Origin of the sequence: Kingella sp. SNUBH-2017 (assembly GCF_028680565.1) — a bacterium.
Lineage (GTDB): Bacteria > Pseudomonadota > Gammaproteobacteria > Burkholderiales > Neisseriaceae > Kingella_D > Kingella_D pumchi.
This window is the reverse complement of record NZ_JAPHVK010000003.1, coordinates 110512-166512: the sequence shown is the minus strand read 5'-3', so window position 1 is coordinate 166512 and position 56001 is coordinate 110512. Positions and strand designations below refer to the sequence as shown.

Sequence of the window (56001 nt, the reverse complement as noted above, 5' to 3'; positions counted from 1 at the left end):
CGGATCGGGTCGTATCGGTATCGGTTATGTGCGGCATGGTAGCCTGCGGGTGCGGCAGCTGGCAAGCAATTAATAATACTTTGCATATATCCGGCAGGAATATGCTGTTTATTCAATCCAGCCAGATAGTTGGCTTGTTTCCCCAATCTTGCCTCCGGTGTATGGAAAGGTGCAGGCAGTCGGTTCAATTTGGCTCTTAACTCCGACTTCTCCTTTGCATCGGGCAGGAGGCTACCTGAAACTTGTGGCTACCTGAAAAACACGGCCTGTTTGGGCGGCTGCCGGATTGGTTCGGCAGCCGGCTCAATGCAGCCGCATCCTTGTTCCAAACCCGCAAGAGCAAGCTGCCCGTCAAAGCCGGCCAACATGCCAGCGGCAAAGAGTATTACCGCGCGGCCGACCACGCCCGCACCAACGGCTGGGAACTCTCGCTCAACGGCCGCATCAACGAGCGCTGGCTGCTCAACGCCTCCTACACCCGCGCCAAAACCAAAGACAGCGACGGCAAACAACTGGCGGTCTATTACCCCGAGCATCTGGTCAAATTCTTCACCAGCTACGACATCAACGATCGCCTAACCGTGGGCGGCAACCTCAACTGGCAGAGCTTTATCACCGACGACCGGCCGGAAGTAACCGAACCCGCAGCCCGCGCCGCATTGGCGCAGCGCGCCTACGCCACCGTCGATCTGATGGCCAGCTACCAAATCGGCAAAAACCTGCGCCTGCGCCTGAATGCCGACAACATCTTCAACAAAAAATACAAAACCATGCCCGACATCCATGTGTACGGCACCCCGCGCAGCTTCACCGCGTCGGTGCGCTACACATTCTAAACGCGGCTTTCAGGCTGCCTTGCCCAAGCAGCGGCAGCCTGAAGATACGAAAGCAGCCTGAAAACCTTTCAGGCTGCTTTTTTCGAGCTCTTTTAAACGGTTTGGCTGCGCCAAGCAAACAGGCAGCCTGAAAAACGTTTGCGTCTTTCAGGCTGCCTGTTTTGCGCCGGATTCAGCGTCCCACCGATACCGGCTGGCCGTTGCGGTAGTTCTGCTGCTGCATCACCGCGCCGTTGATGGCGTAAACCGTCAACACGCCGTTTTCGGGGTGGGCGCGGAACACAAACAGGTTTTCGCGGGCAATCACCATCGGATCGCTGCGTTTTTGGCCGTCGAAATAAAAGTCCTGCACCAGATAATCGCGCTTGGACTGCTTTTTCAAGAGCTGGCGGTAATAGCCGCCCTTCACGCCGTGTTCAGTCGCGCGGCCTTCGGCATCGAAATAGGTAACGATCTGCTCTTCAATCACGCGCAAACCGCCCTTTTCGTCGGTATCGGCCTGCCGGCCGCCCAAGGGAATATTGACGCTGGTGCCGATGCCGACATGACGGCTGAAACCGCCCAAGCCGATGCCCAGCGACACGCCGTTGCCGTTGGTGCCGCAGGCGCTGAGTGCGGTGGCTGCCGCAATGGCGGCGATCAGTTTTTTGTTCATTATGAAACTCCTTGCCCAAATGGTTTTAACGCCGGCGATTATAACGGCTTTCACGCGAAAAAAGGCAGCCTGAAAACGGTTTTACGGTTTTCAGGCTGCCTTTTCGTTTCAAGTTACATCCCCAGCCACGCGGCAAGCTGCGGCCAGTAAGACAGGCAGGCAACGGCGGCCAAGGCAAGGACGATTCCGGCGACATTGACGGCGCTGATTTTCTCGCGCAACAGCAGCGTGCCGACCAGCGTGCCGGCAACAATCACGCCCATATTCATGGCGGTAAACACCAGCGTCGGGTCGTTTTTAAAAGCTTTGTGGGCTTTAAGGTAAAACAGGATATTGGTGAAATTCAGGCAGCCCAAAAGGATGCCGCCGCCGATGTCGCGCCGGCTCCATTTTTGGCGGCGCACAACGAGATAGCCGGCCATCAGCAGCGCGGCAAGCGCAAACATCACGCTTAGATAATCGGCGGTGGCGGCGGTTTTGGAGAGCTGTTTGAGCAGGATGTCGATAACGCCGTAGCCCGCCCATACGCCCAGCAGCAGGGGGGCGCTGCCTTTGGCGGCGGCGCTGCCGCGCCCTTTGTAGAGCAGGCAGCACAGTGCGGCAAAGGCCAGGGCGATGCCGATGATTTTGTTGCTGCTGAGCGTTTCGCCAAACAGCACAAAGGCGGCGAGCACCGGCAGAAACAGCGACAGGCGCTGGGCGGCGTCGGCCTTGACAATGCCCGCCTGCTCGGCGGCGCGCCCCATAATCACAAACACGCTCGGCAGCAGCATGCCCAACAGCGCCAAGAGCCAGCTTTGCGGCAGCAGCGCGCTTTGCCAGTTGTGCCAATCGGGCTTGAGAAAAACCAGCGACAGCAGCGCGGCCACGGGATAGTTCACCGCCACCGCCTGCGCCAGGCCGATGTCGTTTTTGCGGGCGAGTTTGAGCAGCACCGATACGGCGACGCTGCAGGCAATGCTGATCAGTAGAAAATTCATGGTGCAATCCTTTCAGGCTGCCTGAAAAACATCAGCGGCAGGCGGCCAGACATTCTTTGACCAGCGCCGGCCCGCGGTAAACCATGCCGCTGTACACCTGCACCGCCGTCGCGCCCAAATCGAGTTTGTGTTTGGCGTCGCCGCCGCTGAGTATGCCGCCGACACCGATCAGCGGCAGGCTGCCGGCAAAAGCATCGGCCAGTTTTTTCAGCACGCGGTTGCTGGGGGCGAACACCGGGGCGCCGCTTAGGCCGCCGGCTTCCTGCGCCAGCGGCGAAGCGCCCAGTGCGCTTTTGTCGATGGTGGTGTTGGTGGCGATGACGGCGTCGATGCCGCAGGCGGGAACGATGCGGGCGATATCGTCAATCTGCGCGTCGTCCAGATCGGGGGCGATTTTCACCGCCAGCGGTACATAGCGGCCGTGCTGCCCCTGCAGCTGCTGCTGGCGCTCTTTCAGGCTACCCAGCAGGCGCGAAAGTTCGTCGCCGGACTGCAGATCGCGCAGGTTTTTGGTATTGGGCGAAGAAATATTGACGGTGATGTAAGACGCATGGGGATAGGCTTTTTCCAAGCACAGCAGATAGTCGTCGGCAGCGTTTTCCAAGGGGGTAACGGCGTTTTTGCCGATATTGATGCCGAGCACGCCCTTAAAGCGGCTGCGTTCGATATTGGCGATCATGCGGTCGATGCCGTCGTTGTTAAAACCCATGCGGTTGAGCACCGCCAGCTGCTCGGGCGCGCGAAACAGGCGCGGTTTGGGATTGCCCGCCTGCGGCTTGGGGGTAACGGTGCCGATTTCGATAAAGCCGAAACCGAGCGCCGCCAGCGCGTCGATATACTCGCCGTTTTTGTCCAGTCCCGCCGCCAGCCCCACCGGATTGGGCAGATCCAGCCCCATCAGCTTGGTTGGCGCGGTATGGGGGTCGGTTTTGGGCAGCAGCCCCAGGCAGTAGGCGCGTTGCAGCTGGCGGAAGGTGAAGTGGTGGGCGTTTTCGGCGTCCATGGCAAACAAAAACGGGCGCAGCAGGCTGTACATAAAAGGACTTCCGTAAAGATTGGCAAAGGCGCGGATTCTACCCGAAAAGCAGCGCGATTTGGGCTTTCAGGCTGCCTGAAAACACCGTTTGCCCGCCGCGGGCAGGCGGATCAGGGCGATATGGAATATTCGCCGCATCCGCTATACAATCGCGGCTTTTCGCTTCAAGAGCCGCCACATCATGCCGCACACCTATCTGCCCGACCCCCGCCCCTATCCCGAACGCACCGTTAACAACAAACTGCTGCTGCTGGCCACCCGCATCGCCCGCCCCGAATCGGCCGAAGACGCCGAACAAGCGCGCGCCGAGTTGAAAAAACAAATCGCCCAGATGCTCGGCCTGCGCCACTACATCGGCCTGTCGGTGGCGATGACCATGGCCGGCGCGCCCGATATCTACACCGCACTGATGGACACCGTGGACGAAGCCCTGCAGCCTGAAAACGACGAACAATTACAGTGGTTCGCGCTGCCGGTTATCGTGGTGGCCGGCGCCGACAAAGCCGGCGAACTCAAAAGCAGCTGCCCCGAAGCCCTGATCAACGCCTGCCTGGCCAACTATCCCGCGCTGCGCCCGCTGACCCGCGCCGTGTGGCTGCCGCAGCTCATTCGTTCCGACGACTTTGCCAAAATCAAACCCGACGACTGGTACGCCGCCAAAGAAAGCACCGATGCCGCCGCCGAATTTGCCGCGTCGCTGCCCACCGCGTCCGCCGCCATTCCGCAGGACCAGTCGGTGCACGCGCTCTACGCGCTGGGCTACGGCGGCCGCGAAATCCAAGCCGCGCTCGGCCAAAGCCTGCGCGAAGCCGCCCTACCGCTGATGCAGGTATGGCAGGAATATCTCGCCGAAGAAAACATGACCCTGTTTACCAACCCGCTCAGCCCCGCCAGCCCGCTGGCTGCGCTGGCCGATGCCAGCCGCACCCGTTTGCGCATGGCGCTGGATGTCTTCTCCGCCAACGTTATCCGCTCGGTGCGCCTGCAAAGCCCGCGCGTCGGCGTGGTGATGGCGGCGCAAGAAGGCGGCAAGCTCCTATTCGGCTTCAATGCCGCCGAGTCCGCCTACTCACTGATGAGCCAGGTCTTTTCCTGGCCGCTGTCGCCGCGCGACGACATCCGCATCATCCAGCAAGACTTTCTCGATCTGATGGTGGACTGCCAAGTGGAAAACATCCGCCTGCTGCACGACATCCTGCCGGAAAACGCCGCCCTGCCCGATTATGCCGATGCGCTCGATCTGCCCGGCCACAATCCACTGTTTGACAACGGCAGCGAAAACGGCGTTGCCAATTAAACCCGTCCATTCGTTCAAACACAGGCAGCCTGAAAGCGCGAAAACCGTTTCAGGCTGCCTGAAAAACAAGAAAGGCCGCCCGATGAACCGATTGCAAGAAGCCCCGCTGGCTAGCGAAACCCTGTACCGTGGCAGCTTTATCGACATCTGCCGCGACCGCGTGCGCCTGCCCAACGGCCACGAAGCCGAGCGCGTAGTCGTGCGCCACCCCGGCGCCGCCTGCGTGCTGGCGGTAACCGCCGACAAGCGCGTGGTGCTGGTGCGCCAATGGCGCCACCCCACCGGAGAAGCCCTGCTCGAAGTGCCCGCCGGCAAACTCGATGCCGGCGAAGACCCCGCCGTCTGCGCCCTGCGCGAGCTGGCCGAAGAGACGCCCTACCGTGCCGAGCGCGTGGAAAAACTCGCCGAGTTCTACACCGCCCCCGGTTTCTGCGACGAAAAAATGCACCTGTACCGCGCCGTCAATATCAGCGCCGACAGCACGCTGCAGGCCGACGAAGACGAGTTTGTCGAAACCGTGCTGCTCGACCGTGCCGCCGTGCGCCGCGCGCTGGACGACGGCAGTATCCGCGACGCCAAAACCCTGATCGCCCTGCAGTTTTGGCTGGCCGAATCCGCATGAGTTACACCATCACCCCGCTGCCGGCGCTCAGCGACAACTATATCTGGCTGATCGCCAGCCGCGGCCGCGCCGTCTGCATCGACCCCGGCGCCGCCGCGCCCGTGCTGGCCTACCTGCAGCAACACAGCCTGCAGCTCGAGCATATCTGGATCACCCATGCCCACGGCGACCACACCGCCGGCATTGCCGAACTGCTGGCCGCCTTCCCCCAATGCCGCGTCAGCGGCGGCAGCGACATTGCCGCCGCTACCGATACCGTTGGTGAAGGCAGCCTGATCCGCTGGCAGGGCTTGGACGCCGAAGTCTGGCACACCCCCGGCCATACCGCCGGCCATCTGTGTTATCTCTTCGACGGGCACCGCCACGTTTTCACCGGCGACACCCTGTTTGCCGCCGGCTGCGGCCGCGTCTTCCCCGACAGCCGCCTCGAATGGCTGTACACCAGCCTGCAGCGTCTCGCCGCCCTGCCCGACTCTGCCCTGCTCTACCCCGCCCACGAATACACCGCCGCCAACCTGCGTTTTGCCGAACATATCGAGCCGGACAACGCCGACATCCGCCGCGCCACCACCACACTCACCATACCCAGCCTGCCGGTTTCGCTGGCGCACGAAAAGCGCGTCAATCCCTTTTTACGCAGCCACCTGCCCGCCGTCCAAGCCCGCGCCGCCGAGCTTTCAGGCTGCCCTGCCGGCAATGCCGAAGCCGCATTCATACTGCTGCGCGAATTGAAAAACCGTTTTTAAAGCAGTTCAAACGCTTTTCAGGCTGCCTTGAGACACTTCCCAAAAGCAGCCTGAAACCCGAATCCGCCCGCACAAAAATACAAAACGCCCAATCCGTAATCCCTGCCACCAACACAGGCAGCCTGAAAAGTTTTCAGGCTGCCTGTGTTGGTATTGAGCAAAAGCTTGTCGGATACGAGTATCCGACCTACGGGGCTTAACAGCAAAGCGCGTCGCCGTTACTCCCAAGCAAAGCCTTCGCCGCAAAAGGCGACGAAAACCAGTTTGGTGTCGCCGACTTGGATAATGTCGCGGTTTTTCAGCACGGGTTCGCCGCGGATGGTGCTGCCGTTGAGCAGGGGCAGGTTGCGGCTGCTGCCGCGTTCGACGAAAAATTCGTTGGCGTGCGGGTCGTAGATGACGGCGGCGTGGGTTTCGCGGCTGACGGCGGGGTCGCTGCGCCTGCCGAAGTCGAGCGACACTTCCATTTCTGCGCTGCGGCCGATGCGGTTGGCGCCGCGCACGAGGCGGAAGTCGGTGCCGCGTCCTGCGCCTTCGGTGATGACCAGCCAGCCGGCGGCGGGCAGTTCGCGCATGCCTTTGGCGCGGGCTTCGGGGTCGGCGTCGCGGTTGGCGCCGAAGATGTGGGTTTTGCGCGCGTTGTCTTCGGCGGCGTTGGCGACGATTTGCGTTTTCGCCGTCTGATCGGCGGCATGCGGGTCGGCAACCATCTGCGTGCGCACGTCCTGCGCGGGTGCGCTGAGAACGGCGGTGTGTTCGGCGGCGGTGAGGCCGTCTGAAAGCGGTGCGGCGGCTTTCAGACGGCCTGCGTCGCCGCAGTAGGGGCAGTCGGCACAGAGGGCGGGGTCGTAGTAGTGTTTGGCGGCGGCGCACAGTTTCATGGCCATGGCTGTTTCCTTTTTAAGACTGGGTGAGGCGGTAGGCGATGTCGCGGTTGGCGAGATAAACGGTCTGCCCGGAGCGCAGGGCGGCGCGGTCGATGCGCTTGGCTAGATCGTCAACAAAGGTGCCGTTGGTGGACCGGCAGTCTTCGATGGTGATGTTGCCCGCTGCATCGGCGCTGATGCGGCAGTGGCGGCCGGAAATCTGCTGGCGGTTGATGACGACGTCGTTATCGGGGCTGCGTCCAACGGTTACGCTGCGCCCTGCGCTCAATACGATGTTCGGCAGTCCGGCAGACAGGGGGGCGAGCACCCAGTCGCCGCCGAGGCCGTCTGAAGCGGGCGAACCGACGCTGAAACGGGCGACGGCGGGGTCGGCGGTCAGCTGCAGCACGTCGCCCGCGTTGAGGACGGTGCGGCTGATTTTGCTGCCGTTGCTGTAGGTGCCGTTGGTACTGCCGAGGTCTTCGGCCTGCACGCTGCGGCCGTCAAACAGCAGGCGGACGTGGCGGCCGGAAATCTGAGCTTTGTCGATGACGATGTCGGCCTGTGCGCTGCGTCCTAGGATTTGGGCGCGCCCCGCACGGAGCACGATGGGTGTGCCGCCGCCCAGCGGGGTCAGGGTGATGCTGCCCGCGCCGCCGCCTGCCGCTGCCTGCGCCTGTTGCGCGCCGACGATTTTGCGGATGAGTTGGGAATTGATCGGCGGATGGCTGCCCGCTTTCACTTGTTTTTTCAGCCGCAGCAGATACACGCCGCCGCCTGCCGCCAGCAGCACCAGCAAGCCCATGCCGGTGTAGAGCAGCGTCAGCTGGCGGCGCGTGCCGGCGGTGGCGCTGTCCACGCATTCGCCCGCCGCTTGGGTAAAGCTGACGTTGTGGCTTTTGAGCATGGGCACGAGTTCGGAATTGGATACGGCGATCACGGTGTTTATCTGCTGTTTGTGCGCGCCTTCGTTGGTACCGACCACCTGGCCGCAGCGGTTGACCAGCGGGCCGCCGCTGTTGCCGCCGCTGATGGGCGCATGGTGTTCCCAATAGCTGCGGTTGCCGTAGTTTTTAAATTCGCGTTTCAGGCTGCCTTCGGCAATGCCCGGCTGGATGTAGGCGTCCGGATCGCCGAAGCCGTAGCCGGCGGTGATTTCGTCGGACGCGCCGGGAAAGCCGATGGAAAATACCGGCAGGGTAGGCTGGACGAATTTGCCGTCGGCCAGCGGCAGCGGTTTGCCGGTCAGACCGTTCACTTGCAACAGGCTCAAGTCCTTTGCGCTGTCGCTTACAAGAGGCTGGGTGGACATCAGTTCCAGCTGCGGCGCGATTTTGCGCACCAGAAACACCTGCGGCTTGCCCAGCTGCGCCATTTCGCCGACATCGGCGTTCGCCACATGGTCGTTGGTAACGATATGCCCCTGATTGGAAACCAGATAGCCCGAGCCGTGTCCGGCAAACAGGTAAAGCTGGCCGTTTTGCTTGAAGAAGGTGAGCAGCTGCTGTTGCGGCGTCATAATCCGCACATAGCCTTTGTCGTTGATTTCAGAGAGCATCTGCTGGTTGACCATTTGTGCGGCCACCTGCGGCGGCAACGGTACGCCTATCCACAGGCGGTAAACCGATTCGGCGGCTTTAAGCACATCGGGCTGGTTGGCCTGCGCCGTGGGGGCGGCGGCGAAAAACAGGGACAATAAAATCGTGCGCCAGAGTTTCATGGGGGAATCCTTTATTTGTATGACAGGCAGGAGGTTTTTAATCAGAGGCAGCCTGAAACCGTTTTCAGGCTGCCTAGGGGCTGTTTACAATTGGTTTGCGCAGTGGATTTTAGGTCAGAAAACAGGCTATGCAAGGCGCAAACCGCAGCAAAGTTGGACACCTTGCGAGGATTGGCAACACGGCAGAGTCTGTTTTATGGCGTAAAAGCCACCGCAATACCAAATGTGAATAGCCCCTAGTAATATTATCTCAGCGGTTTGGAAATATGCGGCAGGGGCGGGGTTTTGCTTTTGCCGCCTTTTTCTTGTTTAGCGGCGGCGGGCGGTTCGGACGCGGATTGCGGGGCGGGTTCGGAGGCGGGTGTCTCGGACGCGGCGGCAGGCGGTGGGGCGCTTGGGACAGACGCGGCGGCTTCGGATGCGCTTTGCGCGGCAGGTTCGGAAGCGGCGGGCGGCGGGACGGTTTCTTCGGTCGGGCGGGTGAGATGGTAGACCAGTCCGCCGATCAGCAGGGCACCGAGAAGGAAGCCGACGAATACGCCTTTCAGGCTGCTTTTTGCGGGCGGGCGTTGTTCGCCGTTTTCAGGCTGCCTGTCGGCGGGGGCGGCTTGGGTGGGAAGGGTTTGGGTGGCGGGGGCGGACGGGTCGGCGGGGTGGCGGACGAGGATGAGCGAGGTGTTGTCCTGATGGGGGTTTTGTTTGGCAAGGACGACGCTGATCAGGGCTTGCGCTTGGGCTTCGGGGTCGGCGGCGGCGTTGAGGGTGTCTTCGATTTCGCGGTCAGACAGGGTTTGCACGCCGTCGCTGGCGAGCAGGAGGGTGTCGCCGGGGTTCAGGCTGCCGCTGCGGCAGTCGGTATGGGCGATGTCTTTGCCGGTAACGGCGCTGGTAACGGCATGGCGGGCGGGGTGGCGTTCGGCTTCTTCGGCGGTGATTTCGCCGGCGGCTATCATGCGTTTGAGGTCTTCGGCGAAGGCGTGGTTGGCGTTGATGCGGCGCAGTCGGCCGTTTTCCAGCAGGTAGAGCGGGCTGTCGCCGACGCTGATGTAGCTGTATGTGCCTGTGTTTTCATCGGCAATCAGGGCGATGAGGGTGCTGCCCATGCCGTCGAGTTCGGGATGACTTTGCAGGATGCGGGCGAGAGCTTGGTTGGCGGCGTTAAGGGCGGCGTGCAGTTGGTTTTCGGCCGCGCGGCTGTCGGCGGGCGGGTTTTGCCGGTGAAAGTGGTCGAGGATGGCGGCGACAACGGCGCGGGCGGCGGTTTGCCCGCCTTGCTGCCCGCCCATGCCGTCGGCAAGGACGTAGAGGGTGTGGCGCGGGGCGAGAACGAGGTTGCCGAGTGCGTCCTGCTGTTCTTCGCGGCGGCCGATGTGCTGGGCTTGGTGGAAATCGGGCTGCATGGGGATTCCTTCGGACTTGGTTTTCAGGCTGCTTGGGGCGGAGGCCGTCTGAACGCTTGGGCGTGCGATGCGGAATCTGCCGTTTTGGTTTTTCAGACGGCCTTGCCGGTTTTCAGGCTGCTTTGGGTGTTTTTAGTGAAGCGACACAAAAATCTACGGCGTTGCTGCGCCTTAGCTCGAAGAGGGCGGTTTGCTAAGGCATTAAAAATGCCAAGTAAACCAGCCTCGTACTACTTGTACTGTCTGCGGCTTGCTGCCTTGTATCTTTCTGTGTCGCTTCACTATTGCTTGGCAGAGGCCGTCTGAAAAGCGGGTTTCAGACGGCCTTGCGGGTTTGGACTTGGCGAAAGCCCGCAAATCCGTTTTCAGGCTGCCTATTGGCGGCAGTCCGCGCCCGATATGCTTGCATCCACCAAGTGTTTGTTGTTGCGGTCGTAAAACGCTATCAGCAGTGTGCCGCCGCTGGTGAGCCATGGAGCGACATTAGGGTCTTGGCAGGAGGTTTTCGCCATTTCGGGGCCGAGCGCGGATTTGATTTGCTCTAATTGGGCGTTGCTGATGTCGCGCCGGCGTAGTTTGGTGAGGGTGACCTGCATAATCATGGTGTTGCTGGCTTCGACGTAGAGGGCTTTTTCCCAGCGCACGCCGTCGCCGAGCGATTTGGGCAGTTCGCGGTTCATTTTTTCGACTTGGGCGGCGATTTGGGCGGTGTTGCTGTTGCCGCCGACGGGCATGGGCTGTTGCGGCTGTTCTGGCTGCTCCCCGGGCAGGCTGCCGCCGTTGTCGGCGGGCGGGAGGACGATGGGGTCGTTGGCGGGGGCGGCGGTTTGGACGGCGGAAGCGGTCTGCGCGGGTTCGTCGGCGGGTTCTTTCTCTTTGCCGCCAAAGGCAAAGACGGCGATGACGGCAATCAGTACGGCCGCTGCGCCGCCGATGCCGCCCCACAGCAGCAGTTTGTTTTTCGGACGCGGGGCGGCGGCTGCGGCGGCTTGGGGCGCGCTGTAAACGGCAGTGGCGCCGTTGTAAGCGGCTTGGGTGGCGGGGGCGGCACTGTAGGCAGGGGCAGCCTGAACGGGCGGCGGCAGTTCTTTTTGTCCGAGCAGTGCCTGCTGCATGTCCATCGCGCTTTGGAAACGGTTTTCGGCGCGTACATTCAGGGCGTAATCGACGGCGGCAAGAAAGGCGTGGCTGTATTGTTTTTCGTATTCGCTGCCGGCGAGTTTGGGCTGGGTGTCTTCGCCGGCGATGCGGGCGGGGGCTTCTTCAATCAGGCGGTGGGCAACGGCTTGGTAGATGCAGGCGCCGAGGCTGTACAAATCAAGCGCGGGCATGAACACATCGCGCGAGTGGTATTGCTCGATGGGCGCGAACGGCGGGGTGAGGATTTGGGTGAGCGGGCGGCTTTTCTGGCCGACTGCCTGACGGGCGGCGCCGAAGTCAATCAGCACGGGGGTTTGGTTTTCGGTGATGAAGATGTTTTCGGGCTTGATGTCGCGGTGCAGAAGCTGGCGCTCGTGGATGTATTTGAGCCCTTCGAGCAGGGGGATGAAGATGTTTTGCAGCTCGGCTTCGCCCGCGTGCGGGTGGTCTTTGATCCATTGGTGCAGGGTGATGCCGCTCAGATAGGGCATGACGAAATAAGCCGTGCCGTTGGCTTCAAAAAGATCGGTTACTTTGACGATGTTGGGGTGGTTTAAGCCGTAGAGCAGTTTGGCTTCGTTGAAAAAGCCGTTCAGGCCCCAGTTGAAAATCTCCTGATCGCTGCTGCTTTTGGCCTGGACGGTCAGCCCTTCGACGCGCACGCCGCTGTCGGGCAGGTATTCTTTGATAACGTGCTGCGAGCCCAGATGGATGTGTTCGGCCAGATAGGTGATGCCGAACGCGCCCGAACCGAGCACTTTCAATACGATGTAAACGTGAAGCTGGCTGCCGGGGGCAAGCGCGTCTGCGCGTTGGATGCTCTGCTGCGCCATGGAGACCGTCCTTTTTGCTCAAAAATGAAAACGGCAGCCATTATATAGCGCCATTCCGGCAAAATAAATTTTTTCAGGCTGCCTTTCCAGGCAGCCTGAAAACAGATTAAGGCTTGCTTGCGATACGTCAATTCCCCGGCGGCGCCTGCTGCATCTGCTGCATATTGCGCAAAGCCTGTTCCATATCGATCCAGCCGGCGGCGGCGAAGATGCCGAATAAGAGCAGATAGGCGATGCCCATCACCAACAGGCCGGCCAGATAGCCCAGCAGTACGCGGCTGCCGCGCTGGCCGCCCAGACGCATCAGGCCGATGGCCTGCGCCCAGAAAGTCCACAGCCCCCAAAGCAGCGACAGGGGCGCGAGATCGGGAATGTACATCACCAGCAGCGTCGGCAGCGCCAGCGCTTCGCTGGCGAGAATATAGCCGCGCAGGGGCAGCTTGGGGCTGCCGAAATAATGCAGCACGGCGGCTATGCAGTGCGACAGCGCCAGCCAGCGCACGCTGATCATCAGCACTGACAGCGCCACCGTGCCGTAACCGCTGCCGATTAAGGGGGCGACGGCGGCAGAATGGATGGCACCCAGCGCCAGCAGCACCGCTGCCGTTACCGCCGCGCCATAGCGGTATTCTTCGGCGGGACGGTAGCGCAGCCGCACAATGGCGGCGGCATCGTTAAACAAAGCCAGCAGATTCATGGTGTGTGTTTTCCTATCCGGTTTCGCGTGTTGGCGATATTCGGGCATTAACTAGCAGCAGCCTGAAACTTTCAGGCTGCCTAGCAGTACGGCTGCCCGATTATGCATTCAGGCAGCCTGAAAGCCTTTTATTGGTGCTGACAGCCGCAGCTGCAGCCTTCGTGCTCCTGCCATTCTTCCTCGCTGCCCTCGAAATAGGCCAGCGCTTCGTAGTCGCCACTTTCGATGAATTCCACCAAATCGGCCAGCGTTTCGGCGCCTTCCACCCAGTCGCAAGGCTCGCCCTCGGGCAGGTTTTCCGGCAGCACCGCCGCCTGCGGCTGCTGCCAGGCAATCCAATAGCCGTTGGCGGTATGGTAAAACTCGGCATCGGGGCGGATGCGGCCTTCGCCGGCGGCTTCCATGCGGCGGGCGATTTCGGCTTGATACGGCAGGGTGTTCATGGCGGCTCCCGTGAAAAAAGGCGCGATTATATCGCAAACCCCGCCCCGCGCCTGCTGCTGCCTTGCTATAATGACCGCCGTTTTTACCCGATTTTTAACTGTTTTGCCGATATGAGAAAACCGCAACGCGGCTTCGCCCGCATCGACCGCGTCAAAGAGCAGCTTACCCGCGAGCTGGCCGAACTGACGCGCACCGGCCTGAAAGACCCCCGCGCCGGCTTTATTACCATCAACGACGTCGAAGTCAGCCGCGACTACAGCCACGCCACCGTCTATTACACCGTGCTCGACGAAAACACCCGCGAAGTCACCGCCGAAGCCTTGGAACATGCCAAAGGCTTTTTGCGCAGCGAACTGTCCAAGCGCATCAGCGTGTTTCGCACGCCGGAATTGCATTTCGTTTACGACAGCTCTTTGGAGCGCGGCATGAGTCTGTCGCAACTGATCGACCAAGTGGCCGCCGAAAAACCGGTGGAAGACTGAAACCGTCCACCTTTCAGACTGCCTGAAACCCACACAGCAAGGAGCACACACGATGCGCATATTACTGACAGGAGCCAACGGCCAGGTCGGCCGCTGCCTGCGCGCCCAAAAACCCGAAGACTGGGAAATGATCGCCGCCGATTCGGCCACGCTCGACATCACCGATTCGGCCGCCATCACCGGCATGGTGCAGAACTTCGAGCCCGACGTCATCATCAACGCCGCCGGCTACACCAATCTTGAAGCCGCCGAATGCCACCCCGACGAAGTGTTCGCCGTCAACGCCACTGGCGTGCGCAACCTTGCCCGCGCCGCCGCCAATGCCGGCATCCGCCTGATCCACATTTCCAGCGACTACGTATTCGACGGCGCCAAACAGGCGCCCTACACCGAATCGGACTACCCCAACCCCCTGAGCATCTACGCCAAATCCAAGCTCGCCGGCGAACTCTTGGCACTCGCGCACCACGCCGACAGCATTATCGTCCGCAGCTCGTGGGTGTTTTCCGAATACGACGGCAACTTCGTCAAAGCCATTGTCGACCAAGCCGGCCAAGAGCGCATCGACGTGGTCAGCGACAAAACCGGCTGCCCCACCTACGCCGGCGATCTCGCCCGCCTGATGATTAATCTGGCGCAAGAGCCCGCCACCCTGCGCGGCATCTACCACTACTGCGGCGATACCGCCGTCAACCGCTTCCAGTTTGCCCAAACCGTATTGCAAGAACTCGCCCTTTTGCAGCCGGTAAACGCCCGTCTGCACGAAATTCCCGCCGGCTGCGAGCGCACCCCGCGCCCGCCCTACAGCGTGCTCAACTGCGAAAAAATCCGCCGCTTGGGCTACAGCCAGCCCGACTGGCAGGCCGCCCTCAAACGCATCCTGCCGAAAATCCTTGCCGAAGCAGCCTGAAAATCTGACCGCTTCGCTTTGCCCCCTTTCAGGCTGCCTTAATCAAAAGGCAGCCTGAAAACCGACCAACTTCAGATTCCCCCATTCCCATGCTCAGCAACTCCACCATCCTTATCACCGGCGGCACCGGCTCATTCGGCAACACCTTCGTGCCCATGACCCTCGCCCGTTACAACCCCAAAAAAATCATCATCCTCTCCCGCGACGAAATGAAGCAGTGGGACATGGCAAAACAATACCAAGGCGACAAACGCGTGCGCTTTTTCATCGGCGACGTGCGCGACAAAGACCGCCTGTACCGCGCGCTGGACGGCGTGGATTACGTTGTCCACGCCGCCGCCACCAAAATCGTCCCCACCGCCGAATACAACCCGTTTGAGTGCGTGAAAACCAACATCAACGGCGCGATGAACCTGATCGACGCCTGCATAGACAAAGGCGTGAAAAAAGTCGTCGCCCTGTCCACCGACAAAGCCAGCAGCCCCGTCAATCTCTACGGCGCCACCAAGCTCGCATCCGACAAACTCTTCGTTGCCGGCAACGCCTACTCGGGCGAACACGGCTGCCGCTTCGCCGTGGTGCGCTACGGCAATGTGATGGGCTCGCGCGGCTCCGTCATCCCTTTTTTCCTCTCGCAGCGCGAAAGCGGCGTACTGCCGATAACCGACCCGCGCATGACCCGCTTTATGATTTCGCTGGAACAAGGCGTAGAGCTGGTTTGGCACGCCTTTGACGACATGGTCGGCGGCGAGATTTATGTGAAAAAAATCCCGTCGATGAACATCTGCGAACTCGCCCGCGCCGTCGCCCCAGAATGCGAACAAAAAACCGTCGGCATCCGCCCCGGCGAAAAACTGCACGAGCAGATGATCGGCGCGGAAGACTCGTGGCACACCTACGAATACCCCGAGCACTTCAAAATCCTTCCCGCCATCAACGGCTGGGACAAAACCCCCGAGCGCATCAAAGACGGCGTGAAAGTGCCCGAAGGCTTTGTTTACGCCAGCGACAACAACAGCCAATGGATGTCGCAGGACGAGCTTAAAGCATGGGTGGAAGCCAATCGGCATAAAATCGGCAAGATTTAGGTTTTCGGTTTTCAGGCTGCCTTTGGAATGTGCGAAAGGCAGCCTGAAAAACCATCATCCCCGTTTGCAGCCCAATCCGTTTTCAGGCTGCCCGCAACCATCTTTTAAAGAAAAGGACTCCAAGCATGTATCAAACCGAACAAGAACACTTTTGGGCAGGCGGCTTTGGCGACGAATACGTCGAGCGCAACCAGGGCGAACAAATGCTCGCCGCCAACCTCGCCCTGTTCTCCCAAGCCCTGCGCCGCGTCCAGCCGATTGAGAACATGATAGAGTTCGGTGCCAATCGCGGCATGAACCTCAAAGCCCTGCAACTGCTGTTCCCTAAGTTGGAAGCCAGCGCCATAGAAATCAACGAAAAAGCCGTTGCCAAACTGCAACATGTGATCCCGGCCGAGCGCATCCGCCATCAATCCATTTTGGAATGGGACAGCCCGGAACAATGGGATCTGACCCTGATCAAAGGCGTGCTGATCCACATCAATCCCGACGAACTGCCGCGCGTGTACCAGAAACTCGTCCGCAGCAGCCGACGCTACCTGCTCGTTGTCGAGTACTACAACCCAAGCCCCGTAACCGTTAACTATCGCGGACACAACGAACGCCTGTTCAAACGCGACTTCGCCGGCGAAATCATGGCGCAGCATCCCGAAATGAAACTCGCAGACTACGGATTCGTCTATCGCGGCGATAAAAACTTCCCGCAAGACGATTTGACTTACTTCCTAATGGAAAAACAATGACCCTTTATGTTCAGGCAGCCTGAAAACCACCCGTTCCATGACCCGCACCGCCGCCCGCATCATTAAAAAACCGCCGATCACACCCATAGGGGAACAGCTTGTTTTTCAGGCTGCCTCCACGCATATCGCAGGCAGCCTGAAAACCCCAACTCCAGTTTTCAGGCTGCCTTTTCCCAAGCCCACCTTTACACACACCACACAAGGAAAAACCACCATGAACACACCCGTCCAACCCCAGCACGAACTGCAGATGACCGTACTGATGACGCCCGATATGGCCAATTTCAGCGGCAACGTCCACGGCGGCGATCTGCTCAAACTGCTCGACCAGGTCGCCTACGCCTGCGCCAGCCGTTATTCCGGCCATTACTGCGTTACCCTTTCCGTGGACAAAGTAACCTTTAAAGAACCGATTTACGTCGGCGAGCTGGTAACTTTTCTCGCCAGCGTCAACCATGTCGGCCGCACGTCGATGGAAGTGGGCATCCGCGTCGAAGCGCAGAATATCCGCGAACGCACCCTGCGCCACACCAATTCCTGCTACTTCACCATGGTGGCGGTGGAAAACGGCAAACCGGTGCCGGTGCCGCCGCTGGAATTGACCAGCGAAGCGCAAAAATGCCGCTTTGAAGCCGCCGAGCAGCGCAAAAAACTGCGCCTGCAACAGGCCGAAGCCGAAAGCTGCCTGCCGTGCAAGCAGAAAGCCTAAAGCAGCGGCACAGGCAACCTAAAAGCAGCCTGAAAAGTTTTCAGGCTGCTTTTGCTTTGCCGTCGTCTGCGGCGTGCATCCGGCAATCTCGGGCGCAAACAAAACCGCAGGCAGCCTGAAAACCGTTGCGGCAGCCGCGCCGCGCCACCCGCTTTGGGCTATAATCGGTGTTCCTTTCCACCACGCCGGAGCGAAGCCATGTCGATTTCCTTCAGCCAATACCTGCTTTACCTGCAATACATGCTGGCAGCCGCGGCGATGACCGTGCTGTTTGCCGGCGCCTATCTGCGCATCACGCCCGCGCGCGAGTTGTCGCTGATCCGCAGCGGCAATCTGGCCTGCGCCCTGTCTTTCGGCGGCGCGGTGCTGGGTTTTTGCATCGCGCTGGCCGCGGGCATGACGCACAGCGTAAGCCTGCCCGACTTTATGCTGTGGGGCGTGGGTGCGGCGCTGGTGCAGATCGGCGTGTATTTCGCCGCCACCCGCCTGATTCCGCTGGCATCGGTCGAGCTGGAAAACGGCAATACCGCCGTCGGCGCGCTGTTTTGCGCACTGTCGCTGGCCATCGGCCTGCTCAACGCCGCCAGTCTCAGCGGCTGATGCCGTTTTTTCAGGCTGCCCTACCATTCACACAAGGAGCTTCCCATGCTGGGCTTTATCCGCAAGCAGTTTATCGACGTTATCGAATGGCCGAACCCCGAGCCGGAAACGCTGATGTGGCGTTTTCCGGTGGCCGACCAGGAAATCCAAAACGGCGCCAGCCTGACCGTGCGCGAAGCGCAGGCGGCGCTGTTTGTGGACGAAGGCAAAACCGCCGACGTTTTCCAGCCCGGCCGCTACACCCTCACCACCCAAACCCTGCCGCTGCTCACCAATCTGAAAAACTGGGACAAACTGTTCCAATCCCCCTTTAAATCCGACGTTTACTTCTTCAGTACCCGCCAGCAGCTCGGCCGCCGCTGGGGCACCGCCCAGCCGGTTACCGTGCGCGATGCCGATTTCGGCGTGATCCAGCTGCGCGCCTTCGGCATGTACAGCTACCGCATCAGCGAGCCCGCCCGCTTCTTCACCGAAGTTGCCGGCGTCGCCGAGCAATACAGCGGCGGCGAACTCGACAACCAATTACGCAACATCGCCATGACCCAGATGGCCGCCGCCTTCGGCAATTCCGGCGTGCCGTTTTTGGATATGGCCGCCAACCAGGTTTTGCTGTCGCAGAAAATGCAGGAGCTGCTGCTGCCCGAGTTCGCCAAGCTCGGTCTGGCGCTGGAAAACTTCACCGTTGAGAGCATCACCCTGCCCGAAAACGTGCAAAAAGCGCTCGACAGCAAAATGTCGATGGGCATCATCGGCGACCTTGGCCGCTACACCCAGTACCAAACTGCCGAAGCCATCCCGCTGGCCGCGCAAAACGAAGGCGGACTCGCCGGCATCGGTGCCGGACTGGGCGTGGGCGCCGGCATCGGCCAGGCAATGGCCGGCGCCATGGCCAATATGGCACAGGCCGCGCAGGCCGCCCCCGCGCCCGCTGCCGGCGAAGACCCGCAGGCCAAACTCGCCAAGCTCAAAACCCTGCTCGACCAAAACCTGATCTCCACCGAAGATTACGAAAAAGCCAAAGCCGAAGTGCTCAAACAGCTGATCGGCTGACACCGCAAAGGCAGCCTGAAAGCGGTTTGAACGTTTTCAGGCTGCCTGCATCCCAACACAGCACACCCCATGACCGCCCTGCTTATCATCCTTGCCCTTATCTGCCTGCTTGCCGGCCTGGCCGGCACCGTCTATCCCGCCGTTCCCGGGCTGCCGCTGATGTTCGGCGGCGCCTGGCTTTTGGCCTACAGCAGCGACTACCAAATCGTCGGCGGCTGGACGCTGGCGGTGCTGGGCGTGGTGGCCGCCGTCGGCTTTGCCACCGACTTTTTCGCCAGCCTGCTCGGCGCCAAATACACCGGCGCCAGTAAAGAAGCGGTGTGGGGCGCCTTTATCGGCGGCATCGCCGGCATGTTTCTCGGCATCCCCGGCCTGCTGCTGGGGCCCTTGGCCGGCGCCGCCGTCGGCGAATATGCCGCCCGCCGCTGCCTTTTGCAGGCGGGCAAAGTTGGCATCGGCACCTTTATCGGCTTTATTCTCGGCGTGGTCGCCAAAATCGGCACCGCGCTGGTGATTATTTTGGTACTGGCGTGGTGCTATCTGGCGCAACTGTTTGTATAAAAGCATCACTTTACCTTTCAGCGCGCAACATTTTTCTGCTTTTCAGGCTGCCTTTTTATGGCAGCCTGAAAGTTTTTTGCACGGCCGAACGCAGCAGGCAGCCTGAAACATCGTCAAACACGGGCATCCGCCGAAAACCAAAGCACAAACCAGCGATTACATTTGACAACATCCTGAAAATTTTTCCATTTTCAGCGTAAAAAATTCGATTATCATGCGCCGCTTTTTTTTACCACACACAGAGAGACCGCCCATGTCCGGCATCCGCCCCACCCTCAAACCTATCGTTCTGACTACCCTGTCCGCCCTAATCGCCCTGCCCGCAGCGGCCGACGACACCGCCGCCGCCGACAACGGCCAAAGCCTGCAAACCGTGAGCGTACAGGGCGTTAACCGCTCCACCCGCACCGAAAACCGCAATTCCTACACCACCTCCGCCATGCGCACCACCACCGGCCTAGCGCTATCGCCCAAAGAAACGCCGCAGTCGGTAAGCGTGATTACCAAAACGCAAATCGAGCAGCAGGGCATCACCAATATGGTGGACGCGCTGAAAACCACCACCGGCGTCAACGTCATCCGCGACGGCGGCATCTCCCGTTTCCAATCGCGCGGCTTTTACATCGACCAGATTGAAGAAGACGGCGTATCGTCCACCGTGCCCGGTGCGATCAACAACCCGATGTACGATGCGCAAAGCATGAGCGACATCGCCATTTACGACCATATCGAAGTGGTGCGCGGCGCCACCGGCCTGACCCAGGCCAACGGCGAACCCGGCGGCACGGTAAACGCCGTACGCAAACGCCCCACTTCCAACCGCCAGCTGCAGGGCGAAGTGCAGGTTGACCGCTTCGGCAAAATCCGCACCGCCGGCGACTTCTCCGGCGCACTCAACGAAAACGGCACCTTGCGCGGCCGCGCCGTGGTTGCCCTTGAGCGCGACAAAAACTTCAAAGACCGTGTCAAAGGCGGCAACGGCACCCTCTACGGCGTAATGGACGCCCAGCTTGGCGAAGCCACTACCCTGACTTGGGGCGGTCTCTACCAGCGCAAAAACACCAAACCCGACGATTGGGGCGTGGCACTGGGTCTGCCGCGCGACATCTTCCTCGGCTACAACTGGAACAAAGGCGTGTACGACAAAGCCAATGTCTTTGTCGAACTTGAACACTATCTCAACGACAACTGGCGCTACACCGGCAAACTTGACTACAACTACAACGAAAACACCAAGAAAGTCGGCGGCATCTACAATACCGCCACTACCTACCCGGGCTACACCACCGGCGGCAAGCTCGCTTCAGGCTGGCTCTCCCGCTACGACAACGACGAAAAGCAGTTCACCTTTAAAAACAATCTGAACGGCAAATTCGAACTCTTCGGCAAAACCCACGAAATCTTTACCGAATACACGCTGACCCGCACTCTGAACAACGGCAAACGCCGCCAATACAACTACCGCGGCTCTTTCGATCCGATGACCTTTACCGGCAGCGAAGTGGCCGAGCCGGCAAGCTGGGATGCCGTGCCTTATCAGATGTACTGGGAAACCAAGTCGAAAAAAACCGCCCACGCCCTGCTGCTGGGCTTGCGTCTGAACCCTACCGACAAGCTGCACATTATGGCCGGCACGCGCTGGAACCACATCAAGTCGCACTACGTTACCGATTATTTCTATACGGCCGGCAGCGTAGATAACGATCCCGACAGCGTTACCGACCGCAAAACTGTGCGCTTTAACCCCTACTTCGCCCTTACCTACGATTTGACGCCGCAGCAAAGCCTGTACGCCAGCTACACCTCGATTTTCAAACCCAACAGCAACCAAGACCGCAACAAGCAGTATCTTGATCCCGTTGTCGGCGCCAACTACGAAATCGGCTGGAAAGGCGAATGGCTCAACCGCAAGCTCAACACCTCGGTAGCCCTATTTGACATCGAACAAGACAACCGCGCCGTGCAGGTGTACGACACCGCCGAGCAGAAATGGTATTGGGAGCCGGTAGGCAAAGTACGCAGCCGCGGCATCGAAGCCGAAATCTCCGGCAACCTGACCGCAGATTGGAAAATCTTTGCCGGCTATACGCTCAACAACAGCAAATATCTGGAAGCCGAAGCGCGCGGCAACACCCCCAAAGGCACCAACTTCAGCCGCCACACGCCGCAACACATGCTGCGCCTGTACACCAGCTACAACCTGCCCTTTGCCGATAGGAAATGGACAGTCGGCGGCGGCGTAAGCGCCCAAAGCAAAACCGCCAGCCTCTATGGCGTAAGCCGCGGCGGCTATGCCGTATTCAACGCCAATGTTGATTACCAGCCGAGCAAAAACCTCAAGCTGTCGCTGATTTCCACCAACCTGTTCAACCGTTACTACTACGAGAACAACAAAGTCAGCAGCAAAGGCGCCAACAACTACTACGGCGAACCGCGCAACCTGATGTTCAGAGTCAACTACAAGTTCTAAACCTCAGCCGTCTGAATCCCCTTTTCAGACGGCATCTCCCACCCCAAAGGCAGCCTGAAAACCTTTCAGGCTGCCTTCCCATCTTGGCAGAACCATGAAAACCCTCCGCCGCTTCCTTACCCTTGCCGCCCCCTTCTGGCTGCGGCAAAACCCCTGGTACAACTGGCTGCTTTTGGCCGCCGTTGTCGGCTTCTCGCTGGCCATCGTCCGCGTCGGCGTGCTGATTACCGACTGGAACAAAACCTTCTACGACGCCCTGGCCGCCTTCGACGGCCGCGCCATGCCCGCGCTGATACTCGAATACCTCGTTTACATCACCCTCGTAACCGCCTTCGTCGCCTGCGGCAACTGGCTGCGCAAAGTCCTGCTTTTCCGCTGGCGCGAACACCTCACCGGCCAATTCCAAACCGACTGGCTCGGCGGCCACAAACACTACCGCCTGCAACTTGCCGGCGAGCCCGACAACCCCGACCAGCGCATCGCCGAAGACATCGCCCTGCTGTCGGAAAAAAGCATCGACCTTTTCAAATACTTCATTATGAACGCCGCCAAACTCGGCGTCTTTATCGAAATCCTGTGGCAGCTCTCCGGCGTGCAAACCTTTGTCTTGTTCGGCCACAGCATCACCGTCAAAGGCTATCTCGTCTGGATTGCGCTCGCCTACTCCGCCGCCTGCACCCTGCTCACCCACCTGATCGGCCGCAAACTGCAACCCCTGAACATCGAGCGCCAGCACCGCGAAGCCGACTACCGCGCCACCCTGCTGCGCGTGCGCGACCACGCCGAACAAATCGCCCTATACCACGACGAAAACGCCGAACAAAGCCGCCTGTTGCACCGCTTTGCCGCCGTCAAAAACAACTGGCGCGGCCTGATACGGCGCGAGTTCTATCTTGAAAGCTTCTCCGCCGCCTACCTGCACCTGTCGATGTTCATCCCCATCATCGCCACCCTGCCCATGTACCTCGCCCACAGCATGAGCTTCGGCGACATGATGAAAGCCCGCAGCGCCTTCTCCAACGTCCAAGACGGCTTCGGCTGGTTTATGGACTACTACAAACGCATCATCGAATGGGCCGCCGTCGTCGAGCGTCTCGCCCACTTTCAGGCTGCCCTCGACCAAGTCCCCGCCGACAGCAGGCAGCCTGAAACTGCCGTTCCCTCCCCCGCCTGCGGGGGAGGGCTAGGGTGGGGGCAAACCGCCGACACATCCGCCAATATTGTTTCTGCCGAAACAACACCCCACCCCAACCCTCCCCCGCGCAAGCGCAGGGGAGGGAGCAGGTTGCAGACAGCATCACCAGCAGCCCGAAAGCCCAAAGGCAGCCTGAAAACCTTTCAGACGACCTCCCCGCCGCCAACCCAAAGCAGCCTGAAACCCTGCTCACCATCCGCGCCTTAAACCTCCACACCGCCGAAGGTCGCCCCCTGCTGCACCATCTTAATCTCAACGCCGCCGCGCCCGAATGGCTGCTGCTCGACGGCCGCAGCGGCATCGGCAAAACCACCCTGATGCGCACCCTTGCCGGCCTGTGGCCGTATTACGCCGGCCGGTTCAGCATCCAAGGCGCGCGCAGCCTGTTCCTGCCGCAGCGCCCCTACCTGCCGCAGGACACCCTCGCCAACCTCGTCCGCTACCCAGCCCCGCCCGAGGGCAGCAGGCAAGACGACGCCGTTGCCGCCGCCCTTGAAAAAGTCGGCCTCGGCCGTCTGAAAGAGTGCCTGCACAGCGAAGAAGACTGGCACAAAACCCTCTCCGGCGGCGAACAGCAGCGCATCAGCCTCGCCCGCGCCCTAATCGCCCGCCCCGACATCCTGTTTCTCGACGAAGCCACTAACCAGCTCGACGACGCCTCCGCCACCGCCCTGCTGCGCCTGCTCAAAAGCGAACTGCCCGACACCCTGGTCATCGGCATCAGCCACCAGCCGCCGGTCAAAGCTCTGTTCGACCGCCGCGAAGACCTGGGCGCGTTTGCCGCCAGCAATTAAAGCCGGAAACCAAAACGGCTTATCAAAAAGGCAGCCTGAAAGTGTTCAACCGCTTTCAGGCTGCCTTTACCGCATTATTAAAAGCAGCCTGAAAGCGCCAACCCGTCTTTCAGGCTGCCTAGAACGTGTGCCGTCCATAGGCGAGTATTTTTAACGCGGCAGATGCCGTTTTATGGCGCCAAAGCCGCCATGTTGGTTGTCAACACGCCCTACCCGCAAGCAAAGCAGCCTGAAAGCCGCCAAACCTTGCTACAATCGCGTCTTTACATGATCTGACAACGGAACCGCCGCCATGAAAGCCAGCCAATTTTTCATTTCCACTTTAAAAGAAGCCCCCGCCGAAGCCGCCCTGGCCAGCCACAAGCTGATGATTCGCGCCGGTTTGATCAAAGCCAACGCCTCCGGTTTGTACACCTGGATGCCGATGGGTCTGCGCGTGTTGCGCAAGGTTGAACACATCGTGCGCGAAGAGATGAACCGCGCCGGCAGCGTCGAATTGCTGATGCCCGTGGTGCAGCCTGCCGAATTGTGGCAGGAATCCGGCCGCTGGGAGTTTTACGGCAAAGAACTCTTGCGCCTCAAAGACCGCCACGAGCGCGATTTCTGCATGGGGCCGACCTGCGAAGAAGTCATCACCGACATCGTGCGCAAAGAAATCACCAGCTACAAGCAGCTGCCGCAAAACTTTTACCACATCCAAACCAAATTCCGCGACGAAGTGCGCCCGCGTTTCGGCGTGATGCGCGCGCGCGAATTTGTGATGAAAGACGCCTACTCCTTCCACGCCGACTACGAATCGCTGGTGCGCGACGGCTACCAACCGATGTACGACGCCTACTGCCGTATCTTCGACCGCCTGGGGTTGAACTACCGCCCCGTCGCCGCCGACACCGGCAGCATCGGCGGCACCGGTTCGCACGAGTTTCAAGTGCTGGCCGACAGCGGCGAAGACGTGATTGCCTACAGCGACACTTCCGACTACGCCGCCAATATCGAGCTGGCGCCGACTCTGCGTTTGCAGGACGAGCGTAGGCAGCCTGAAAAGCCGCTGGAAAAAGTGCACACGCCCGATGTGAAAACCATCGCCGCGTTGGTGGAATTTCTCAATATTCCGGTTGAACAGACGCTCAAATCCATCGTCGTCGAAGGCGAAAACGAAGGCGAAATCGTGTTGCTGCTGCTGCGCGGCGACCATGAGTTCAACGACATCAAAGCCGAAAAACTCGACGGCGTAAAAGCCCCGCTGACGATGGCCGCGCCCGAACTTATCCGCGCCCAATTCGGCGCAGACGGCGGCTCGCTCGGCCCGGTCGGCTTTAAAGGCAAGGTTTACGCCGATTTCGCCGTCGAAAAAGGTGCAGACTGGGTGATCGGCGCCAACGACAACGACTGGCACTACACCGGTTTCAACTTCGGCCGCGACGCCGCCGAGCCCGAATTTGCCGATTTGCGCAACGTGGTTGAGGGTGACGCAAGCCCTGACGGGCAAGGCAGCCTGAAACTCGCGCGCGGCATCGAAGTCGGCCACGTCTTCCAGTTGCGCGACAAATACTCCGCCGCCATGAACGCCAGTTTCCTCGACAACAACGGCAAAGCGCAAATCATGGAAATGGGCTGCTACGGCATCGGCATCACCCGCATCGTCGCCGCCGCCATCGAGCAAAACAACGACGAGCGCGGCATCATCTGGACCGACGCCATGGCACCCTTCCAAGCCGTGATCGTGCCGATGAACTACAAAAAATCCGACGCCGTGCGCGAAGCCGCCGACCGCCTTTACGCCGAATTGCAAGCCGCCGGTGTGGACGTATTGCTCGACGACAGGGACGAGCGCGCCGGCGTACTGCTCAACGACAGCGAACTCTTGGGCATCCCCCACCGCCTCGTGATTGGCGATCGGGGCTTGAAAGAAGGCCAAGTCGAATACGCCCGCCGCACCGACAGCCAAGCGCAAAGCATCGCGCTGGATGAAGCCGCCGCCAAAGTAGCCGCAGCGGTGAAACAGGCTTAAAGCCGCGAAACGCAAAGGCCGTCTGAAAGCATCAACAGCATTTCAGACGGCCTGTTTCCAACCGGAAAAGCAAAATGACCGACAACACCCTGATTCTTTACACCACCCAAGACGGCGAAGCCCAATTTGTTTTACGCGAGCTGGGCGGGCAGCTTTGGCTGACGCAGGCAGAAATTGCCGCGCTGTACCAAACAACCGTCTCCAATATCAACAAACATATCAAGGCAATAACAGCCGAGGGTGAATTGTCTGAGCGAGCAACTATTGAGTATTACTCAATAGTTCAAACCGAAGGTGGCAGAAAAATCCGCCGCGAAATCGCCCACTACACCCTACCCATGATTATCGCCATCGGCTACCGCGTGCGCTCCACACGCGGCACGCAGTTTCGCCAATGGGCAACGCGCACTTTGGGCGAGTATCTGCAAAAGGGCTTTGCCATTGACGACGAACGTCTGAAAAACCCGCCCGTCGGCACGGTGGCCGCGCCCGATTATTTCGACGAACTGCTCGAGCGCATCCGCGACATCCGCGCCAGCGAAAAGCGCGTTTACCTGCGCGTGCGCGAGATTTTCGCGTTGGCGGCCGACTATCAGCCGGATTTCAAAGACACCACCCGCTTTTTCCAGACCATCCAAAACAAGCTGCATTTTGCCTGCACGGGGCACACCGCCGCCGAAATCATCTACCGCCGCGCCAATGCATCGCAGCCCCTGATGGGTCTGACCCACACCGCCACCGGTCATGTGCGCAAAACCGACATCAAAACCGCCAAAAACTATCTGAACCAAGAAGAAGTCAGCGAACTAAACCGCATCGTAACCATGTGGCTGGATTTCGCCGAAGACCAGTCTAAACGCAAAAAACAGGTGTTTTTGCGCGACTGGCAGGAAAAATTAGACCAGTTTTTGCAGTTTAACGACCGCAACGTGCTGCAAGGCGCAGGCGCCATCAGCAAAAAACAGGTCGACAAAAAAGCCGCTGCCGAATACGAACGCTACGCCGCCGCACAACGCGCCATCAAAGAGCAGCAGGGCGAAAACGACATCGCCGAGCTTTTGGATTTTGGCCGCCGTAATGATTGAGTGCGCCCAAACAGGCAGCCTGAAAACCTCCGATACAGTTTTCAGGCTGCTTTCCTTATCCGGCTATTCTAGCCGGCCGTTTGCGCCAGCCATTCATCTGCCACACGCGCCACGGCGCTTTCCGCCTCCGCCAGCGACTGCTGCAAACGCTCGCCGCCGAATTCGTCGTATTCCGCCGCAATGCTTTGCACGTCGGTAATGCCGATATAGGCAAAGGCGGTGCGCACCGAGGCTTCGACGTGGTTGGCGTAATCGGCCTGGCCGCTGTCGTAGCCGTAATCGCCGCGCGAAGAGAGCAGCAGCAGGCGTTTGCCGCTACCTGCAAGCATCGGCCAATAGGGCTTGCCGCTGCGGCTGCGGTCGAAGCCGAAGGTACGGCCGACGCGTACGATGTTGTCGATATAGGCTTTAAACTGAGCGGGCGGCGCGAAGTTGTACATCGGTACACCGGCCACGATGATGTCGGCGGCGATCAGCTCGTCCACCAGCGCGTCGCTTTCGCGCAGCACTTCGCTCATCCACGGTTCGCGCGCTTCGGGCGGGGTGAACGCAGCGTGTATCCAGCGGCCGCTTACCGGACTGGGCGGGTTCTGGCCGACGTCGCGGTAAACAATGCGGCTGTCGGGACGCGCCTGCTGCCAGCGGCGGACAAAGCGCGCGCTTAAACGGCGGGTGTGCGAGCCGTAGGCATCTTCGCCGGAAATGCCGCTGCGGGCGCTGGAATCAATGTGTAAAATTGTGGTCATTTTTGGCTCTCCGAAACAAAACAGAAGCGCGATTCTGCCGCCCTGCCCTGATTCCGGCAAACGCTGTTTTCTCAGCCGACGGCCGAAATTTTTTCATCCATAGTGAGCCCAAATAAAAAATCTACGGCGTTGCTGCGCCTTGCCGTACTACCTGTACTGTCTGCGGCTTGCTGCCTTGTATCTTTTTCATTTTGACTCACTATATCTATGCTTATGAACCGTATTCCCTTCTCTCTTGGCGCACTGCACGCCTTTGAGGTCGCCGCACGGCTGGGCAGCTTTAAAGCCGCCGCTACCGAGCTGGCGCTCAGCCCCACCGCCGTCAGCCACCGCATCCGCACGCTGGAAGCGCAGCTGGGCAAACCGTTGTTCGAGCGCCGTACCCGCGCCGTGGTGCTGACTGCCGACGGGCGGCTGCTGGCCGAAGCCGTAAGCGGCAGTTTCGCCGCCATCGCCGAGGCCGCCGCCCGCATCCGCCGCCCCGAACGCAGCCGCGTGATACTGGCGCTGACGCCCGAATTTGCCCGCCAATGGCTGGTGCCGCGCCTGGCCGGTTTTCAGGCTGCCTGCCCCGATACCGACCTGCACATCCGCGCCGGCTACCGCGCAGCCGACCTTGCCGCCGGCGAAGCCGATCTGGCGGTGCGCTACGGTGGCGGCACGGCGCCCGGCATCGAAGCGGTGCCGCTGTTTGACGAATCGTTTACCGCCGCAGCCGCCCCCGCGCTGGCCGCCAAGCTGCCTGCCAAACCGCAAAACTGGCCGCTGCTGCATCTGGACTGGCACAAACCGCAGGGCGCCGCCGACTGGACGGCCTGGGCGCAGGCGGCAGGCGTTCCGCCGCATACCATGCAGGGCGGCACCCGCTATTCCGACGCCGGCCATCTGATTCAGGCCGCCCTGGCCGGACAAGGCGTCGCCCTGCTCGGCCGCAGCCTGCTGGCCGAAGAATTCCGCCTCGGCCTGCTGCAAAGCGTGTCGGATATTATCCTGCCCGGCCGACCCTATTATCTGTGCCGCGCCGCCCACAGCCCGCCGCTGCCCGCCGTGCGTGCGGCAGCCGATTGGTTATCGGCACAAAGCGCCGCAAACGGCATTCAGGCAGCCTGAAAACCGCTGCCGGCCGTTTCAGGCTGCCTGATGCGGCTCTTTCGCTATAATGCCGTTTTTGTATTTTTCAGGCTGCCCAAGCAACATAGCATTTTCCCACCATGAATCCCAATCCGAGCGATACCTCCCCAGCCATTCTCGAACAGCTGCGCCTGCGCGCCGGCGGCAGCGAGATGTATCCGCACTGCAGCCTGAAAATCCTGAACGACAGCCGCGAAAACTTCCCGGCCTGGCTCGATGCGGTGCGCGCAGCCGAGCGCTCGGTGCTGGTGGAAATGTATATTTTTTCCGACAACGCCTTCGGCCGCCGGATGCGCGATCTGCTGCTGCAAAAATGCGCGCAGGGCGTGCAGGTGGTGCTGGTGTACGACTGGTTCGGCTCGCTGTGGCAGGATCTCAAAGGCTTTTTCCGCCCGCTCAAGCAGGCCGGGGCGCTGGTGGTGGCGTATAACCGCATGGGTTTTGCCAGCGGCATCGGCTTGCTTTCGCGCAACCACCGTAAGTCGATTGTGGTGGACGGCGAAACCGCTTTTGTCAGCGGGCTGTGCATTTCTTCGGCATGGGAAGGGCAGCCTGAAAAAGGCATCGCCCCGTGGCGCGACACCGGCGTGATGCTGCGCGGCGCGGTGGTGGCCGATGTGGTGCGCGCGCTGGCCGACAGCCTGCAGTCGCAGGGTTTCAGGCTGCCTGAAGCGCTGCTGCCCGAGAGCAGGCGGCCTGAAAACGAAAACGGCGGCGATGCGCGCGTCGGCATCGTCGCCACCACGCCGGCCGACAACAATATGATGCGCCTGGACTTGGTGCTGCTGGCGCTCACCAACCGCCGCCTGTGGCTCACCGACGCCTATTTCATGCCCACCCGTCTCTACACCCAGGCGCTGATCAACGCCGCAGAAGCCGGCGTGGACGTGCGGATTCTGGTGCCGAAAACTTCCGACATCGGCTGGATCGCCCGCGTTTCGCGCACCCGCTACCGCGAACTTTTGCGCGCCGGCGTGCGCATTTTCGAATGGAACGGCACCATGATTCACGCCAAAACCGCCGTTGCCGACGGCTTTCTGGTGCGCATCGGCTCAACCAACCTGAATTTTTCCAGCTGGCATTTCAACCGCGAGCTGGACACCATCGCCGAAGATGCCGCCGCCGCCGCGCAGATGGAGAGACAGTTTCTGCAGGATTTAAACAACGCCACCGAAATCGTGCTCGATGCCGACGAGCAGCGGGCGGTGGCCGAGCAGCGCCGGCGCAAGCTGCTGAACCTGAAAATCCTCCACCGCCAGCAGGCGCTGGCGGTTTGGCGGCAGATGCTCCAGCTCTCGCACGCTTTCGAAGGCAATTTTTACGGCACCAACCAGGTAGGCAGCCGCGAAACCGGCGCCTACCTCGGCCTGGGCCTGACCCTGCTCGCCGCCGCCCTGCTGCTGTGGTTTTTCCCCAAACTGCTGGTGGTGCCGCTGGTATTCCTGCTCGCAGTAGGCGCCCTCTCAACGCTGATGTACGCCGTCAAACAATACCTCAGCCTGCACCGGCGCAAACCGCCACAGTAAGCCGCCGCCGGATAAATGGCACGCATCGAACTACCGACGACAAAACCCAAAAGCAGCCTGAAACGAAAGCAGCTTGAAACGAAAGCAGCCTGAAACGAAAGCAGTCTGAAACGAAAGCAGCCTGAAACGAAAGCAGCCTGAAACGAAAGCAGCCTGAAACGAAAGCAGCCTGAAACGAAAGCAGCCTGAAACGAAAGCAGCCTGAAACAAAAGCAGCCTGAAACAAAAGCAGCCTGAAACAAAAGCAGCCTGAAACAAAAGCAGCCTGAAAACGAAAATTCGTTTTCAGGCTGCCTTTTGTTGCTGTTTTTCAGACGCGGCAAGGACGCGACAAGCCTTTCAGGCTGCTTTGCCGCGCGACTGCAGCCATTCCAGCGCGGCGGCGGCGCACAGCTGTTCGGCGGCGCGGCGGCTGGCGGCTTGGGCGCGGGTGATATGTCCCAGCTCACCCAAGTCGCAGGAAACTTCAAACCACGCTTCGCTGCCCTCGCCGGTTTGTTTTTCGATGCGGTATTTGGGCAGCGGCAGCCGTCTGGCCTGCAGCGCTTCCTGCAGCCGGCTTTTGGCGTCTTTGGCCTGGGTGTCGAGATCGACGCCGCGCACGCGCTCGGCAAACAGCCGGCGCACCACCGCTTCGGCGGCGGCAAAACCGGCATCCAGACACACGGCGGCAAACAGCGCTTCGAGCGCGTCGGCCAGTATCGACGGCCGCGAGCTGCCGCCGCTTTTCATCTCGCCCGCGCCCAGATACAGCGCTTCGCCCAGCTGCATTTCGCCCGCCAGCGCCGCCAGCGTGTTCTGATTGACCAGATTGGCGCGCAGCCGCGACAGCTTGCCTTCGGGCAGCTTGGGAAAGGCATCGTACAGCATCCGCGCCACGGTGTAATTCAGGATGCTGTCGCCGACAAACTCCAGCCGCTCGTTGTTCAATCCGGCATGGCTGCGGTGGGTCAGCGCCTGCCGCAGCAGGGCTTCGTCGGAAAACTGGTGGCCGATCTGCCGCTGGATGCGGGCCAGGGCGGCGGTTTTGCGCGGGTCGGGTTTCATAAGGCAGCCTGAAAATAAAAAGGCGCGGATTATAGCCTGAAAATCCGGCGGCGGCGGTTTGCTCTGCCGGCCGGCACGGTCAAAAGCAGCCTGAAAACGGCAACACCGCTTTCAGGCTGCTTTTGCGGGACTGCAAAATGGTCCTTTACAGCCACGGTGCCAAATCGGCGGTGGCGATGTCCCATTGCCAGATGCCGTGGGTGTCGGGGTTGTCGAGCCCGCGCAAAAAGAGATAACGCACGGCGATGTTTTCGGGCAGGCTGCCGCGCCCGCGCAGGTAGCGGGCGGCGGCAACGGCGTAAATCAGCGCCTGCAGGTAGTAGTGGTGTTCGGCCACCGCCGCTTCCAGCGCTTCTTGGCCGTAGGCATCGGCATCGCTGCCGAGCAGGTTGGACTTGTAATCGACCAGCAGTGCGCGGCTGCCGCTGAGCGCCGCCAGGTCGATAAAGCCGCTGATATAGCCTTCGACATCGTAAAAATCGAGCCGGCGGGCGGCCTGCTGAATCAGCGGCGGCAGGCCGGCGACGGCGAGAAAATCGCGGATGTCGCGCAGGCGGAAAGAGTCGCTGTGCAGCAGAAAGTCCATTTCGGTGCGCATCGCCGGCGGCGGGATGGCGGCCAGCGTCAGACCGTTGCCCAAGGGCAGCGCGGCGGTTTGTTCGATCATCGCCAGCACCGGCGCCAGCCAGCTTTCGCTGTCGAAACCGTGGCGGTTCAGGGTTTCCGCCACCCGTTCGGCCTGGGCGGCGGCGGGGTGGTCGAAACGGTATTTTTCCAGCACCGCATGCAGGCAAATGCCGGCGGCGGGGCCGGCGGGAAAGGCGTGGATGCCGGATGCTTCGGCGCCGTTTTCAGGCTGCCCTGCCGCCGGCAGCCGGCGCTCGGCACCATCCAGTGCGGGCAAGAGTTCGTCTTCGCCGGCGGCAGCGTCGCGGCTGCGGCTTAAGGCGGTAAAGCTGGTGTGGCGCACAAAGCGGAAGCGGCGCGGGGCGATGTCGAGCGCGCGGTAGCGGCCGTTTGGCGCGGCGGCGGCTTTCAGGCTGCCTGAAAATGCCGGCGGCGCACCGGTGAGCGTAAAGCCGTCGTTCTGCCTGGCAAATTCCTGCCAGCGGGCGCGGTAGGCGGCGCTGTCTTTGGCGGTGGCGGCATCGCAGCCAAGCAGATAGGCCAGGGCGCTGCGGCCGCCGTCGCGGCAGGCGGCCAGATACAGGGTCAGCTCTTCTTCGGCGCGGGTCAGCGCCACATACAGCAGGCGCAAATCTTCCGACAGCGCTTCGGCTTCGATTTGCTGTTGGTCGTCTTCGGAAAGCTGGCTGTGGTGCAGCAGCTCGGCGCGGTTTTGGTGCCGGTTGTCGTGGACGATGTGCCAGTCCTGCCGCTCGCCGCTGCCGCCGGCGCGCCAGACGAAGGGGCAGTACACCAGCGGGTACTGCAGGCCTTTGGAAGCGTGGAAGGTAACGATTTTAACCAGATTTTCGTCGCTCTCCAGCCGCAGCACCGCTTCGCTGTCGCCGCCCTGCCCCGCGCGCGCGGCGGCGATGCGCCGGCCGAGCCACTGGTGCAGCGATGCGGGGGTGTGGCTGGCTTCGTCTTCAGCGGCCAGCAACTCCAACAGCTGGTGCAGATTGGTCAGCGTGCGCTCATTCCCCTGCGCCAACAGCCGTGTTTCGACGCCGTGACGGTTGAAAAAACCGCGCAGCGCGGCATAGGCGCCGTGGCGCTGCCACTCATCAAGCGTGGTGCCGGCGGACTGTATCCACTGCAGCAGCGCCTGTTCGTCTTCCTGCAGGCGGCGGATATCGCTTTCGCCATAATCAAACAGGCAGCCTGAAAGCACGAAATGCAGCCGGCTGCTTTGGCCGCTCTGCAGGAAAAAGCCCAAGAGCGCATACAGCGCTTCGGCTTCTTCGCCGTCGAAAATATCGGCCCGGCTGGCGAGCACGCTCTGCACACCCGCGCGCTTAAGGGCGCGCTGCACCATTTCGCCGTGGCGGCGGGCGCGCACCAGCACGGCAATCTGGCCGGCTTCCAGCGGGCGGCCGCCGATTTTCAGGCTGCCCTGCTGCGCCTGCTGCAGCCGCGCGGCGATTTCGGCGGCACACCATTCGGCGGCGCGCTCATCAAGCGTATCGGCGTTTTCCCCGCCTTCGCCTTCGTTGAGCCAGCGCAGGCGCACGGGCGCATCGGCAGGCTCGAGACGGTTTTCGTCACGCGCGGCATCAACCGGCTGGTAGTCGATTTTCGGCAGCCTGAAAGGCTCTTCGCGGGCAAACAGGCGGCCGATGCTTTCGATCAGGCGGCGGTGGCTGCGGCGGTTGGTATCGAGCGTGTAGCGGGCGCCGGCATCATCGGCGGCCTGCAGATAGGCAAAGATGTCGGCGCCGCGAAAGCTGTAAATCGCCTGCTTGGGATCGCCCACCAGAAACAGCGGCGTGCCGGTTTGGGCAAACGCGCGCTCGAAAATGCCGTACTGCAGCGGGTCGGTGTCTTGAAATTCGTCGATCAGCGCCACCCGCCATTTGGCCGCCATCGCCTGCGCCAACTCGCCGGCGTAGCGGTTTTCAGGCTGCAGGGCGCGGGCAACGTCGAGCAGCAAATCATCGAAACCGCGCTTGGGATCGTCGGCCTTGGCCGCTTCGCGCGCCTGCCGCACTTCTCGCAGCAGATCAAGCTGCAGAGCGACCAGCGCGGCGGTAGTTTCCGCAGCGGCGGCCGTGGCGGCATCAAGCAGCGCGGCCAGCGGCGCCAGCGCGTCGATGGCACCATCGGGTGCGGTGGCGCCCTTTTTCAGCCCTTTTTCCAGCGCTTCGGCGCTAAAGGGATTGCCGCCGGAGCTGTTGGCCAGCGCTTTAGCCAGCAGCGATGGCGCGGGTGGGCTGTCCGCTGCCGCCCAGCCAAGCAGGCGGTCGAATTTGCTGCGGTAGGTCGCCTGCCGGTAAACATTGCCGTTTAGCGCCGGATGCAGCCTGAAAAAAGTTTCGTCCAGCGCCGGCAGCTGCGCGGCAACTTCCTGCCAGCGCCGGGCGTAATCTTCGCGCGCGGCGGTGCTGCTTTCAGGCTGCCTGATCGCCAGATAGGGGCGGCCGAGATAGGGCTTGAGCGCGTCGCAAACCGACTGCGGCGTCAGGCCGGCGGCATAGGCCAGCGCGGCGGTTTCGCCGTCGGCAGCCACGCGGCGGCGCCAGAAGTCTTCAGCGGCGGTTTGCGCGCCGCCATCGCCGCTCTCGTCCAATTCCAGCTCAAAGGGCGCACCGCAGTAAAAGGCAAAATCCTGCAGCACGCGCTGGCAGAAGCCGTGGATGGTGTAAATCGCGGCGTTGTCAAAATCGCTTAAGGCTGCTTTCAGGCGCAGCTGCAGGCGCTCTTCGCTTTCGTTTTGCCGTGCCTGCGCCACCAGCTGCGCCAGCGGGTCTTTATCGTCAGCCGCGGGCGCGTCCAACAGCGCCAGCGCTTCGTCCAAACGCGCGCGCAGGCGGCCTTTGAGTTCGGCGGTGGCGGCTTTGGTGAAGGTAACCACCAGAATCTGATCGACCGGCAGCCGCTCCAGCAGCACCAGCCGCACAAACAGCATGGCGATGTTCCAGGTTTTGCCGGTGCCGGCGGAGGCTTCAATCAGATTGGTACCCTGCAGTGGAACGCTGCGCGGATCGAGGGGCTGGGCGTGCATGGCAATTCGCAATCGTCGGGAGAAATCGGGAAGGCAGCCTGAAAACGGAATTCTCTGCTTTCAGGCTGCCTGCAGCGGGTAAAAAACAAGGACAAACGGCGCTTAAACCTGCGCTTTGAGCACTTCGACGCCGCTCTCGCGCGCCAGCACCAGAAGATCGGCCGGGCGGTGGGCAAACAGGCCGTTGTCGATCACGCCGGTAATGCGGTTGATGGTGTCTTCCATGCTCAAGGGCTGCGACAGATCCAGTCCTTCCACATCAACAATCTCATTGCCGCCGGCGCTGCGAAAGCCGATGCGCAATTCCGGCCGGCCGCCGAGTTTCACCAGCTGGCGCGACACCATCGAGCGCGCCAGCGGCACCACTTCCACCGGCAGCGGGAAACGCCCCAGGCGGGAGACGTATTTGCTCTCGTCGGCAATGCAGATAAAGCGGTCGGCGGCATTGGCAACGATTTTCTCGTGCACATGGGCGCCGCCGCCGCCTTTGATCATCTGCAGCAGGTGGTTGACTTCGTCGGCGCCGTCCACATACACCGCCAGCCGCATCACGTCGTTGAGATGGATTTCGGGAATGTCGTACAGCGACATCAGCTCGGAGCTGCGCGGGGAAGTCGATACCGCGCCTTTCACTTTCTTACCGCTCTGCCCCAGCGCTTCGATAAAGAAATCGACGGTGCTGCCGGTGCCGATGCCGATGTATTCGTTTTCCGGCACGAACTCCACCGCCTTAAGGGCGGCTTCGCGTTTGAGTTGGTCCTGTCTGCTCATAATGGCTCCTTTGCGGATAATCGGGGGAAGGGGTTTTCAGGCTGCCTTTAGGGGCTGATTGCCAACAGCCCCTAGCGCGCACCAAAGCCGGTAACAATGGTGTGCAGGGTTTTAAACAGTATCAGCACGTCCAGCGAAAAGGAAAAATGCTTGATGTAGTAAAAATCGTGCTCGATTTTAATCTGGGTTTCGTCTTCGTTGCCGGCATAGCCCTGGGTAACCTGCGCCCAGCCGGAAAGGCCGGGTTTGACGATGTGGCGGTAGCTGTAAAACGGGATGCTGCGCTCGAACTCATCGACAAAATATTTCTGCTCGGGGCGCGGGCCGATCAGACTCATGTCGCCCTTCAGGATATTGAAAAACTGCGGCAGCTCGTCCAGGCGGGTTTTGCGGATAAAGCGGCCGACGCGGGTGATGCGCGCGTCGCCCTGCTGCGCCAAACGGGCGCCGTCTTTTTCCGAATCGGCGCACATGCTGCGGAATTTGTAGATTTTAAACTCGCACCCGCCCTGGCCGACGCGGTTTTGGGTAAACAGCGCGCCGCCGGGGCTTTCCAGCCGGATCGCCAGCGCGGTGGCAGCCATCAGCGGCAGCGTCAGCGGCAGGCTGAAAAGAACCAGCAGAATGTCGATTACCCGCTTGACCAGCATATAACCCGGCGAAGGCAGGAGCGACCCCAAGTCGTTTTCATACAGATGGCGGATTTTCACCCGGCCGGTCAGCGATTCTTCCACCTGGCGGATGTTGTACACCGCAATCCCCTGCAGCGTGCAGGTGGCGATGAATTTCTGCCAGTCGCCGCCCAGCTGCGGGCTGTGCAGATCGGCCACCACCGCGCGCACCGCCTGCTGCGGCAGCACCGGCTTATCCAGCCGCAGCCAGCGCGCATGGGGAATGGCGGCGGCTTCGGCGGCGCGGCCGGCGGGGATATAGGCCATCAGCGGTTCGCGCCGCGAGCGCAGCAGAAAGTCGAGATAGAAAAACACGCCGGTGATGATGGCGTTCAGCAGCACGAAGCTATTGGAAAAGGTAACGAAAAACAGCGCAAACAGCGCAAACACGCCGCTGTAGGCTATGCCCACCGTCGGCAGGATGTGCAGCCAGGTCTGGCGGCCGGGAAAGGCAATCAGCTTGTTTACCGACACCGTGGCCAGCGTATAGGCCAGCGCCACCAGCACCATGCTGTTGATCACTTTCGGATTGAGCGGGTCGATGTCTTTCTGCCACAGATACAGGGCGGCGGTGGCGGCAATCAATATCAGGCCGCTGGCAAAGCGCAAAAAAACCGAAGGGGCGTGTTTCATGGTCGGCGGGTCAGGGAATAAAGGCGGGCAAGCACGGCAGGCGGCAGCAGGCGCGGCAGCGCGCGCGCGGCGAAGCAGTATAGCGCAGGCAGCGGGCGCTGGATACGCAGGGAGCGCTTAAGGCGATAGAGCCGCCATTCGCTCGCCGCATAGGCGCGACCGCGGCGGCGGCGCAGCATCGCCGCACCGGTACGCGCCAGCACCAGCATTTCCGGCAGATTGGCGGCACGGGCGCCTGCCGCCAGCATCCGCAACCACAGATTGTAGTCTTCCATATACAGATGGTGGCGGTAGCCACCGGCAGCGAGCACCGCCTGCTTGCGGTAGGCAACGGTCATGTGGTTGAAGGGATTGCGCCGGCGGGCAAAGCGGCGGATGGCATCGTTATCGCAAGGCACGCGGCGGGCGGCATGCGGCGTGGCGGGATCGGCGTCAAACTCGGCAATCTGCGTGCCGACGATATCGGTATCGGGATGGGTCTGCAGATAGGCAGCCTGAAAAGCGAAACGCTCGGGCAGGCAGATGTCGTCGCCGTCCATACGGAACACCCAGTCGTGCGAACAATGCGCCAGCCCTTCGTTTAGCGCCCGCCCCAGACCGACGTTTTCCGCCAGCCGCACGATTTTCAGCGGCAAGGCAGCCTGAAAACTGTCGACCACCGCTTCGAGCTGCGGCGTCAGCGGGCCGTCATAAACCAGCACCACTTCGTCGGCCGCCAGCGTTTGCGCGCACAGGCTTTGCAGGCACTGGCGCAGAAACTCGGGCTGCTCGCGGCGGTAAATCGACATCAAAACGGAAAATTTCATGGCTTACTGGCAGTCAGTCAAAACGGGATAAAACACTTTTCAGGCTGCCTGCGCATTCAGGCAGCCTGAAAAACAGTCTGTTTGCAGCACACAACGGCAAGGCTTTTCAGGCTGCCTGTGCAGCCGTTTGTTCGCGCCAAAAGGCCAGCGCGGTTTCGTCGTCGGCCTTGCGGGCAAACCAGCTGCCCGCTGCCGCCGCCTGCCGCAGCTGCGGCACATCGAGCAGCGCCGGATGGTTGCCGCTGCCGGTAAAGCGGATGTAGCGGCGGTTGTCGCGGATATGGTTCAGCTGCGATTGCAAAGCCGGAGCGGCGGCGAGATATTGGAAAAAATGCTCATCCGGGCACAGCTTGCGGCGGAAAAAATCCTGCGCCCCATCATCGGCCGCCGCCAGCAACAGTTGCGCGGCGGCACGGCCGGCAGAAAACCACTGGCTGCCGGCGGCGGCCGGCTCGCGGCAGGGCAGCAGCCTGTCGGCAGCCTGAAAGCATTTGGTCAGGATTTTGCCGCGCAGGCTGCGCTGCCATGTACTGTCGGCATGCGGCGTATCAAAACGCACGCGGTAGTTCAGGCGCCGGCTGGGCGCGCTCTCCAGCAGCAGGGTTTCAGGCGGCAAAGCCGCGCACTGGGCGGCCAGCTCTTGCGGTTTCACCAGCAGCACGCAGTTGCCGCTGAGCAGATGGAACCACTCGTTACCGCTTTCGGCAAGCGCGGTGCGCAGCAGCTCCAACGTTGCCGCCACCATGCTGAAACCCGCCCAGCGCACGTCGATGCGCCTGTCGGTAAAACGTACATTGGCACAGCCTGCCGCCAGCCCGCGGGCTTCAGCCCAATCGGCTTTGGCATCGTAATGCAGGTAAAAACGGCTCTCGGGCGCAGACTGCGCCAGCCGCAGCCAATAGCGCGGCGGACGGTGGCAGAGTATCAAAAAGGCGTGGCTCATCGGCTGGCAAAGGGTTTTCAGGCTGCCGCACGGCCGGCGGCAAAGCCGCGCATTATATAGCGAAGCGCCGCAACGGGCAGCGCGAAAATACCAAGCGGTATCGGCAGCCAAGCAGCGCAAACGGCGGCAGCGGGCAAAATCCGGCATTGCTTGCTTACGGGCAAACGACGCCGCCCGCGCCCCTGTCCGATTCAGGCTGCCTGCAGGGCCGCTTCGCTATATAATCGCGCCTTTGTTTCTGCTGCGGCACGGTGCTTTATGAAATGGTTTTCCCGCTTTACCGTTATCGGTAAGACTTTCTACCGCTACGGCCTTTCCGACCTGGTGGCCGGTTTGGTGCGCGCCGGCTGGCTGCGCCGGCTGCTGCTGGCTTTGCCCAAGTCCAAACGCTTTGCCGCCGAGCCGATGCCGGTGCGGCTGCGGCTGGCGCTGGAGAGTCTGGGGCCGATTTTCGTCAAGCTGGGGCAGGTGCTCTCCACCCGCCCCGACCTGCTGCCGCCGGCCTATGCGCAGGAATTGGCCAAGCTGCAGGACAAAGTTCCGCCTTTTGCCGCCGAAGTGTCGCGCCGCCAGATTGAAACTTCGTTGGGACGTCCGCTGGCGGAAATCTATGCCCGCTTCGACGACACGCCGGTGGCCAGCGCTTCGGTGGCGCAGGTGCACCGCGCCGAGCTGTTCGACGGCCAAAGCGTGGCGGTGAAAGTGCTGCGGCCGAATCTGAAGCCGGTAATCGAGCAGGATTTGGCGCTGATGCGGCTGGCGGCGGGCTTTGTCGAGCGTTTTTTTGCCGACGGCAAACGCCTGCGCCCGCGCGAAGTGGTCGCCGAGTTCGACAAATACCTGCACGACGAACTCGATCTGATGCGCGAAGCGGCCAATGCCAGCCAGCTTGGCCGCAACTTCGCCGGCAGCGAGATGTTGGTGGTGCCGAAAGTGTATTTCGACTACTGCAGCCGCGAAGTGATGACCATGCAGTGGATGGAAGGCACGCCGGTATCCGATATCGGCAGCCTGAAAGCGCAGGGCGTTGATTTGAAAAAGCTGGCGCGCTACGGCGTGGAGATTTTCTTCACCCAGGTTTTCCGCGACGGCTTTTTCCACGCCGATATGCACCCGGGCAATATTCTGGTCAAAGCCGACGGCCGCTATGTGGCGCTGGATTTCGGCATCGTCGGCAGCCTTACCGATTTTGACAAACGCTATCTGGCCATCAATTTTCTGGCTTTTTTCAACCGCGACTACCACCGCGTCGCCACCGCCCACATCGAATCGGGCTGGGTACCGCCACAGACCCGTGCCGAAGAGCTCGAAGCCGCCGTACGCGCGGTGTGCGAGCCTTTTTTCAACAAACCGCTGTCGCAGATTTCCTTTGGTTTGGTGCTGATGCGCCTGTTTGAAACCAGCCGCCGCTTTCATGTGGAAATCCAGCCGCAGCTGGTGCTGCTGCAAAAAACCCTGCTCAATATCGAAGGTTTGGGGCGCCAGCTCGATCCCGATTTGGATCTGTGGGCAACCGCCAAACCGTTTTTGGTGCGCTGGATGAACCGCCAGGTCGGCCCGAGAGCGCTGTTGCGCAACCTGAAAAACGAAGCACCAGACTGGGCGGAAATCCTGCCTTCGCTGCCGCGCAAAATCAACGCGCTGGTCGATGAAGCGCGGCAGAAAGAAATGCGCAACGCCTATGTCCACCTGATCAAAAGCCAGCAGCGGCAAAACTTCTGGCTGGCGGTGATCGCGCTGATTCTGTTTCTGATGCTGCTGTGGAAATAGGCAATCTCAGGCAGCCTGAAAACCACGCGCCGACACCCCAAAAAACCGCCGGCTCGCCGCAGCAAGCCAAAAATAATTGCAATTAAATGTAATGATTTGCAAAGAAGCAACGCGGAAACAGCAAATTTATGATTGCAAACAGGAATGGTTTCTATTAGTATGGTTACCATGAAGCTCAAAAGATACTCTCAGCCCGAGCCGGAATACGGCACGGCCATTGTCGTTTTTGTCGTGGTTACGTCGGTTCACGTAGCGCTTTTTTTTGGCCTGTACTTTTTGCACCAAGAACCCGAACCGGTAACCGTCGACAACATGACCTTTGTCGATCTGGGCACGCCCGACGGCGACGACAAACCGGCAGCGGAAGGCGCGCCTGCGCCTTTGGATGCCGGCGAACCGCCGCCCCCTCCCCCACCTCCGCCCGAAGAACCCAAGCCCGAGCCGCCCAAACCCAAGCCCGAACCCAAGCCGGTCGAAAAGCCGAAAATCAAGGCCGTGGAAAAGGACAACGCCAAAGCGGACTTAAGGCAGCCTGAAAAACGGAAAGAGCCACCGAAAAAACCCGAGCCCAAGCCCGAGCCGAAGCCGGAACCCAAACCCGAGCCGAAACCCGAACCCAAGCCTGAGCCCAAGCCTGAGCCCAAACCGCAGCCCAAACCGGCCGAGCAGCCCAAGCCCAGCCAGAATACTGCGGCCAACTCCACCGGCAGCAACGCCAACAGCACTTCGCAAAGCACCGGCGGCGCAGCCGGCCCCCACCGCTCGGCCAACGGCGTTCCCGGCGGCGGCGGCGGAACCGACCCGAACAGCAAAGTCCCGGGTAACGGCACCGGCGGCCAGGTTGGCGGCGGCGGCAAAGGCGCTAAAGGCGACGGCGACAAACAAAGCGGTCGCGCAGGCGGTGGCAGCATTGTCGATGGCGGCTATATCGGCCTGCCCAATCCGCCTTATCCGCCGATGTCGCAAGACGAAGGCGAAGAAGGCACGGTCAAGCTGGAAGTGATCGTTGAAGCCAACGGCAGCGTTTCTTCAGCCAGAGTAACCAAAAGCAGCGGTCACAAACGCTTGGACAACGCCGCGCTGAACGCAGCAAAAAAAGCCCGCTACGCCCCCAAACAGGTGGACGGCTCTCCGGTACGCACCAAGTTCAAAACCTCCTTCGACTTCAGAATCAGCTGAAGCCGCGTTTTACGAACCCTTTTCAACTCTACCAATAGAAGGCAAACATTATGAATTTAGCACTCGTTTTCCAAAGCGGCGATCCGGTACTGATCGGCGTATTCGTGATTATGATCGCGATGAGCATCATCTCCTGGGTGGTCATCCTGATGCAGGTCATCAAACGCATCAGCACCAAAAGCGCCAACCGTACCGCTTCCGAAGCCATTTGGTCGTCCGACAGCATTGCCAGCGCCGAATCCCAGGCCAAGAAAAACCCCGCACCGGTCAGCGAGCTGACCCTGGCCGCCATCGACGCCAACCGCAGCTTCAATGCCGCGCAAAACACCATGCTCTCGGCCAGCCTGCCGAAAAACGAGTTTCTCGAACGTGAAATCCGCCACAGCACCACCCAGATTATGGGCCGCTACGACAACGGCATGACCGCGTTGGCCTCCATCGGCGCCACCGCCCCCTTCGTCGGCCTGCTGGGTACCGTATGGGGCATCTACCACGCCCTGATCAACATCGGCGAAAGCGGCCAGATGAGCATTGCCGCCGTGGCCGGCCCCATCGGCGAAGCGCTGGTTTCCACCGCCATCGGCCTGTTTGCCGCTATTCCCGCCGTACTCGCTTTCAATGCCTTTACCCGCAGCAACAAAAAACTCTCCCGCGAACTGCACAACTTCGGCCACGATTTGCATGTGCAGCTGATCAACCAACCCGGCAAGGAGTAAGGCTATGGCTTTCAATATGAGCGACGGCGACGAAGGCGCGCCGATGGCGGAAATCAACGTTACGCCGCTGGTTGACGTAATGTTGGTGCTGCTGATTGTGTTTATGATCACCATGCCGGTGCTGACGCACTCCATCCCGCTCGAGCTGCCCACTACCTCGCGCGCCAAGGAAGAAAAGCCCAAGCAGGACACCAAGCCGGTGATTATCAGCGTCGATAAAGACGGCGGCTATTATGTCGGTGCCGATTCGGCCAACCGCGTTGATTTGGATACCGTCAAAACCAAGCTTGCCGAGCTGGCCAAGGCCGATCCCGATGTCGTCGTCGGCATCTCCGCCGATAAAAGCGTTGCTTACGACAACGTTCTGCAGGTGCTCGATGCCGCCCGCGAAGCCAAGCTGAGCAAAATCGGCTTTGTTACCCAAGACGAACAGGAAGAAAAGAAATAAACCTTCCGCCGCAATAAAGCAGCCTGAAAACGGTTTTCCCGTTTTCAGGCTGCTTTTTTATTTCCCACCTATCCGCAAAGCAAAACAAAGGACACTGCTGCCATCTGCCGCGGTGCCGCTTTGCTTTGCGCTTTCAGGCTGCTTTTACGCGATTTGGGTTTGATGCTCGTCGCCCTGTCGCTCGCGGATTTCGCCCAGGCGGTACACGGTTTCGCCCTGATCGCTCAGGAAGGCCGCGAGCGCATCGGCCGCTTCGGGGGCGACGACGACAATCATGCCGATGCCGCAGTTGAAGGTGCGGTACATTTCGGCGGCGGCGATATTGCCTTCTTTCTGCAGCCATTGGAAGAGCTTGGGCATTTCCCACGATTTGGCATCGACATGGGCGGTGCAGTTTTGCGGCAGCACGCGCGGCAGGTTTTCGCTGATGCCGCCGCCGGTAATGTGCGCCATTCCCTTGATTTCAAATTCCTTCATCGCCGCCAGCAGCGGTTTAGCATACAGGCGGGTGGGCGCGATAACGGTTTGGCGCAGGGTTTTGCCACCGTCAAACTCGGTATCCAGATCAGGCTGGGCGCGGTCGATGATTTTGCGGATCAGCGAGTAGCCGTTGGAATGGGCGCCGTTGGAAGCCAACCCGAGCAGCACGTCGCCCGCACGGATGTTTTGGCCGCTGATGATGCGCTCTTTTTCCACCACGCCGACGGCAAAGCCTGCCAAATCATACTCGCCTTCGGGATACATACCCGGCATTTCCGCGGTTTCGCCGCCGATCAGGGCGCAGCCGGATTGTTCGCAGCCTTGCGCGATACCTTTGATGACGGCGGTGGCGCGATCGACATCCAATTTGCCGCAGGCGAAATAATCCAGGAAAAACAGCGGCTCGGCGCCCTGCACCAGAATATCGTTTACGCTCATCGCCACCAGATCGATGCCGACGGTATCGTGCAAATCCCAGTCGAAAGCGAGTTTGAGCTTGGTGCCGACGCCGTCGGTGCCGGACACCAGCACCGGATTGCGGTAGTTTTTGCCGATTTCCACCAGCGCGCCGAAGCCGCCCAGGCCGCCGAGCACTTCGGGGCGCAGCGTGCGTTTGGCAAAGGGTTTGATGTTTTCGACCAGACGGTCGCCGGCGTCGATGTCCACACCGGCGTCGCGGTAGCTCAGGGAAGCGTTCATGGCTGTCTTTCAAAAAAGTGAAGGAAAAAAACGAGCGGCATTTTACCCGATTTCGCCGGCGCGCTGGAGTGCGGGCAGCCTGAAAAACACCAAAGCAGCCTGAAAAGCTTTGTTCCGTTTTCAGGCTGCCTGGGTCAGCGCGCAGGCCGGCGCAGCAAATCCGCCAAAGCGGCCTGAATATCGGCAAAACGAAAGGCAAAACCCAGCCGCCGCAGCGCCTGCGGTTCGGCAAACTGCCCGTCGAGCACCAAATCGGCCTGCTCGCCCAAAGCCAGCCGCATCAGGGTTTGCGGCACGGCAAACAGCAGCGGGCGGTGCAGGATTTTCGCTGCGGCGCGGGCAAAATCCAGCTGGGTAGTGGCCGCCGGCACGGTCAGGTTAAACGCCTGCCAGCCCGCTAAGTTCTGCGCCGCCAGAAAACGCAGCGCTAAAGAAAGGTCGTCCAAATGAATCCACGGCAGCGGCTGGCGGCCGCTGCCGATGCGGCCGACGCAGAAAGACACCGGTTTTAACAGCTGCGGCAAAATGCCGCCGCCCTGCCCCAGCACCACGCCGAAACGGCAAACCGCCACCGGCACGCCGCTGGTTTCGTGCATCCGCTGCGACAGCGCTTCCCACTGCCGGCACAAATCGGAAACGAAAACATCCTGCGGCGGCGCGTTTTCATCGCACGGCGGCCAGCCCGCCGCCGAGCCGTTGCCGTAATAACCGACCGCCGAAGCCTGAATCACCAGCTTGGGCGGCTGCGGGCAACGTTGCAGCCAATCGGCCAGCGCCTGCGTCGGCTGCAGGCGGCTCTCAAGCAGCTCCCGCTTGCGCTCTGGCGTCCAGCGTCCTTCACCCACCGAAGCCCCGGCCAGATTGATCACCAACTCAGGACGGATGCTGTCGTACAGATGGCGGAGCGACGACACATATTCAAACTGCCCGCCCGCCGCCTGCCGCGCACGGTTCGGGCTGCGGCTGACGATAATCACGCGCCACTTTTCGGCCGCCAGATCGGCAGCCAGGCGGCGGCCGATAAAACCGCTGCCACCGATAATCAAAACGCAGGGACGGGACATAACTTTCCTTCAATCAAACAGACCGCCTGTTCAGGCAGCCTGAAAACTTTGGCAGCCTGAAAACTTGGCAGCCTGAAAACGGGCTGCACCGTTTTCAGGCTGCAATGGCGGCGCGCACTTCGGCATGGGTTTTCAGCGGGCGCACGATGGCAAACAGCGCTTCCGCTTCGGGATAGGCCTGGCGCATCATGCCCAGCCATTGTTTTAAGCGCGCCGAAGCGTAGCGGCCTTCGCCTTCTTTGGCTTCGCACAGGGCGAAAAACTGACGGATCCAGCCGCGGATTTCGCTGTCGAAACCGGCTTCACCGACAGGTTCGCCAGTTTCGTGGCGTTTTATTTGGCGCGCCAGATCGGGACGGATGACGGCACCGCGGCCGAGCATAACGATGTCGCAACCGCTTTGCTCGCGGATGGCCAGATAGTCGGCAAGGGTGAAAACGTCGCCGTTGGCGGCCACGGGGATGGCGATGTGCTCGCGGATGCGTTTGAGCCACGACCAGTCGGCGGGCGGGTTGTAACCCTGCGCTTTGGTGCGGGCGTGGACGGTCAGCAGCGCGGCGCCGCCTTCGGCTACGGCCTGGGCGTTTTCCAGCGCCAGCGCAGTGTCGTCGTAGCCCAGTCGCATTTTGGCGCTGAGCACGACGTGCGCCGGCAGCCGCTCACGCAGGGTGCGGACGATGCGGTGCACCTGCTGCGGCGTTTTCAGCAGCACGGCGCCGCCCTGGTGCTTATTGACGGTGGGGGCGGGGCAGCCGAAATTGACGTCGATGCGCTCGGCGCCGAAGCGCACGGCTTCCAGCGCGTTGGCGGCCATCATGTTTTCGTCGCTGCCCAGTATCTGCACGGTGCAGGGCGTGCCGGCGGCGGTGCGGTTGCCGCTGGCGATTTCGGGAACGTGCCTAAGCCAGGTGGGGCGGGAATGGACGGTGTGGGTGATGCGCACGAATTCGCTCACGCATTCGTCGTAGCCGCCGATGCGGGTCAGCAAATCGCGCATTACGGGGTCGCACAGCCCCTGCATCGGTGCCAGAATCAGTTTGCAGCTCATATCAGGAAAATAAAAAAGGCAAGGGCAAAGGCAGCCTGAAAACGGGAAAACCGCTTTCAGGCTGCCTTATTCCGGAAAAACGGGCTTTATGCGCCCCATTTGGGCGTGAGATTGTGGGGAATCAGCAGTTGGTCGAGAATGCGGCCGACCACGAAATCCACCATGTCTTCCACGCTTTGCGGTTTGGTGTAGAAGCCGGGAGACGGCGGCAGCACGGTGCAGCCGTAATTGGCGAGTTTCAGCAGGTTTTCCAGATGCAGCGCGGAAAACGGCGCTTCGCGCGGCACCAACACCAGCGGGCGTTTTTCTTTGATGCAGACATCGGCGGCACGCTCGAGCAGGGTGTCGGCGGTGCCGCAGGCGATGGCGGCAACGGTACCCATGCTGGCGGGGCAGACCACCATCGCATCGGCCACGCTGTTGCCCGAAGCAATCGGGGCGAACCACTCGTATTTGCCGAATACCTGCAGCTGCTCCGGCGCAACGTTAAAGTGCTTGCACAGCAGTTTTTGCGCTTCCGCCGGCGATGAAGGCAGATCAAAGTCCATTTCCTGCTGCGCCACCATCTGCGCAGCCTGCGAATACACCAGATACACGGTTTTGCCGGCCTGCAGCAGGCATTCGAGCAGGCGGATGCCGTAGGGCATGCCCGAAGCGCCGGTAAAGGCCAGGGTAACGGTTTCCACGCCCAGCGAAGCGGCGGCACCGGCTTCTACTGCAACGGCTGCCGGTTTGGCCGCGCGCGTTTTGCGGCGGCCGCCGGCAGCGGCGCTGTGGTCCTGATCCATCCAGCCGGCGGGTTTGCCCATGGCTTCTTCCAAGCGCTGCGCCACGCGTTTGCCGATCTGCATGGTGGTGCCGTTGGCCTTTTCGCGCTGGGCGTGAACCTGATAAAGATAGGCCGGTTTGTTGTAACCGGCGCGGCGCGACAGCTCGATAATGCTGCCGGCTTCTTTAATCAGCAGTTCGAAATTGGCCAGACGGTTTGCTTTAACATTTGCCATGGTTGGATACTCCTATATGGATAACAATCAGAACATACGAATTTGCTGTCCGGTATTATACATAAATCTGCTAATCCGTGCAGAAATGCCGTTTCAGGCTGCTTTTGCGGATAGAGTTTTACTGCCAAAGCGCGGCGCGGTACGGCCGCCGTTTGACATCCGACGCTTGCAAAAGCGCGCCGCCAGCCCCATTATCGCGGCCAAACGTTTGAAACACACGACACGATATGAATCTGAGCAACCATTTTCTGATCGCCATGCCCTCGCTCGACGACCCGATGTTCGAAGGCAGCCTGGTCTATCTTTGCGAGCACAACAGCGAAGGCGCCACCGGCGTGATTGTGAACAAGCCCTCGCCCATCAATATGGAAGTCGTGTTCGCCGCCACCGGCAAAGCCACGCCGCCGCGTTTTCGCAGCGAATACGTGATGGTCGGCGGGCCGGTACAGACCGAGCGCGGCTTCGTGCTGCACACACCGGCCGGTCATTGGCAAAGCAGCCTGAAAGTAAACGATCATCTGGCGCTGACCACCTCGCGCGACATCATCGAAAATATGGACGGCGACGCCGTCCAAGACGTGCTGCTGACCATCGGCTGCTCCTTGTGGACGGGCGGCCAGCTTGAGCGCGAGCTGGCAAAAAACTCCTGGCTCACCGTGGCTGCCGACGAAGACATCCTGTTCAAACTCCCCGCCCACAAACGCTACGACGCCGCGCTCTCCAAACTCGGCATCCGCAGCGAAATGCTCAGCGGAGCCGTCGGCCATGCATAAGGCGCCCGCGCAAGGCTGCTGCCTGGCCTTTGATTTCGGCGAAAGCCGCATCGGCGTGGCGCAGGGCGAGTGCGCTTTGGCCATCGCCCATCCGCTGGCCACTGTCAGCGGCCGCAGCAATGAAGAAAAATTCGCCGCCATCGCCAAACTGGTGGCCGAATGGCAGCCGGTCTGCCTTCTGGTCGGCCTGCCGGTTTACACCGACGGCGGTGAACACCGCATGACCGAACTGGCACGCAAATTCGGCCGCCGCCTACACCGCCGCTTCGCCCTGCCGGTGTATTGGGCGGACGAGCGGCTCTCGTCGCTGCATGCCGAAGCGCTGCTCTCGCAGGCGCAGGTATTCGGCAAAAAACGCAAAGCCGTGCTCGACCAGGTGGCCGCGCAGGCGATTTTGGAAAGTTTTTTCCACAGCGGCGCCGCCGAGTATTACCACGGCGACGCTGCCGACAGCCAGCAGGACGCGCCATGCCCCTAAACCCCGCCCCGCCTTGCAGGCAGTCTGAAAGCCGCCGGAGCCGCCGATGATTTTCGCCTATGTGATCGCCGCCGTTTGCGCGGCGCTTTTGTGGTGGTTTTGGCGGCGGCGCAAGCGCAATCCTTTCGAAGGCAATGGAAAACTGCCCTACAGCCGCCGGCCGCTGATGACCGACAGCGAGATGGACGCCTACGCCCTGCTGCTCGATGCCCTGCCCGACTATATGGTTTTCCCGCAGGTTCAGGTCTCGCGCGTGCTCGAAGTGCCGAAAAACAAAGAAACCTATTACTGGTTCAACTTTATCAGCCGTCTGAGCTACGATTTCGTGATCTGCCGCACCGACGGCACGCCGCTGGCCGCTATCGAAATCGACGACGCCAGCCACGAGCTGCCCGAGCGCCAGGAAGCCGACCACCGCAAAAACCGCGCCACCGCAGCCGCCGGCGTTGCCATTTTGCGCTGGCCGGTCGGCCGCCTGCCCGGCAGCGTGCACATCCGCCGCCAAATCCGTAAAATCGACCGTCAGGCAGCCTGAAAAGCGTTTTTCCGGCTTTCAGGCTGCCTTATTTTTGCCTTTTACTCAGAAAGACCCGTCATGATTTCCATCGACTCCATCACCGTTGCCAACGAGCGCCCCATCACCCTGTTTGGCGGCATCAACGTGCTCGAAGACCTTGATTCCACCCTGCGCGCCTGCGATCACTATGTGCGCGTTACCGAAAAACTCGGCATCCCTTTCGTTTTCAAAGCCTCTTTTGACAAAGCCAACCGCTCATCCGTGCATTCCTACCGCGGCGTCGGCCTTGACGAAGGCATGAAGATTTTTGCCGCCGTCAAACGCGAGTTCGGCGTGCCGGTGCTGACCGACGTGCACGAACCCCACCAATGCGCGCCCGTGGCCGAAGTGTGCGACGTGCTGCAGCTGCCCGCCTTTCTCGCCCGCCAAACCGACCTGGTGCGGGCAATGGCCGCCACCGGCCGCGTGATCAACGTAAAAAAACCGCAGTTTCTCAGCCCGCAGCAGATGGGCAATATCGTTGAAAAATTCAAAGAAGCGGGCAACGGCCAAGTGATGCTGTGCGAGCGCGGCAGCCAGTTCGGCTACGACAATCTGGTGGTCGATATGCTCGGCTTTGGCGTGATGAAACGCAGCTGCCCCGGCACGCCGCTGATTTTCGACGTGACCCACGCCCTGCAGCAGCGTGATGCCGGCAGCGCCGCATCCGGCGGCCGCCGCACCCAGGCGCTCGAACTCGCACTGGCCGGCACCGCCACCGGCCTGGCCGGCCTGTTTCTCGAAAGCCACGAAAACCCCGACCAAGCCCGCTGCGACGGCCCCAGCGCCCTGCCGCTGCGCCTGTTGGAAGACTTTCTCGTGCGCGTCAAAGCGGTGGACGACACCGTCAAATCCTTTGCCCCGCTGGAGATCGCTTAAACAATCAAAGGTAGCCTGAAAGCCAAAAAGCAGCCTGAAAACCCTGCAAGCGGTTTTCAGGCTGCTTTGTATATGGAAATTTAAGCGTTTTCAGGCTGCGCGGGCGCTTCGGCCGCGTCCTTAAACGCCTGCGCCTGCCGGTAAAAAGCATCGGCCGCTGCGGCATCGGCAAAGCATTCGGCAGGAACGAAATAGGGGGTGTGGCGGCTGATATAAAACAGCAGGCATTCATTGTCGCGGATAATCCGCAGCACCGCCGGCCAGCGGTAAAACAGCCGCACATCGCTGCCGACGGTATGCAGCAGGCCGTCGGCGCCGATTTCCAGCGAAAACTGTTTGCCCTCAAGCGAATCAAACAGCGATGCGATATGCTTGCGCCAGCTCCAGTTCATATAGAAAGAGACAAACAGCACCAGCGCCGCCATCCAATACATCAGGCCGGCCACATGGCTGCGGGCAGCCGCGGCGCCGCTGATCAGGCCGTCCCAATCTTCTGCGGTCTGCCCGCTTTCGTCGCACAGCGCTTCGCAAACGTCTTCTCCAACGCTCCCCAGATAGTCCAAAGCCGCCTGCCAGTTGTGGAAAAAACCGTAATACAGCACCAGCAGCAGCGCTGTCACCAGCAGGGAAACGGCAAGCCGGCGGCGTTTGTCGCGCTTGGGTATATAGGCGCACATGCGCCGGGTCAGGCGCGCACGCTCGCGCTCGCTAACGCTGTAAACGATTTTCAGGCTGCCTGTTTCTTGCATATCCGTTTTCCCGATGGCTGAAAAACGGGCAATATACCCCAAGCAGCGGCAGCCTGAAACCGGTTTGAACGGCTGCAAACGGCCGCCGAATGCGTTTTCAGGCTGCCTTTGGGGTTTAAATTTTAGTTAAAAATCCGCGCTTTTTCAGCGGAAAAACAGCAAATTGCCGCAGCATCCGGCCTTTACACAGCGCGGCGGCGTGTTTCAGGCTGCCTGAAATGTTAAGATGCGCGCCGTTTGTGGCCGGCAGGCGCCGGCCGTTTGTTCCGCAACCGGAGAGACGCTATGAAACCCATCTGGAAAACCGTTCTGGCCGCCGCCGTGCTGGCCGCTTCTGCCGCCGCCCAGGCCGGTGCGGTGGACGCGCTGAAGAAATTCAATGCAGATACCGACGGCATCAGCGGCAGCTTCAGCCAAACCGTCAAATCGAAAAAGAAAACGCAAAGCAGCTCGGGCAGCTTCCAAATCCTGCGCCCCGGCCTGTTCAAATGGACCTACAGCAAGCCTTACGAGCAGGTAATCGTGGGCGACGGCAAAACCATCTGGCTCTACGACACCGAATTGAAGCAGGTAACCAAGTCCGGCCAGGACCAGACCATTGGCGACAGCCCGGCGGCGATTTTGTCGAACAAAGACGCGCTCGAGAGCAGCTACACGCTCAAGGAAGACGGCAGCAGCAACGGCATCGACTATGTGCTGGCCACGCCCAAGCGCAACAACGCCGGCTACCAGTTTATCCGCATCGGCTTTAAGGGCGACGTTTTGAGCGCGATGGAGCTGAAAGACAGCTTCGGCAACCAAACCACCATCCGCTTTGGCGGCATCAACACCAAGCCCAGCCTCTCACGCGGCCATTTCAAATTCACCCCGCCCAAAGGCGTGGACGTGCTGAGCCAGTAAGCGCGCCCCGCCCCCAGGCAGCCTGAAAACGCCCGCCGGCTTTTCAGGCTGCTTTAACGTTTGCCGCGCGGGGTATTTTCGGGCGGCGCAAGGGCTGCCGTTTCGCTATAATCGCGGCCGCACAAACTTCAAGGAAACACACAGATGTCGCAACTGGAACAAATCCTCGCCCACAACGAAGAATTTGTGGAGTCCGGCGCCTACGCCGAATTTTTTACCGATAAATTTCCCGACCGCCGGCTGGCGATTCTTTCGTGCATGGACACCCGCATGATCAAGCTGCTGCCGGCCGCGCTCGGTCTGAAAAACGGCGATGCCAAGCTGATTAAAAACGCCGGCGCGGTGGTCAGCCACCCGTGGGGTTCGGTGATGCGCTCGCTGCTGGTGGCGGTGCTGGAATTGCACGTTGAAGAGATTATGGTCGTCGCCCATCACGACTGCGGCATGCGCGGCATGAACCCGCAGGACTTTCTCGAACAGGCGCGCGCCGCCGGCATTCCCGAAGACCGCATTACCACCCTGCGCCACGCCGGCATCCATCTGGATACCTGGCTGACCGGTTTTGACAACGTGGAAGACAGCGTGCGCCACACCGTCAAACAAATCCGCTGCCATCCGCTGATGCCCGCCTCGGTGCAGGTGCACGGCCTGGTCATCCACCCGACCACCGGCAAGCTGACGGTGGTGGACAGCGGCTCGTGCAGCTGCGGCCGCTGAATACGCAAATCCGGCGGCAACAAAAGGCAGCCTGAAAGGTTTTCAGGCTGCCTTTGCGTTGTAGCTTGGGTCGCGCCCCAACATATCTTTTGGCATCGGAGAAGTTGGGTTTAACCACCCAACTTACGCTTGCTTTCAGGCTGCTTGGAACAAAGCAGCCTGAAAAATACCCGATTGGATAGGATGGTTTGGGAGTAGGTCGAATGCTCGAATCCGATGTTTCCCCGAAGGGAAATCTGCGTTGTTTCAGCTTGCCTGCCTATTTGCAATCTTGTCGGATACAAGTATCTGACCTACGCGCCTGCTGTTCATTCAAAGCAGCCTGAAAGCCGATGCAAAAGGCTTTCAGGCTGCTTTGAATACGGAAAAGGCAGCCTGAAAGCAGACCTTGCCGTTATTTCCGCAAACAAAAAAGGCAGCCTGAAAACTTTTCAGGCTGCCTTTTGCCATAACGACAGCTGTTTTCTCTGGCTATCCTTTCAGGCTGCCTACATCAGCGCCAGCGCGCTTAAGGCTTTTTCGCGCTGGCCGTTTTGCGGCGGCAGGCTTTGCGCGGGCAATTCGAGCAGATAGGGGCTGCCGCTGCGTTCGGCTTCGAGCACGCGGTGGGCAAGCAGCGATGCCAGGCGGTCGCGCTGGGTGGCGGCGGGGTAGTCGCGGTAGGAAATGGTGCGGCTGACGGGCACCGGCGGCGCCTGGTCGAAAACTTTGTCGAGCATTTCGCCGCGCTTGGCGTATTGCTTCCAGGCAACGTGCTGCAGCGAAGCGCCGTTTTGATGGGGCTTGAGATAGGCCAAATCTTCACCGTTCAAACCGGCGCGATCGGGCGGTTGCTCGGGATCGCTGCCGCTGCCGGCATGGTCAAGGCTGTGCGCCAGCGGCGCGGGATAGACCAGCGCGTCGGTCTGCCATTCGAGCAGGCATTCGGCGTAAAACAAACCGAAAGGCGCGCTGGTGGCCAGGGTGAAACACAGCGGCTCGGGAAAGGGGCCGCGGCGCACCACTTTAATCGGCCAGGGCAGCCTGAAATCGGCATTATCAGCGGTTTCGCAGCGCTGCCACAGCTTATCGGCGGCGGTATCGTCTTCTTCTTCGTCCGGCCGTGTTTCGGCATGAAACCAAAACAGCCGCGGCCGTTTGCCGCCGCTGATGCTGAGACTGACTTCGGCGGTGTCGCCGGCAAACACTTCGCCGCGGTAAACGGCGCCGATGCGCAGGCCGAGCAGCTGGCGCAGGGTCATCAGCGCGGAAACGGCGGTAAAGCCGGCAATCCAAAAACACACGGCATAGGCGAGATTGACCTGGTAATTGACCGCCGCCACCCACACCGCAAAAGCCAAAACCGCCAGCGTCAGACACAAACGGGTCGGGCGCAGGCGGATGTGGCGGCGCGCCAGCAGCGCTTCGCTGTCAAAACGCAGGGACGCGGCCGGCTCAAACGGCGACATGGGCGACAATCTCGTTGAGAACGTCGGCGCTGTCGCGCTGGTTTAGGGTTTGCAGGCGGTGGTTGGCCACCGGCACCCACACCGCTTTAAGGTCTTCCGGCAGCACAAAGTCGCGCCCTTCGAGAAAGGCCCAGGCTTTGGCAGCCGCAAGCAGCGACAAGCCGGCACGGGGGCTGAGACCGGTTACGAACAGCCCCGGGCGGCGGGTGGCGGCCACCAGCCGGTAAACATAGGCGGCTACGGCATCGGAAACGGTCAAACCGCGCACCTGCTGCTGCCATTGCGCCAGCTGCTGCGGCGTGGTCACCGCCTGCAGCTGCGCGGCGGCATGGCGGCGCCCGCCCTGGCGGTAAAGCGCTTTTTCCGCTTCTTCGGCGGGATAACCCATGCTCAGACGCATCATAAAGCGGTCGAGCTGGCTTTCAGGCAGCGGGAAAGTGCCAAGCTGCTCGCTGGGGTTTTGGGTGGCGACGACCAGAAACGGCTGCGGCAGACGATAGGTTTTGCCGTCCACCGACACCTGCCGCTCTTCCATCGCTTCGAGCAGCGCCGACTGCACTTTGGGCGAAGCGCGGTTGATTTCGTCGGCCAGCACAAACTGGTTGAACACCGGCCCGGGATGGAATTTGAACGCGCCCTCGGCAGGCATAAACACGTTTACGCCGAGCAGATCGGCCGGCAGCATGTCGTTGGTGAACTGCACGCGCTGGTAGCGCAGGCCGAGTACCGCCGCCAAAGAGCCGGCCAGCGTGGTTTTTCCCACCCCGGGCACGTCTTCAAGCAAGACGTGGCCGTCGGCAAGAATGCTGGCGACGAGCTGTTTGAGTACCGGCGCTTTGCCGAGAATCACGCTGTTGAGCTGTTTGAAAACCGGCTCGAAAATCGGGTTCATCCAAAACTCCGTAACAAGGGAGAAAACAGTTTTCAGGCAGCCTGAAAAAGCGGTGGCGAAACCAAACGGCAGCGCCCTGCCCTTTTTTCAGGCTGCCTGAAGCGGGAAAATCAGCCGCGGCGGCGGCCGAGCCAGGATTTGATCGCGCCGCCGACGGCCACGGCGCCGATAATCAGGAATTTGCCGGCTTTGGCGAGAAAGGCGCCGATCACCGCCAGCAGACCGAGTTTTTTCGCCGCCACGCCGCCCACCAGCGCGGCCAGGCCGTATTCGGCGACCTTGTCGGTGGCGGCGTTGTAGTCGGCATAGCGCTCGCCCTGGTTGAATTCGATGTCGGCCAGAAGCTGCTGCGCCACCGGTTTGTATTTGGCGATGTCTTTGCTGTCGGTAACCAGGGTCAGATTGATGTAGCCTTTGCGGCCGAGCGCGTAGGTGTTGTAGTTTACCGCGGGGTTGTCATCAGCTTTGCCTTTTTCATGGACGTCGATCGACCAAATCAGGCGGTGTGTGGCGGCATCATAGTGCGGCTGCTCGATCCAGCCGTGGGTTTCGATTTCGGCAATGCCCTTGGCCTTGCGTACTTTGTTCTGCTCTTCGTTGCCTTCTTTGAGCGCTTCGAGCATATGGGCGGTATCCCAGTCTTTGGCATCGTCGTCCTTGATGTAGCCCGAATCGACGTAGTTCAGATCGACCAACCAATCCTCATCATCCTGCTCGGGTAACACCAAACCGTAGCGGTTGGGGTTTTCGCTGTTTCCCCCCATCTGCATCAGCAGGTTGGCATCGTCCCGGCCGATAAATACCATGCCTTTGGGCAGCTTCAGCTTGCCCTGCATGCCCAAATCAATCACTTTGGGCCCGGACTGCGCCCTCTGCTGGATGTCGTTTAATAATTGTTCTTTTGCGCTGTCGGCGCTGCTGTCAGACGCTGCAGTCGGAGTTTCAGCAGGGGCTTTTTTAGCGGCAAACGCCGGCGGCGCGGCTGCCACGGCCAGCGCCAATGCGGTGCACAAAACGGATAATCGGAAGCGTAAGGACATTATTTTACCTATGTTAATTTTATTAAAGGCGGCATTGTAAAAAGGACGCTCCATGCTGTAAAGCATGGCGCTGCGGCCGCTTTGATAATGTTGCAAACACGCTTCAGGCAGCCTGAAAACTTTTCAGGCTGCCTGATGTTTTACCTAGAGCAGGAATTTAGTCGTTGACCAGCACCACTTTCATCGCCTGGTTTTCCGAAGCGTGTTTGAACACGTCGTAGGCTTTTTCCAGCTCGGAGAGCTTGAAGCG

At 60.8% G+C, this 56001-nt stretch carries 52 protein-coding genes and 1 pseudogene (1 of these 53 only partly in view); 28 read left to right on the top strand and 25 right to left on the bottom strand.

The window, feature by feature from the left end:
• The first annotated feature begins 242 nt into the window (after positions 1–242).
• On the top strand, positions 243–836 hold the full coding sequence (locus OP500_RS04240) for a TonB-dependent receptor domain-containing protein (RefSeq protein WP_274070275.1): 594 nt from the start codon (positions 243–245) through the stop codon (positions 834–836).
• Between the two features lie 172 nt (positions 837–1008).
• On the opposite strand, the gene OP500_RS04235 is transcribed toward OP500_RS04240, so the two are convergent.
• The 3 genes from OP500_RS04235 to OP500_RS04225 form a co-directional block, all read right to left on the bottom strand.
• Positions 1009–1491, bottom strand: a complete 483-nt coding sequence (locus OP500_RS04235; protein WP_238747867.1) for a NemA protein — start codon at positions 1489–1491, stop codon at positions 1009–1011.
• A gap of 113 nt (positions 1492–1604) precedes the next feature.
• Complete coding sequence (locus OP500_RS04230; RefSeq protein ID WP_274070274.1) at positions 1605–2471, bottom strand: DMT family transporter; 867 nt, start codon at positions 2469–2471, stop codon at positions 1605–1607.
• 31 nt (positions 2472–2502) lie between these two features.
• Positions 2503–3507 carry a quinone-dependent dihydroorotate dehydrogenase gene (locus tag OP500_RS04225; protein ID WP_274070273.1) on the bottom strand — a complete coding sequence of 335 codons (1005 nt, stop codon included), beginning with the start codon at positions 3505–3507 and terminating at the stop codon, positions 2503–2505.
• A 181-nt stretch (positions 3508–3688) separates the two neighbouring features.
• Between OP500_RS04225 and OP500_RS04220 the strand changes: the two genes are divergently transcribed.
• The 3 genes from OP500_RS04220 (at position 3689) to gloB (ending at position 6172) form a co-directional block, all read left to right on the top strand.
• The gene (locus OP500_RS04220; RefSeq protein WP_274070272.1) at positions 3689–4804 is read left to right on the top strand and encodes a conjugal transfer protein; all 1116 of its coding nucleotides are present in this window, start codon (positions 3689–3691) and stop codon (positions 4802–4804) included.
• A gap of 82 nt (positions 4805–4886) precedes the next feature.
• Positions 4887–5426 (top strand): NUDIX hydrolase, encoded by a 540-nt coding sequence (locus OP500_RS04215; protein ID WP_274070271.1) that lies wholly within the window; start codon positions 4887–4889, stop codon positions 5424–5426.
• Positions 5423–6172: a hydroxyacylglutathione hydrolase gene (gene gloB, locus OP500_RS04210; protein WP_274070270.1), complete on the top strand. Its 750-nt coding sequence runs from the start codon at positions 5423–5425 to the stop codon at positions 6170–6172. Before OP500_RS04215 ends, gloB begins: the two co-directional genes overlap by 4 nt.
• 218 nt (positions 6173–6390) lie before the next feature.
• Here gloB and OP500_RS04205 read toward each other — a convergent pair whose 3' ends face one another.
• From OP500_RS04205 to OP500_RS04180, 6 genes are all read right to left on the bottom strand, one after another.
• Positions 6391–7059: an FHA domain-containing protein gene (locus tag OP500_RS04205; protein ID WP_274070269.1), complete on the bottom strand. Its 669-nt coding sequence runs from the start codon at positions 7057–7059 to the stop codon at positions 6391–6393.
• A gap of 13 nt (positions 7060–7072) precedes the next feature.
• Positions 7073–8758 (bottom strand): FHA domain-containing protein, encoded by a 1686-nt coding sequence (locus OP500_RS04200; RefSeq protein WP_274070268.1) that lies wholly within the window; start codon positions 8756–8758, stop codon positions 7073–7075.
• Positions 8759–9003: 245 nt separating this feature from the next.
• The gene (locus OP500_RS04195; RefSeq protein WP_274070267.1) at positions 9004–10158 is read right to left on the bottom strand and encodes a PP2C family protein-serine/threonine phosphatase; all 1155 of its coding nucleotides are present in this window, start codon (positions 10156–10158) and stop codon (positions 9004–9006) included.
• 374 nt (positions 10159–10532) lie between these two features.
• The gene (locus OP500_RS04190; protein WP_274070266.1) at positions 10533–12131 is read right to left on the bottom strand and encodes a serine/threonine protein kinase; all 1599 of its coding nucleotides are present in this window, start codon (positions 12129–12131) and stop codon (positions 10533–10535) included.
• 127 nt (positions 12132–12258) lie between these two features.
• Positions 12259–12828, bottom strand: coding sequence for a hypothetical protein (locus OP500_RS04185; protein WP_274070265.1), 570 nt, complete (start codon positions 12826–12828; stop codon positions 12259–12261).
• Between the two features lie 128 nt (positions 12829–12956).
• Positions 12957–13271, bottom strand: coding sequence for a general secretion pathway protein GspG (locus OP500_RS04180; RefSeq protein WP_274070264.1), 315 nt, complete (start codon positions 13269–13271; stop codon positions 12957–12959).
• A 111-nt stretch (positions 13272–13382) separates the two neighbouring features.
• Here OP500_RS04180 and rbfA point away from each other — a divergent pair, with 111 nt between their 5' ends.
• From rbfA to OP500_RS04120, 12 genes and pseudogenes are all read left to right on the top strand, one after another.
• Positions 13383–13754, top strand: a complete 372-nt coding sequence (rbfA, locus tag OP500_RS04175; RefSeq protein WP_238747850.1) for a 30S ribosome-binding factor RbfA — start codon at positions 13383–13385, stop codon at positions 13752–13754.
• A 52-nt stretch (positions 13755–13806) separates the two neighbouring features.
• Positions 13807–14664, top strand: a complete 858-nt coding sequence (gene rfbD / locus OP500_RS04170) for a dTDP-4-dehydrorhamnose reductase (protein WP_274070263.1) — start codon at positions 13807–13809, stop codon at positions 14662–14664.
• An 89-nt stretch (positions 14665–14753) separates the two neighbouring features.
• Positions 14754–15752 (top strand): UDP-N-acetylglucosamine 4,6-dehydratase (inverting), encoded by a 999-nt coding sequence (gene pseB / locus OP500_RS04165; RefSeq protein ID WP_274070262.1) that lies wholly within the window; start codon positions 14754–14756, stop codon positions 15750–15752.
• Positions 15753–15877: 125 nt separating this feature from the next.
• Positions 15878–16495, top strand: a complete 618-nt coding sequence (locus OP500_RS04160; protein ID WP_274070261.1) for a pseudaminic acid biosynthesis-associated methylase — start codon at positions 15878–15880, stop codon at positions 16493–16495.
• Positions 16496–16709: 214 nt separating this feature from the next.
• Positions 16710–17204: an acyl-CoA thioesterase gene (locus OP500_RS04155; RefSeq protein ID WP_238747975.1), complete on the top strand. Its 495-nt coding sequence runs from the start codon at positions 16710–16712 to the stop codon at positions 17202–17204.
• Positions 17205–17402: 198 nt separating this feature from the next.
• On the top strand, positions 17403–17804 hold the full coding sequence (locus OP500_RS04150; protein ID WP_238747846.1) for a DUF350 domain-containing protein: 402 nt from the start codon (positions 17403–17405) through the stop codon (positions 17802–17804).
• Between the two features lie 45 nt (positions 17805–17849).
• Positions 17850–18854 (top strand): SPFH domain-containing protein, encoded by a 1005-nt coding sequence (locus OP500_RS04145; protein WP_274070260.1) that lies wholly within the window; start codon positions 17850–17852, stop codon positions 18852–18854.
• 69 nt (positions 18855–18923) lie between these two features.
• A complete protein-coding gene (locus tag OP500_RS04140; RefSeq protein ID WP_238747843.1) occupies positions 18924–19415 on the top strand; it encodes a DUF456 domain-containing protein in 492 nt (163 codons plus the stop codon).
• Between the two features lie 253 nt (positions 19416–19668).
• Positions 19669–21885, top strand: coding sequence for a TonB-dependent siderophore receptor (locus tag OP500_RS04135; protein ID WP_274070259.1), 2217 nt, complete (start codon positions 19669–19671; stop codon positions 21883–21885).
• 94 nt (positions 21886–21979) lie between these two features.
• A pseudogene (locus OP500_RS04130) lies at positions 21980–23874 on the top strand (ABC transporter ATP-binding protein/permease).
• A 292-nt stretch (positions 23875–24166) separates the two neighbouring features.
• On the top strand, positions 24167–25885 hold the full coding sequence (locus OP500_RS04125; RefSeq protein WP_274070258.1) for a proline--tRNA ligase: 1719 nt from the start codon (positions 24167–24169) through the stop codon (positions 25883–25885).
• A 74-nt stretch (positions 25886–25959) separates the two neighbouring features.
• Entirely contained in the window at positions 25960–26970 is a 1011-nt protein-coding gene (locus OP500_RS04120; RefSeq protein ID WP_238747839.1) for a virulence RhuM family protein, read from the top strand.
• A gap of 68 nt (positions 26971–27038) precedes the next feature.
• On the opposite strand, the gene OP500_RS04115 is transcribed toward OP500_RS04120, so the two are convergent.
• Positions 27039–27716: an FMN-dependent NADH-azoreductase gene (locus OP500_RS04115; RefSeq protein WP_274070257.1), complete on the bottom strand. Its 678-nt coding sequence runs from the start codon at positions 27714–27716 to the stop codon at positions 27039–27041.
• 213 nt (positions 27717–27929) lie between these two features.
• Here OP500_RS04115 and OP500_RS04110 point away from each other — a divergent pair, with 213 nt between their 5' ends.
• Positions 27930–28826, top strand: a complete 897-nt coding sequence (locus tag OP500_RS04110; RefSeq protein WP_274070256.1) for a LysR substrate-binding domain-containing protein — start codon at positions 27930–27932, stop codon at positions 28824–28826.
• A gap of 101 nt (positions 28827–28927) precedes the next feature.
• Positions 28928–30373 (top strand): phospholipase D-like domain-containing protein, encoded by a 1446-nt coding sequence (locus OP500_RS04105; protein WP_274070255.1) that lies wholly within the window; start codon positions 28928–28930, stop codon positions 30371–30373.
• A gap of 339 nt (positions 30374–30712) precedes the next feature.
• Here OP500_RS04105 and rnc read toward each other — a convergent pair whose 3' ends face one another.
• The 6 genes from rnc to OP500_RS04075 all read right to left on the bottom strand — a co-directional run bounded on the left by rnc (position 30713) and on the right by OP500_RS04075 (position 38911).
• The gene (gene rnc, locus OP500_RS04100) at positions 30713–31420 is read right to left on the bottom strand and encodes a ribonuclease III (protein WP_274070254.1); all 708 of its coding nucleotides are present in this window, start codon (positions 31418–31420) and stop codon (positions 30713–30715) included.
• Between the two features lie 145 nt (positions 31421–31565).
• Positions 31566–35093: an exodeoxyribonuclease V subunit beta gene (recB, locus tag OP500_RS04095; RefSeq protein ID WP_443135140.1), complete on the bottom strand. Its 3528-nt coding sequence runs from the start codon at positions 35091–35093 to the stop codon at positions 31566–31568.
• 96 nt (positions 35094–35189) lie between these two features.
• Complete coding sequence (gene rpiA / locus OP500_RS04090) at positions 35190–35858, bottom strand: ribose-5-phosphate isomerase RpiA (RefSeq protein WP_274070252.1); 669 nt, start codon at positions 35856–35858, stop codon at positions 35190–35192.
• Between the two features lie 71 nt (positions 35859–35929).
• A complete protein-coding gene (locus OP500_RS04085; RefSeq protein WP_274070251.1) occupies positions 35930–37162 on the bottom strand; it encodes an exopolysaccharide biosynthesis polyprenyl glycosylphosphotransferase in 1233 nt (410 codons plus the stop codon).
• Positions 37159–37968 carry a glycosyltransferase family 2 protein gene (locus OP500_RS04080; RefSeq protein ID WP_274070250.1) on the bottom strand — a complete coding sequence of 270 codons (810 nt, stop codon included), beginning with the start codon at positions 37966–37968 and terminating at the stop codon, positions 37159–37161. Before OP500_RS04080 ends, OP500_RS04085 begins: the two co-directional genes overlap by 4 nt.
• 106 nt (positions 37969–38074) lie before the next feature.
• The gene (locus OP500_RS04075; protein WP_274070249.1) at positions 38075–38911 is read right to left on the bottom strand and encodes a beta-1,6-N-acetylglucosaminyltransferase; all 837 of its coding nucleotides are present in this window, start codon (positions 38909–38911) and stop codon (positions 38075–38077) included.
• Positions 38912–39169: 258 nt separating this feature from the next.
• On the opposite strand from OP500_RS04075, the gene ubiB reads away from it, so the two are divergent.
• The 4 genes from ubiB to OP500_RS04055 all read left to right on the top strand — a co-directional run bounded on the left by ubiB (position 39170) and on the right by OP500_RS04055 (position 43024).
• The gene (gene ubiB, locus OP500_RS04070) at positions 39170–40681 is read left to right on the top strand and encodes a ubiquinone biosynthesis regulatory protein kinase UbiB (protein ID WP_238747818.1); all 1512 of its coding nucleotides are present in this window, start codon (positions 39170–39172) and stop codon (positions 40679–40681) included.
• Positions 40682–40957: 276 nt separating this feature from the next.
• The gene (locus OP500_RS04065) at positions 40958–41860 is read left to right on the top strand and encodes an energy transducer TonB (protein ID WP_274070248.1); all 903 of its coding nucleotides are present in this window, start codon (positions 40958–40960) and stop codon (positions 41858–41860) included.
• A gap of 50 nt (positions 41861–41910) precedes the next feature.
• Positions 41911–42576: a MotA/TolQ/ExbB proton channel family protein gene (locus OP500_RS04060; RefSeq protein WP_274070247.1), complete on the top strand. Its 666-nt coding sequence runs from the start codon at positions 41911–41913 to the stop codon at positions 42574–42576.
• A 4-nt stretch (positions 42577–42580) separates the two neighbouring features.
• Positions 42581–43024, top strand: coding sequence for an ExbD/TolR family protein (locus tag OP500_RS04055; RefSeq protein ID WP_238747813.1), 444 nt, complete (start codon positions 42581–42583; stop codon positions 43022–43024).
• 144 nt (positions 43025–43168) lie between these two features.
• Here the strand turns inward: OP500_RS04055 and purM are convergent, their stop codons facing one another.
• The 4 genes from purM to OP500_RS04035 all read right to left on the bottom strand — a co-directional run bounded on the left by purM (position 43169) and on the right by OP500_RS04035 (position 47319).
• Positions 43169–44203, bottom strand: coding sequence for a phosphoribosylformylglycinamidine cyclo-ligase (gene purM, locus OP500_RS04050; RefSeq protein ID WP_274070246.1), 1035 nt, complete (start codon positions 44201–44203; stop codon positions 43169–43171).
• A 134-nt stretch (positions 44204–44337) separates the two neighbouring features.
• The gene (locus OP500_RS04045; protein WP_274070245.1) at positions 44338–45267 is read right to left on the bottom strand and encodes a TIGR01777 family oxidoreductase; all 930 of its coding nucleotides are present in this window, start codon (positions 45265–45267) and stop codon (positions 44338–44340) included.
• Between the two features lie 94 nt (positions 45268–45361).
• Positions 45362–46315 carry a tRNA dihydrouridine synthase gene (locus OP500_RS04040; RefSeq protein WP_238747807.1) on the bottom strand — a complete coding sequence of 318 codons (954 nt, stop codon included), beginning with the start codon at positions 46313–46315 and terminating at the stop codon, positions 45362–45364.
• Positions 46316–46401: 86 nt separating this feature from the next.
• Positions 46402–47319, bottom strand: coding sequence for a flavin prenyltransferase UbiX (locus OP500_RS04035; protein WP_328516370.1), 918 nt, complete (start codon positions 47317–47319; stop codon positions 46402–46404).
• A gap of 227 nt (positions 47320–47546) precedes the next feature.
• On the opposite strand from OP500_RS04035, the gene OP500_RS04030 reads away from it, so the two are divergent.
• Genes OP500_RS04030 through kdsA form a run of 4 tightly spaced genes read left to right on the top strand, consistent with a single transcriptional unit; the run spans position 47547 to position 50005 of the window.
• Positions 47547–48092 carry a YqgE/AlgH family protein gene (locus OP500_RS04030; protein ID WP_238747805.1) on the top strand — a complete coding sequence of 182 codons (546 nt, stop codon included), beginning with the start codon at positions 47547–47549 and terminating at the stop codon, positions 48090–48092.
• Positions 48085–48570: a Holliday junction resolvase RuvX gene (ruvX, locus tag OP500_RS04025; RefSeq protein ID WP_274070244.1), complete on the top strand. Its 486-nt coding sequence runs from the start codon at positions 48085–48087 to the stop codon at positions 48568–48570. The genes OP500_RS04030 and ruvX overlap by 8 nt, the downstream gene beginning before the upstream one ends.
• A 46-nt stretch (positions 48571–48616) precedes the next feature.
• Positions 48617–49105, top strand: coding sequence for a DUF2726 domain-containing protein (locus tag OP500_RS04020; RefSeq protein ID WP_238747801.1), 489 nt, complete (start codon positions 48617–48619; stop codon positions 49103–49105).
• Positions 49106–49165: 60 nt separating this feature from the next.
• Positions 49166–50005, top strand: a complete 840-nt coding sequence (gene kdsA / locus OP500_RS04015) for a 3-deoxy-8-phosphooctulonate synthase (protein ID WP_274070243.1) — start codon at positions 49166–49168, stop codon at positions 50003–50005.
• 80 nt (positions 50006–50085) lie between these two features.
• On the opposite strand, the gene OP500_RS04010 is transcribed toward kdsA, so the two are convergent.
• On the bottom strand, positions 50086–50754 hold the full coding sequence (locus tag OP500_RS04010; protein ID WP_274070242.1) for a YcxB family protein: 669 nt from the start codon (positions 50752–50754) through the stop codon (positions 50086–50088).
• Between the two features lie 285 nt (positions 50755–51039).
• Here OP500_RS04010 and lolA point away from each other — a divergent pair, with 285 nt between their 5' ends.
• On the top strand, positions 51040–51654 hold the full coding sequence (gene lolA / locus OP500_RS04005) for an outer membrane lipoprotein chaperone LolA (protein ID WP_274070241.1): 615 nt from the start codon (positions 51040–51042) through the stop codon (positions 51652–51654).
• Positions 51655–51798: 144 nt separating this feature from the next.
• The gene (locus tag OP500_RS04000) at positions 51799–52371 is read left to right on the top strand and encodes a beta-class carbonic anhydrase (protein ID WP_238747792.1); all 573 of its coding nucleotides are present in this window, start codon (positions 51799–51801) and stop codon (positions 52369–52371) included.
• Positions 52372–52859: 488 nt separating this feature from the next.
• Here OP500_RS04000 and OP500_RS03995 read toward each other — a convergent pair whose 3' ends face one another.
• The 4 genes from OP500_RS03995 to OP500_RS03980 form a co-directional block, all read right to left on the bottom strand.
• Positions 52860–53819 carry a DUF58 domain-containing protein gene (locus OP500_RS03995; RefSeq protein WP_238747790.1) on the bottom strand — a complete coding sequence of 320 codons (960 nt, stop codon included), beginning with the start codon at positions 53817–53819 and terminating at the stop codon, positions 52860–52862.
• Positions 53806–54711, bottom strand: a complete 906-nt coding sequence (locus OP500_RS03990) for an AAA family ATPase (RefSeq protein WP_274070240.1) — start codon at positions 54709–54711, stop codon at positions 53806–53808. Before OP500_RS03990 ends, OP500_RS03995 begins: the two co-directional genes overlap by 14 nt.
• 110 nt (positions 54712–54821) lie before the next feature.
• Positions 54822–55751, bottom strand: a complete 930-nt coding sequence (locus tag OP500_RS03985) for a DUF2167 domain-containing protein (protein WP_274070239.1) — start codon at positions 55749–55751, stop codon at positions 54822–54824.
• Between the two features lie 157 nt (positions 55752–55908).
• Positions 55909–56001, bottom strand: partial view of a zinc-dependent alcohol dehydrogenase family protein gene (locus OP500_RS03980; protein WP_274070238.1) — the end only. 948 nt of this gene lie beyond the right edge of the window; 93 of the gene's 1041 nt are visible here — the last part of the coding sequence; the start codon falls outside the window, past its right edge; the stop codon is at positions 55909–55911.

What these genes read in the sequence shown, in the direction of transcription:
- OP500_RS04235 (WP_238747867.1), bottom strand. Translation starts at nt 1,491, where the DNA reads ATGAACAAAAAACTGATCGCCGCCATTGCGGCAGCCACCGCACTCAGC.
- OP500_RS04230 (WP_274070274.1), bottom strand. Translation starts at nt 2,471, where the DNA reads ATGAATTTTCTACTGATCAGCATTGCCTGCAGCGTCGCCGTATCGGTG.
- OP500_RS04225 (WP_274070273.1), bottom strand. Translation starts at nt 3,507, where the DNA reads ATGTACAGCCTGCTGCGCCCGTTTTTGTTTGCCATGGACGCCGAAAAC.
- OP500_RS04220 (WP_274070272.1), top strand. Translation starts at nt 3,689, where the DNA reads ATGCCGCACACCTATCTGCCCGACCCCCGCCCCTATCCCGAACGCACC.
- OP500_RS04215 (WP_274070271.1), top strand. Translation starts at nt 4,887, where the DNA reads ATGAACCGATTGCAAGAAGCCCCGCTGGCTAGCGAAACCCTGTACCGT.
- gloB (WP_274070270.1), top strand. Translation starts at nt 5,423, where the DNA reads ATGAGTTACACCATCACCCCGCTGCCGGCGCTCAGCGACAACTATATC.
- OP500_RS04205 (WP_274070269.1), bottom strand. Translation starts at nt 7,059, where the DNA reads ATGGCCATGAAACTGTGCGCCGCCGCCAAACACTACTACGACCCCGCC.
- OP500_RS04200 (WP_274070268.1), bottom strand. Translation starts at nt 8,758, where the DNA reads ATGAAACTCTGGCGCACGATTTTATTGTCCCTGTTTTTCGCCGCCGCC.
- OP500_RS04195 (WP_274070267.1), bottom strand. Translation starts at nt 10,158, where the DNA reads ATGCAGCCCGATTTCCACCAAGCCCAGCACATCGGCCGCCGCGAAGAA.
- OP500_RS04190 (WP_274070266.1), bottom strand. Translation starts at nt 12,131, where the DNA reads ATGGCGCAGCAGAGCATCCAACGCGCAGACGCGCTTGCCCCCGGCAGC.
- OP500_RS04185 (WP_274070265.1), bottom strand. Translation starts at nt 12,828, where the DNA reads ATGAATCTGCTGGCTTTGTTTAACGATGCCGCCGCCATTGTGCGGCTG.
- OP500_RS04180 (WP_274070264.1), bottom strand. Translation starts at nt 13,271, where the DNA reads ATGAACACCCTGCCGTATCAAGCCGAAATCGCCCGCCGCATGGAAGCC.
- rbfA (WP_238747850.1), top strand. Translation starts at nt 13,383, where the DNA reads ATGAGAAAACCGCAACGCGGCTTCGCCCGCATCGACCGCGTCAAAGAG.
- rfbD (WP_274070263.1), top strand. Translation starts at nt 13,807, where the DNA reads ATGCGCATATTACTGACAGGAGCCAACGGCCAGGTCGGCCGCTGCCTG.
- pseB (WP_274070262.1), top strand. Translation starts at nt 14,754, where the DNA reads ATGCTCAGCAACTCCACCATCCTTATCACCGGCGGCACCGGCTCATTC.
- OP500_RS04160 (WP_274070261.1), top strand. Translation starts at nt 15,878, where the DNA reads ATGTATCAAACCGAACAAGAACACTTTTGGGCAGGCGGCTTTGGCGAC.
- OP500_RS04155 (WP_238747975.1), top strand. Translation starts at nt 16,710, where the DNA reads ATGAACACACCCGTCCAACCCCAGCACGAACTGCAGATGACCGTACTG.
- OP500_RS04150 (WP_238747846.1), top strand. Translation starts at nt 17,403, where the DNA reads ATGTCGATTTCCTTCAGCCAATACCTGCTTTACCTGCAATACATGCTG.
- OP500_RS04145 (WP_274070260.1), top strand. Translation starts at nt 17,850, where the DNA reads ATGCTGGGCTTTATCCGCAAGCAGTTTATCGACGTTATCGAATGGCCG.
- OP500_RS04140 (WP_238747843.1), top strand. Translation starts at nt 18,924, where the DNA reads ATGACCGCCCTGCTTATCATCCTTGCCCTTATCTGCCTGCTTGCCGGC.
- OP500_RS04135 (WP_274070259.1), top strand. Translation starts at nt 19,669, where the DNA reads ATGTCCGGCATCCGCCCCACCCTCAAACCTATCGTTCTGACTACCCTG.
- OP500_RS04125 (WP_274070258.1), top strand. Translation starts at nt 24,167, where the DNA reads ATGAAAGCCAGCCAATTTTTCATTTCCACTTTAAAAGAAGCCCCCGCC.
- OP500_RS04120 (WP_238747839.1), top strand. Translation starts at nt 25,960, where the DNA reads ATGACCGACAACACCCTGATTCTTTACACCACCCAAGACGGCGAAGCC.
- OP500_RS04115 (WP_274070257.1), bottom strand. Translation starts at nt 27,716, where the DNA reads ATGACCACAATTTTACACATTGATTCCAGCGCCCGCAGCGGCATTTCC.
- OP500_RS04110 (WP_274070256.1), top strand. Translation starts at nt 27,930, where the DNA reads ATGAACCGTATTCCCTTCTCTCTTGGCGCACTGCACGCCTTTGAGGTC.
- OP500_RS04105 (WP_274070255.1), top strand. Translation starts at nt 28,928, where the DNA reads ATGAATCCCAATCCGAGCGATACCTCCCCAGCCATTCTCGAACAGCTG.
- rnc (WP_274070254.1), bottom strand. Translation starts at nt 31,420, where the DNA reads ATGAAACCCGACCCGCGCAAAACCGCCGCCCTGGCCCGCATCCAGCGG.
- rpiA (WP_274070252.1), bottom strand. Translation starts at nt 35,858, where the DNA reads ATGAGCAGACAGGACCAACTCAAACGCGAAGCCGCCCTTAAGGCGGTG.
- OP500_RS04085 (WP_274070251.1), bottom strand. Translation starts at nt 37,162, where the DNA reads ATGAAACACGCCCCTTCGGTTTTTTTGCGCTTTGCCAGCGGCCTGATA.
- OP500_RS04080 (WP_274070250.1), bottom strand. Translation starts at nt 37,968, where the DNA reads ATGAAATTTTCCGTTTTGATGTCGATTTACCGCCGCGAGCAGCCCGAG.
- OP500_RS04075 (WP_274070249.1), bottom strand. Translation starts at nt 38,911, where the DNA reads ATGAGCCACGCCTTTTTGATACTCTGCCACCGTCCGCCGCGCTATTGG.
- ubiB (WP_238747818.1), top strand. Translation starts at nt 39,170, where the DNA reads ATGAAATGGTTTTCCCGCTTTACCGTTATCGGTAAGACTTTCTACCGC.
- OP500_RS04060 (WP_274070247.1), top strand. Translation starts at nt 41,911, where the DNA reads ATGAATTTAGCACTCGTTTTCCAAAGCGGCGATCCGGTACTGATCGGC.
- OP500_RS04055 (WP_238747813.1), top strand. Translation starts at nt 42,581, where the DNA reads ATGGCTTTCAATATGAGCGACGGCGACGAAGGCGCGCCGATGGCGGAA.
- purM (WP_274070246.1), bottom strand. Translation starts at nt 44,203, where the DNA reads ATGAACGCTTCCCTGAGCTACCGCGACGCCGGTGTGGACATCGACGCC.
- OP500_RS04045 (WP_274070245.1), bottom strand. Translation starts at nt 45,267, where the DNA reads ATGTCCCGTCCCTGCGTTTTGATTATCGGTGGCAGCGGTTTTATCGGC.
- OP500_RS04040 (WP_238747807.1), bottom strand. Translation starts at nt 46,315, where the DNA reads ATGAGCTGCAAACTGATTCTGGCACCGATGCAGGGGCTGTGCGACCCC.
- OP500_RS04035 (WP_328516370.1), bottom strand. Translation starts at nt 47,319, where the DNA reads ATGGCAAATGTTAAAGCAAACCGTCTGGCCAATTTCGAACTGCTGATT.
- OP500_RS04030 (WP_238747805.1), top strand. Translation starts at nt 47,547, where the DNA reads ATGAATCTGAGCAACCATTTTCTGATCGCCATGCCCTCGCTCGACGAC.
- ruvX (WP_274070244.1), top strand. Translation starts at nt 48,085, where the DNA reads ATGCATAAGGCGCCCGCGCAAGGCTGCTGCCTGGCCTTTGATTTCGGC.
- OP500_RS04020 (WP_238747801.1), top strand. Translation starts at nt 48,617, where the DNA reads ATGATTTTCGCCTATGTGATCGCCGCCGTTTGCGCGGCGCTTTTGTGG.
- kdsA (WP_274070243.1), top strand. Translation starts at nt 49,166, where the DNA reads ATGATTTCCATCGACTCCATCACCGTTGCCAACGAGCGCCCCATCACC.
- OP500_RS04010 (WP_274070242.1), bottom strand. Translation starts at nt 50,754, where the DNA reads ATGCAAGAAACAGGCAGCCTGAAAATCGTTTACAGCGTTAGCGAGCGC.
- lolA (WP_274070241.1), top strand. Translation starts at nt 51,040, where the DNA reads ATGAAACCCATCTGGAAAACCGTTCTGGCCGCCGCCGTGCTGGCCGCT.
- OP500_RS04000 (WP_238747792.1), top strand. Translation starts at nt 51,799, where the DNA reads ATGTCGCAACTGGAACAAATCCTCGCCCACAACGAAGAATTTGTGGAG.
- OP500_RS03995 (WP_238747790.1), bottom strand. Translation starts at nt 53,819, where the DNA reads ATGTCGCCGTTTGAGCCGGCCGCGTCCCTGCGTTTTGACAGCGAAGCG.
- OP500_RS03990 (WP_274070240.1), bottom strand. Translation starts at nt 54,711, where the DNA reads ATGAACCCGATTTTCGAGCCGGTTTTCAAACAGCTCAACAGCGTGATT.
- OP500_RS03985 (WP_274070239.1), bottom strand. Translation starts at nt 55,751, where the DNA reads ATGTCCTTACGCTTCCGATTATCCGTTTTGTGCACCGCATTGGCGCTG.